Origin of the sequence: Enterobacter sp. BNK-34, from assembly GCF_048684445.1 — a bacterium.
GTDB classification, from domain to species: domain Bacteria; phylum Pseudomonadota; class Gammaproteobacteria; order Enterobacterales; family Enterobacteriaceae; genus Enterobacter; species Enterobacter pseudoroggenkampii.
On the sequence record NZ_JBLQUA010000001.1, the window covers coordinates 339,872 to 397,542 of the forward strand.

Sequence of the window (57,671 nt, forward strand, 5' to 3'; positions counted from 1 at the left end):
CACGCTCAACGAAACGGAGCTGATGTCGGTTATTGGTAATCTGCTGGATAACGCGGTGGACGCAACCCTTAAAGCACCGGTCCTCGCGCCGGTAGAACTCTATATTTCTGACCGTAACCAGGAGCTGCTGATCGAGGTGGCCGACCGGGGTTGCGGGGTGGAGGATGCGATGAAGCCGCATATTTTCCGCCAGGGATTCAGCAGCAAACCGGAACGTGAAAACGACATTGTGGGCACCGAGCACGGTATTGGCCTGTTCCTGGTGGCAGGATATATCGACAAGGCCGGCGGCAGTATTGAGATTGCCGACAACACGCCACAAGGGACTATTTTTTCTGTGTTTATTCCGAATGGGCCAAAAGCATGACCCGAGCACTTGATGTTGTGATCGTTGAAGATGAGCCGCACCTGGCGGAGCTGCATCGCGAGTATATCGAGCAGAATTTTCATTTGCGCGTGGTGGGCATCGCCGCGTCGATTGAGCAGGCATGCAGCCTGATTCGTCAGCATCAGCCGCGGCTTATCCTGCTGGACAACTATCTTCCGGACGGTAAAGGCGTGGAGCTCATCGATAACCCGCTGCTGAAAAGCTACGAATGCTCGGTGATCTTCATCACCGCCGCCAGCGATATGCAAACCTGCAGCCACGCCATGCGCAGCGGCGCGTTTGACTACCTCATCAAGCCCGTCTTTTTCCAGCGCCTGCACGCCTCGCTGGAGCGGTTTATGCGCTTCATCCACACCGTGCAGCAGGTGAAGGTGGTCGACCAGCATGCGCTGGATCGCCTGTTTAATCTGCCTGCCGCGGAATCCTCAGCTACGCCGTCCACGAAGGGTATTGAGCCCCAGACGCTGGAACGCATTAAACGCCTGTTCGCCGAACATCCCGACAATGCGATGTCGGTTGAGGAGGTGGTGGAAAACGTGGGGATCAGCAAAACCACGGGGCGCCGCTATCTTGAATACTGCGTGGAGAGCGGGTTAATCAGCGTCGAAATGCTGTATGGCAATATTGGTCATCCACGCCGGTTATACCGCAAAGCCCCCGATAAGCCGTAATCCAGAACCGTTCGTAAGCTAACGTTCGCGGATTTTATGGTGTTAATTGCTGAAACGACGGCGACAATCACACTTCGGTATCATTATCCGCTCCCCCCTATTGTGGGTGGAGCCCGATACGCTATGTTGACAATTAGTTCCTCAAATGTAACTAAAAGGTTAACTATAATGTCGAACACGTTCCGAATTTCTCTGCTTACCGCTACTGTACTGTTCTCTGCTTCTGCACTCTCTGCCCTGCCGCAGGGCTATCCTGCTGAGTATCAAAAAGTGGTTGATGCCGCCACGAAAGAGGGCAAGGTTGTCATCTATTCCACCACCGACATCAAAGCTGCCGGACCGCTGATCCAGGGCTTCGAAAAAACCTACCCGGGCATTAAAGTCGAATACAACGACATGAACAGCACCGAGCTGTACAACCGTTTCATCAGCGAACAGGCTTCCGGCGGCGTGAGCGGTGACGTGGTCTGGAGCTCCTCGATGGACACCGGCCTGAAGCTCGCCACCGACTACGCCATGGAGTATAAATCTCCGGAGCAAAGCCAGCTGCCGAAATGGGCGGTCTGGAAAGATAAGGCCTACGGCACCACCTATGAGCCAGTGGTCTTCATCTACAACAAGCGTCTGATCCCGGCCGGTGACGTGCCGGATTCTCACGCCGCGCTGGCGAAGCTTATCGCCAGCCAGACGGATAAATTCAAGAACAAAGTCACCACCTACGACATCGAAAAATCGGGTCTGGGCTTTATGCTCTCGGTACAGGATCACAGCGCCGATCCAAACTACTTTAAGACCCTGGCCGACGTCGCCAAAGGTGGCCTGTCGGTGCAGTCGTCTACCGGCACCATGATGGAGCGCGTCTCCTCCGGTGAAAACCTGATTGGCTTCAATATCCTCGGTTCCTATGCGGAAGCACGTGCGAAGAACGATCCGTCGCTCGGCATCTCCTATCCAAAAGATTACACCCTGGTGCTGTCGCGCGTGTCGTTCATCAGCCAGCAGGCGCAAAACGGCAACGCTGCGAAACTGTGGCTGGACTACGTGCTGTCTGAACAAGGGCAAAACATTCTGGCCAATCAGGCGGACATCCCCTCCATTCGTAACGATATCGAAGGCAAGAATGATATCGACGGCCTGACAAAAATCCTCGGCAACGCGCTGAAGCCGATCCCGGTTGATGAAACCCTGCTGGAATACCTGCAGCCGAAAAAACGCCTCGAGTACATCAAAGAGTGGCGTACCGCCGCCGGTAAATAAGCATCTGAGCGCGGCGTTGGCCGCCGCGCTTCCTTATCGACTGAGTTCGTTTTTCTGGGCTGCAATACCAGGGATACCCCATGAATACATTACGCAGAAAGTGGCAAAGCCTGCCGCGAGGCATCGTCGTGCTGATAACCGCCCTGGTTATCTACACGCCGCTGTCGTTTATCGTGATACAGAGCTTCCTGTCCGCGCCGTTCTTTTCGCCGTCAAAAGAGTGGAGCTTTGAATCATTTGATTTTATTTTCACCGACCCTGATTTTTATAAGGCCCTGAAAAGCGGCTTTATTCTTGCTTTCGGGCTGGTCTTTATCTCTATTCCGCTGGGCGGCGTGCTGGCGTTTCTGATGGTGCGTACCGACCTGCCCGGCCGCCGGTTGATTGAGCCGCTGATCCTGGTGCCGATTTTCGTTTCACCGATGGTGCTGGGCTTCGGCTACGTGGTGGCCGCCGGTCCGGTGGGCTTTCTCTCCCAGTGGGCAGAGGCGCTGATTGGCTTTGTGCCGTGGAACATCTACGACATGTCGAGCATTGTGGTCATTGCCGGCCTGACGCACGTCCCGCACGCCTATCTGTATATCTCGTCAGCGCTGCGCAGCGTGGGCTCCGACGTGGAAGAAGCCGCGCGCACCGCGGGCGCCTCGCCCTGGCAGGTGATGACCTCCGTCAGCCTGCCGATGGTGCGCCCGTCTATTCTGTACGCCACCGTGCTGCTGTTCTTCCTGGGGCTGGAGGTGTTCGGCCTGATGCTGGTCCTCGGCGACCCGGAAGGCAACATGGTGCTGGCGACCTATCTCTATAAGCTGACGAACAAGATGGGCACCCCATCCTATAACCTGATGGCGGCGGTTGCCGTGGTGCTGATCTGCATCACCATCCCGCTGGTGATGCTCCAGCGTCGCCTGATGCGCACCGCCAACCGCTTCGTTACCATGAAGGGCAAGGCCTCGCAGGCCCGCGCGCTGCCGCTGGGTAAATGGCGCTGGGTGGCTGGCGCGGTGATTGCCTTCTGGCTCACCGTCACCATCGGCGTTCCGCTGCTCGGCGTGGTATTGCGCGCGTTTATCTCCAACTGGGGCGTGGGCGTTTCGCTGTGGGACGAGCTTTCTCTGAATACCTTCCGCACCATCTGGGCGCAGCCCAACCTGCTGCGCGCCATCGTTAACTCCATGGCGATTGGCGTCATTGGCGGCGCGCTGGCCGTGGTGTGCTACCTGTTTGTCGGCATTGCCATGCACCGCAAGCCGGATAACACCACGCGTTTCCTGGACTACAGCGTGCTGGTACCGCGCGCCGTGCCTGGCCTGCTGGCGGGTCTGGCCTTCCTGTGGGTGTTCCTGTTCCTGCCGATGTGGCTGGATAACTCGCTGAAATCCGGCTGGCTTTCCGGATTCGCCTGGACCGACTGGATGCGTGAAAACGTCATCGTCTGGCTGCGTTCGCTGCGAAGCACCATTTTCAGCGTCTGGCTGGCCTATACCGTAGTGTGGATGGCTTACGGGCTGAGGCTCATCTCTTCCACGCTGCTGCAGGTAGGGCCGGAGCTTGAAGAGGCCGCGCGCAGCACCGGAGCGACGCGCGGGCAGATCACCCGCCACGTTACCATCCCGCTCTCCCGCTACGGCCTTATCGGTTCGTGGCTGCTGATGTTCCTGATCTTTGAACGCGAATACTCAACGGGTGTGTACCTGCTTTCACCCGGCACGGAGACCATCGGCTCGATGCTGGTTTCCCTCTGGGCCGCGGGTGCCATCGATATCGTGGCGGCGCTCTCTTTCATTAATATCCTGCTGGTCGTGGTAGGTCTGGGCATTGCCCTTCGTTTCGGAGTGAAAATACATGATTGAATTAGCGGTTGACGATCTGCACTTAACCTACGGCGACAATCCTGTTTTAAAAGGTGTCTCCATGAACCTGAAGCGCGGCGAAGTGGTCTCCCTGTTAGGCCCCTCCGGCAGCGGCAAAACCACCCTGCTCCGCGCCGTCGCGGGTCTGGAAAAACCGACCCAGGGGTCGATTATCATTGGCAATAATAAAGTTTACGACGGCACGCCGCGCAGCGAGATCCCGGCGGAAGAGCGTAACCTGGGGCTGGTATTCCAGTCCTATGCCTTGTGGCCGCACAAAACCGTGTTTGAGAACGTGGCCTATCCGCTCAAGCTGCGCAAAGTTCCGGCCAAAGAGATCCAGCAGCGCGTGCAGGACGTGCTGGACCAGCTTGGTCTGGGCCATCTTGGCAAACGTCACCCGCATCAGCTCTCTGGTGGACAGCAGCAGCGCGTGGCAATTGGCCGCGCGCTGGTCTACAACCCGCCGGTGATTTTGCTGGACGAGCCACTTTCCAACCTCGACGCCAAGCTGCGCGAAGAGGCCCGCGTGTTCCTGCGCGAGCTGATTATCAAGCTCGGGCTGTCCGCGTTGATGGTGACGCACGACCAGAACGAAGCGATGTCCATTTCCGACCGTATCCTGCTGCTTAACAACGGCAAAATTGAGCAACAGGGTACGCCGCAGGAGATGTACGGCTCGCCGAAGACGCTGTTTACCGCCGAGTTTATGGGCAGCAACAATCGCCTGCACGGCAAGGTCACTGAAGTGCGCGACGGCAGAGCGCGTATCGAAGGGAAAGGCTGGGTGCTGTGGGGCCAGGCGGGCGAAGGGGTACAGAACGGTAATGACGCCACGGCGGTGATCCGCGTCGAGCGCGTGGCGGTGGTCGAGGGGCCAGGGGAAAATCAGCTTGAGCTACCGCTGCTCACCAGCATGTACCTTGGCGACCGCTGGGAGTACCTGTTCCGCACCGTGGGGGATGATTTTGTGATCCGCGCGTATGGACATGAGGTTCGGGATCCGCAGCACTGCCATCTTTCGCTGCCGGAGAAGCATGTTTGGGTGTTCCCGAAAGGGTGAGTGTGTGAGGAAAGGCTGCGGGATGCGGCCTTTTTTGCTTTGACAGGGTGAGAGCATGCAATCTACCTCTCAAATGTTACTTTTCCGTTTTCAACAACGTCTGCACTTGCCTGGTTTACTGAGATTGCGGAATGCCTGGGCTGCCGCAGATAGTGGCAGTGGCACGGCCAGTGTCGCACAGGTGTTCCATGCGCCCATTACGTGATGGCGCCGCAGGCTGTCCCTGCAGCAGAACTCAGGGAAGCGGCCCCGAGCATGCCGGCGACAATGCCAAGGAACGAGGCCCTGGTCAGCCAACTGCGGGCAAAGTTGAGGGAAAGCAGGTAGGACCGGGCAGGATTAACCGGGTCTTTACCTCCGGGCAGCATCGGCATGAAATTCTCATTGGGCAGAATGACATCCAGCGACAGGTTAAGCGCAGGATCATCATCGGGTATCAGGACATTCAGGGCCCGTCCGGGGCGGAAGTCCTCCGGCGCGCTGCGTGAAAAATCGAGGTGAATGATTCCGAAAAGCATACCGCAGAGAGTCTACTTTTCAAAGGTACATTTTAATAATGTAGAAATAAAAAGGCTCCAATTGGAGCCGAATGCGTTACAAGAATAAATTTTCATTCACATCATTCTTAAAGTAAGAATGAATAAACTTTATAGAAATGGCTAGCAGACCTAAACCGAGTATATATTTTAATATATCCATAATAGAAGAACCAAAAAATTCAAGTTTTGATTGCAAATAAGTTATCTTACGAAGATTCATTATCTTGTTATCAACAAAAACAAGATCTGCTGTGCCATATATTTTAATTTTCTTACTTTTATTAACCAGTCCATACAAACTCCCTTCAGAAATAATAATCTCAGATTCCGGTCTTAACGACAGATGTTTTCCGTTGATACTAAACTGTGAGATACCTGTTGCTCTCAGAGAAGATAATTTCCCATTACTTATATCATCATATATTTTATCAAGCTTCTGGTATGTTTTCTTATAGAAAGCAAAATCAGTCTTAAGTAATACGGAAGGGCTATTGTTGTAATTTATAATATCATCTGGTTTTAGAACAAGTAAAAAACCCGTCAAGTAATTAGCATTAATGCTATAGGTATTTGTTAAATCCGATACTTGCTGATATTCACACTTCATCTTCTTATTTTTATCAAGCCTTGACAAAGGAGCAACATGATTTTCAATTTTATATTTTTTAGTATTTATGATTATATCATATGTATAATCATGTAAAATACCGTTAGTGGTTATTGGCATAAATGCAAAAGCAACCATCAATTGTGCATTGTTTGATTGAAATGTTATTTGAGAGTCAGTAACACTTGAAGCTAGCATATATTCATCATCTTGCTTGCTCAAACTTAACCTTGATGCTGCTTTAGGTATCACATCCGCAGATTCCCCTTGTATGAACCCCATCATTGGAAGTTTCTGAGTGATTTCTAGCTTTTTCACATTTAGAAAAGATTTTTTGGGATCAATCGGTACATTGCGAAGTAAATCTGGAAGGGCATAGCAACCTGAGACAATATATATATCAGCCCCACTCAAACCCTTTTTATCATTATATATCAAACTACCATTTTTCATTACATCCAGATACGTTGGTGTGTCTGTTTTTTTATCATTTAAAAAACCAAATGATTCCTCATTATCTTTTACACCTACATATGCGATGTCTGAGCCTTCAGAAATATCCATCTCAATCTCTACCGCTTGCCTGGCAAACAATAAATATATAACAGCGGTTATAAGCATTGCTATTATTATTGCAGCAATTAATGGAATCATTGCCGATAAAATCATTGAAATATGTTTTACCTTATTGAGATGGAAAAGAATTGAATTTGATAAACACACAAACAGGGATAATAAAATTGCCCCAAAAAGATTGTACAGTATGTTTAATAAAATATTGTTCATAGCTATATCATCTAATGTGTGTATTAAAACCACATCTGTTAGCGTTAGTACGATCCATGTAAGAGCTAATAATGTTAAATAACCTTTAATTCTATGCTGAATAAAAACAGACCCAAGAAATATGGTAACAGCAGATATGAGATACCATGCGGTTCCTTGCGAAAAATAAAATTGTTTTATGTAATCAAGTTTCATTGAGCATTCATAACAATTACCTTCTGTGAAGGCAGCGGTAAAATATTGAAAAAGAACTCCACTGCAAACAAGAAAAAATATCGAGGAAATATAGAAGAATGCCAAGATCGCAAAGTCAATTTTTTTGCTAAATATCTTTTTTAAAATTTCTCTTTCAGATACAAAAGCCATAGCAAGTCCATATATAAAGCCTTTAAGGTTGATTTTTAATCATACGCAACAAACCATCGACTTTCTAGCAACCAATGTTGATGGCTGACGACTGTATCAACGACAAAATTCTAGTCAAGAGCGCTGGTCAATAGACACTATCTGTGACCTGCCCCCAAGATTAGATACAACCTTCAGCTAGTAATGTCGGTTGTTTTTTCTTCATATCTCCCGTTTCTCCAGTCCGCTGCAAATTCAGTCGGAATCTGGTAATTCAGCGAAGAATGTGGACGGCACTCGTTATAATCCTGTCGCCAGTCATTAATCGTTTTCCTAGCATGAACAATATCGCCGCACCAGTGCTCGTTTAGGCATTCATCTCTGAATCGTCCGCTAAAACTCTCAATAAATCCGTTCTGAGTCGGCTTGCCCGGCTTGATAAGACGCAGTTCCACGCCATGCTCAAAAGCCCATTGATCCAGTGCACGGCAGGTGAACTCCGGTTCCTAATCGGTTCTTATCGTAGCCGGATAACCACGAAACAGCGCGATACTGTCCAGAATACGCGTGAGCTGCACGCCTGAAATCCCGAATGCGGCGGTAATCGTCAGGCACTCCTTCGTGAAACCATCCACGCAGGTCATGCACTTGAACCTGCGACCGTTGGCCAATGTGTCCATATCAAAATCCATCGACCAGGTCAGATTCGGTGCATCCGGGCGCAGAAGCGGAAAGCGTTCGGTCGCCAGCCCTTTACGGCGTCGTCTGCGTTTTACGTTCAGTCCATTAAGGTGGTAAATGCGGTATACCCGCTTATGATTGACATGAAGACCAAACCGACGCAGTAGCTGCCAGATGCGCCGATAACCAAAACTTCGGCGTTCAAGCGTCAGCTCAGTGATACGCCCTGATAAATGCGCATCAGAAGATGGACGATGAGCATCATAACGGCAGATCGGCAGAGACAAACCTGTAAGCCTGCAGGCGCGACGTTGCGACAGACCGGTCGCATCACACATCACCACCGCGGCTTCCCGCTTCTGGCCTGTCGTCAGTACTTTAATAGCCACCTGAGCGCCTCCTTAACCAGCATGATTTCGGCAAGTAACTTCTTGAGCCGGGCGCTCTCCTCTTCAAGCGACTTAAGCCGCTTTACTTCCGGAACTTCCATGCCACCAAACTTCTTGCACCAGGTGTAGAAAGTGGCGTCTGAAATAGCGTGCTTACGGCAGAGTTCCCGGGCAGAAACCCCGGCTTCAGCCTCACGGAGAATACTGATGGTCTGTTCGTCGGAAAAACGCTTGTTCATAGAGATGCCCTCACGTTGCTGATGAAGACATTACTAACATCACGGTGTATTAATCAACGGGGAGCAGGTCAGAGCTTCTACAGAGTAGGTCAATGCTAAGCCAAGATGCCCGCATCAGAGCATAGTTGAAATGTCCTGTTTTGTAGTTATTGGCATAGATCATCATAAAAGATGCTAGGGTCGTAATATTTTAGGCGTTTTCACTTGCTTGATTTTTCCGTTCAGGTTTACATTTATTGTCATCTATATATAGATAAAAGTCCTCCGCCATAGATATATGATATATCATCAACAGCTTGAGTAACTACTTAAAGAACGAGAGTTCTTGAATTGACTCTATTTTATCAAACTACTTCTAGTACGAATGCGTCTTAACCCATAAATAAATTTTGTAGTCCAAGTAAGTACAAGCCATAAGAAGGGATTATATGATCAAGTTACCTGCGATTACGTTTGAAGCTCGGTATTCAATAGGATTTATCAAACATGAGCTCCGCAAAGCGGAATGTGTGTCTATTATATCAGAGCAATACATTCAAGTGTCTCCAAGAATTAAACTGCCATTGATCGAAATAGATACTGGAGAACGTCTTATCCTGACATCCCGGAAGGACGTTGAATTACCAGAAGGGGTTGATGGAATTCTTCATGATGATAAGGGAAAACTGACCTGGGTACGTCATAGATTGCTAGATTCATTTCTAGCAGAGCGAAGCCACATAGGATGTATTGCACAGGCTAAGAAAATCGCCGCTAGCTGGACAGGGAAGGTGCACTTTTCAGTCGAGAAAGTAGAGAAAGGTAGGCAAAGTAGAGGAGGATTACGCCCTCCACAGTTAGGGGCTCTTCATGCTATTGGGTCTCACTGGAGCCTTGAAACATCAGCAGCAACTATTGTAATGCCAACAGGCACGGGCAAAACAGAAACAATGTTGGCAACATTAGCGGCATATTCAAATCAACCTCTTCTTGTTGTTGTACCATGGGATACGTTAAGAACCCAAACTGCAAATAAATTTGTAAATTTCGGCCTATTACGGAGCATTGGTGTACTTGAAAATGATGTACCTAATCCGATTGTTGGTGTCATGAAAAAAAGACCGAAATCGATATCAGACTTGAGTTTATTTGAACATGCTAATGTAATTGTCGCGACTATAGGTTCTATAGGCACAAGTTTATCGTCGTCAGTTCTCAAACATTTATCTAGCAAATGTAAGGCTCTCATTCTAGATGAAGCACACCATGTTGCAGCATCTAGCTGGGCAAGTCTTAAAGACGTATTCAATGATGTTCCCATACTCCAATTTTCTGCAACGCCTTTTCGCCGCGACAAACAACTAGTTGATGGGAAAGTCATATTTAATTATTCGCTTGCCGCAGCCCAGAGGGATCAATACTTCAAACCAATAAAGTTCGAGCCTGTACAGGTAAACCCATATCTTGCGGATCGCTCAATTGCAATAACTGCAATTAAACAGCTTAGAGCGGATTTAGATAAGAATTTAGACCATTTGTTAATGGCTCGTTGCGTTAGCATTGCCAGAGCTGAAACCATCGCAGAGATCTACCGTGAACTGGCAGGGGATCTTAACCCAGTATTGATTCATTCTGAATCTGATTCGGCAAATCGTGACCTTGATGCATTGAAAAATGGAGAGTCAAGGATCGTAATATGTGTTTATATGCTTGGAGAGGGATTCGATTTACCTCAGTTAAAAATAGCAGCCATTCATGATATGCACCAGAGTTTAGCCATATTGCTACAGTTTATTGGAAGATTCACAAGAGTAGCAGGGGATAATATTGGTGATGCAACAGTCATAGCAAATATTGGTGACAAACGCGTTTCTGACGCGCTAGAACGGCTTTATTCTGAGGATGCAGACTGGAACATTATATTATCAGAATTAAGTTCCTCTGCGGCCAAAGAGCATGCTGAACTTGTTAGTTTTTTAAATGCATCAAAACGACTAGATACAGGTAAAAATGATACGGTTATACTTGCCCCCCATCTTCTCAAGCCAACATTCAGCACTGCATTTTATAGAGCAAAATCCTTCTCAGCTTCCCGTTTTCATAAAGGGTTACCCAAAAATTTTATAATACAAGCTATCTGGCAGCATGACAGCAGTCCTACACTTTATTTTGTCACCAGAACTGAGTCACGGGTTCGTTGGACGAATTCAAAAGAAGTTTTGGATTGCGAGTGGGCTCTTTTTGTTATCCATCATGACGAGTCTTTAAATCTTCTTTTCATATCATCTACTAATCATGACTCCCTGTTTCCTGATATAGCGGAGGCTGTTGCAGGTGAAGCCGTATTAATTCAGGGAGAAAGCATTTTCAGGAGTCTGGGAAGAATTAATAGACTAATGTTCCAAAATATTGGCGTAAAAAAACATGGGCGCCGAAATCTAAGCTTTGCAATGTACACTGGCGCTGACGTTGAAGAAGCGTTGGGATTAGCTGAAAGAAGTAACTCAATTAAAAATAATGTTAGCGGGATGGGATGGGAAGATGGAGTCCGGGTTTCAGTTGGATGTTCTGTAAAAGGACGTGTCTGGTCAAGAGAGCAAGGAACCATTCCTTCTCTTCTCGAGTGGTGCCATAAAGTAGGTGTAAAATTACTTGATGAAAGCATAAATATAGAAGATATAATTTCAAATGTTCTAATACCTACAGCAATTAAAAAGCTTCCGCAAGGGAAGAAAATACTATCGATAGAGTGGCCGGCTGAATTGTTAGGACAAGCCGAGGAGAGAGTGTTAATTGGAACTGTGGGTAAGGAAGAGTTAGTTCCAATATATATGTTCGAGCTATTTAATGCTCAGATTATAAATCAAACTCTAAAGTTTTATTTGATATCCAATATTGACACTTCCAAATATGAGTTTGAGCTGCGCTTAGATAAGAAGGTCAGTTTTAAAGTAAAACAAGCCGATTCAAATTATCTGACAATCTCTCTAGGCAAGCGAATTTGCAGGCTTGACGAGTACTTCTCAAATTACCCGCCTCTAGTGCGGTTTATTGACCTCTGCGAACTAGATGGGAATTTACTTATCAACCCTCGAAATCCTCGAAAACTTGTCATAGATCCGTCAAGGTTTGAAGCTTGGAATTGGCATGGTACTGATATTAAGAAGGAAAGTTATTGGAAAGATGGGGTGGGTAGACTTGATTCAATACAGTGGCGAGTAGCCGAAGAATACATAAAATCGAACTATGATATTGTGTTTGATGATGATTCTGCTGGCGAAGCAGCAGATCTTATCTGTCTTCAAGAAAAAGATGCCGAGATTTATCTCGTCATGATTCACTGCAAATTTTCTGGCGCCCAAACTACTGGCGAACGCATAAAAGATGCGGTTGAAGTATGCTCTCAAGCTGTAAGATCTGCGAAATGGAAATGGAGATTTGCAGATCTATGCAGGCATTTAATCGGCAGGGAAGAACGACTTAAAACAATTAGTCGTCCAACTAGATTTTTAAAGGGTAACTTGTCAAAGTTAAATGAAATTCAGCGACAAAATCGATTTAAACCTATTATTGCGAACATAATAATAGTTCAACCAGGGTTATCGGTCACTAAAAGAAGTGAAGATCAAGATATGGTTTTGGCAGCTGCAATCACTTATCTTAAAGAAACTATTGGTTGCGATCTTCAAATCATTTGCAGTCAGTGATATTGACTGTATTTTCAGGCCTCGAGCTATTAAATTGTCGTGGCCTTGCATACTTAATAGCTATCTTGATAGAGACGCTATTATCAAACTAGTACGCATAAACACAGAATATGTTAAATAGCCGTACAATTAGTGAACAGGTGCACTTCAAAACATCAAGTTATCTTCCTTGCGTCAGCCCAAAGCAGCATTGTGTAACTGCACTGCTTGTTGCAGTGAGGCGTGTCGCTGAAGGCATCACGTAGCGATATTTGGCGAAGAAAAGCGCTTTTCACCGAGGGCCTGGGCTGACGGTCTAGCAGATCACCAACAGAGCCGGGGATATTTTGAACAGGAGAATGTAAACTGGAAGGATAAAGCAACGGGACACCCACGGGGGCGGGTTGTGAAAGTATTTCCTGTTGTCTTCGACCTTATTGCACGTAAAATGACCAGACACATTTTGGGAGGGAGTCTTTAATGGATATTGCGCTGCTCAACAGGGGCTGGAACAGAACATGGTCAGATACCATGGTAAATCTGGAAGCCCGGAAACTCGTCGAAACTGCAAATCGGCTATCAGCATTCTATTTGCAAGATGGGATAACACGTATCAAGTTTGTCGAAGAGATAAGGCAGGTTGTAGAGAAAGAATTTGAAACTGCACGACGGGCCAAAACCGATGAAGAATGCATTGCATGCATCAAAAATCTGCGTGCCGAAACAGATAATCTGCAAGAACAAGAACGCTTGTTAAGAACCAGAGCCGCCCAACTTTATGCAAAGGTCGAGTTTGTCAGGGAAAACAATAAAATCGTCGGATACGTGATTTCGGCAATCCATATAGTGGTATCTGGAGCAGCATTATTTGGTGGGATGGTTATGATGTCCACTATGACCCCTGTTGGAGTTCTTGCAGGAGCAGTTTTATTTGTTGATGGTATTAACGGTATAACAAAAGAAGCAAGCCATCTTCGCTATGGTGAACAATCCAAATCGGAAGGAATTTTTGCTGATGGCGCAATGGAGACCGCACAATTTATGGGGTTTAGCCCAAAAAGTGGATTAGCTCTTTATAATACGGTGACTCTAGGGGCGAGTGTCTATAGTATCTTCGGCTTAGCAAGGAAACCCGGAGCTTGGCGATTATTCCGTTGGCTGCCGCGTGATTACTACCGAAAAGTTGACACAATGAGCAAGCCTAAGCTAACCATGAAAATCGCTGGATATGGTGTCAAAGCGAAAGTCATTTTTGATCTTCTGGCTACTGATAACAGTACTAATTAAGATTTGTTCGCTCTACAGAATCGCCAAGATTTATAAGCAAGTACAGGCGGTTGTATAAAAATTGCAACCGCTGCGCCACAAGAAAGGCCAATAGCACCAGAGAAAACACTCTGCTCAGATGCGAACATCACAAGAAAAATGAATACAGCAAGGCAACCGGATACAACCCACACGGCAAGAATAAATCGCCTGGCCAGGTCCCTGATTGCATTCCCCAACGTTCCACCATAGCTTTCAACGTTGTTCTTTATCTTCTTCAAATCCGATGGTGTAAAGCCAGAACCCAACAAAGCCTCATCAGTAACATCCATATTGTCCTCTCCGCATTTCTTAACTGGCAATGGCACACATAATCATAGTGATGAACTTTACAGTAATCCACATGATGTTTGTGCAATGTATCAGATTTCAGACAATAGAAGCCATAAAGCCCCGTTAGTGGTACAAGCAACAAGCGGAGCATAGCGACTGCATCAGGCCAACCTGGTTGGTTTCGCTTTGCGAAAGTCACCAGTGACCAAATCAGATTGTCAGAGGGATCACACCTTATCAGGGTGCTCGTGTACCTTTCGGAGCGTGAGCGAAGCGCTGGCAGGGCCTGCATATCGTGTGCAGGTACGTTTACCACTATACACCTGTTTACGCAGCCACAAGGCCGCACATCGGGCTTAAATGCGTATGATCAATCTGTTCGGGAGTTATGCCAGGTATGCGGCTTTTTGTTCGTTGTTTTGCTGTCGCGGTAAGAACCTGGAACCACCGCCAGCGTGATGATATGCTCCCTTGTACCACAGACCAATCACGCGACAGGTGCGGGCGTAGAACAATGGGTAGTTTAAGTTGTACCTGCTAAAGCGGGGCAACGTAACTAACTGATAAATCATAACCTGTTGATTTATCAGGAGATTGGAGCGGGCGAAGGGAATCGAACCCTCGTATAGAGCTTGGGAAGCTCTCGTTCTACCATTGAACTACGCCCGCTTTGAGGTGCGTATGGCATTATAGACCTTACGCACCTTCATACAAGCCTCTTCACAACTAACCGGCGATAAAATAATCACTTAGCACTTCGGTTTGCTGCCGGGCGCAGGAAGATAACGCTGCGGATCGATGGCCGTCGCCTTATAGCGAATCTGGAAATGCAGCTTCACCGAATCCGTACCGGTACTGCCCATGGTGGCAATCTTCTGCCCGGCTTTGACGTTCTGCCCGTTGTTGACCAGCATCGTGTCGTTGTGCGCATAGGCCGTGATGTAGTCTTCGCCATGCTTAATCATGATCAGGTTACCGTAGCCGCGCAGCTGGTTACCCACATAAACCACCTTCCCGGCTCCGGAGGCATAAACCGGCGTACCGCGCGCAGCGGCGATATCAATCCCCTTGTTACCACCCTCAGAGAGTGAGTAAGGGGCGACCACTTTACCGCTGGCAGGCCAAATCCAGCAGCGCTGTCCAACCGGCGGCCATGACGATTGCGGCACCTGATAGGACGGCGTCACTTTGGCGGTTTTGCCTTTCGAAGAGGATTTTTTACCCGAGGACGTTCCGCCGCTCACCTTCAGCTGCTGCCCCACCTCGATGGTGTAGGGCGGAGAAAGATTATTCATCCGCGCCAGATCCTTCACGCTGGTCCCCGTTGCGCGCGAAATCCGGTACAGGGTGTCCCCGCGTTTGACGGTGTAGACCGAACCGGAATAGCTTCCCGTATCCGAAGATTTGCTCCCTGAACAGCCCGCCAGGAATAGCGTCAACGTCAGGCAAAAAACAGCGGTAATGGGATTTTTCGTCAGGCTTCCTGCAAACAAAACAGATCCTCGGTCAGCGTGAATGGCGCCCTATGATAACAGCCAAAACGAACAGGGGTCATGCCCTTTTCCGCTCTACGAGCCAAACCGTTCGTATAAGAATGCAGTATAATGCTTCGGCTGATGGTGCTGAACCACTCGGCATTTTGGCACTGGAGCATCAATGAGTATTCAAGAACACGTTATTTTGGTAAACGACCAGGGAATGGTGATTGGCACTCAGGAAAAATATGCCGCGCACACGTTACATACCCCGCTGCATCTGGCGTTCTCTTCCTGGCTTTTTAACGCAAAAGGCGAATGTCTGATCACCCGGCGCGCCTTAAGCAAAAAAGCCTGGCCCGGCGTCTGGACCAACTCCGTCTGCGGCCACCCGCAGTCCGGCGAAGAGACGATACAGGCGATAATCCGCCGCTGCCGCTTTGAAGTGGGCGCGGAACTGGCCGATATCACCGCCGTCGCCCCTGAATTTCGCTATCGGGAAACCGACCCGTCCGGGATCGTGGAAAACGAAATTTGCCCGGTATTCGCCGCCCGCATCACCAATGACGTGACGATAAACGAAGATGAAGTGATGGACTATCAGTGGGTTGAGCTGGACGCGTTATTCCGCGCGCTGGACGCGACGCCCTGGGCATTTAGCCCGTGGATGGTCATGGAAGCGACGACCGCCCGCGAAAAACTCAAAGCCTTCGCGGCGCAATAAAAAAGCCCCTTTCGGGGCTTTTTTTACATCTTAATGTCTTATTTCACCGGGCGCATCGCCGGGAACAGGATCACGTCGCGGATGGTGTGGCTGTTAGTGAACAGCATTACCATACGGTCGATACCAATCCCCAGACCCGCCGTTGGTGGCAGACCGTGCTCCAGCGCGGTCACGTAGTCTTCGTCGAAGAACATCGCTTCGTCGTCGCCTGCCGCTTTCGCGTCAACCTGATCCTGGAAGCGCTGAGCCTGGTCTTCCGCATCGTTCAGCTCGCTAAAGCCGTTGCCGATTTCACGGCCGCCGATGAAGAATTCGAAACGATCGGTGATCTCCGGGTTCTCGTCATTACGACGCGCCAGCGGAGAGACTTCAGCCGGGTATTCGGTGATAAAGGTCGGCTGAATCAGGTGCGCTTCGGCGACTTCTTCGAAGATCTCGGTCACGATACGGCCCAGACCCCAGCTCTTCTCAACCTTGATACCGATGCTGTCGGCGATCGCTTTCGCAGAATCGAAGTTATCCAGATCCGCCATGTTGGTTTCCGGACGGTACTTCTTGATCGCTTCGCGCATGGTCAGTTTTTCGAACGGCTTGCCGAAGTCGAAGACTTCTTCACCGTAAGGGACCTGCGTGGTGCCCAGAATATCCTGCGCCAGGGTACGGAACAGGGATTCGGTCAGCTCGATCAGATCTTTGTAATCCGCATACGCCATGTAGAGTTCCATCATGGTGAACTCTGGGTTATGACGAACGGAGATACCTTCGTTACGGAAGTTACGGTTGATCTCGAACACGCGATCAAAACCACCAACGACCAGACGCTTCAGGTACAGTTCCGGCGCGATACGCAGGTACATGTCCAGGTCCAGGGCGTTGTGATGGGTGATGAACGGACGTGCAGATGCGCCGCCAGGGATCACCTGCATCATTGGTGTTTCCACTTCCATAAAGTCGCGGTTCACCATGAACTGGCGGATACCGGCCATGATCTGGGAGCGAATTTTGAAGGTCTTGCGGGATTCATCGTTAGAGATGAGATCCAGGTAACGCTGACGGTAGCGCGCTTCCTGATCCTGCAGGCCGTGGAATTTGTCCGGCAGCGGGCGCAGGGCTTTGGTCAGCAGACGCAGCTCGGTGCAGTGGATAGACAGTTCACCGGTTTTGGTTTTGAACAGTTTACCTTTTGCGCCCAGGATATCGCCAAGGTCCCACTTCTTGAACTGCTCGTTGTATATGCCTTCCGGCAGATCGTCACGGGAAACGTACAGCTGGATACGGCCGCCAACGTCCTGCAGGGTCACGAAGGAAGCTTTACCCATGATACGACGGGTCATCATGCGGCCTGCAACGGCCACTTCAACGTTCAGCGCTTCCAGCTCTTCGTTCTCTTTCGCGTCGAAGTCAGCGTGCAGTTGGTCTGAGGTGTGGTCACGACGAAAATCGTTCGGGAACGGCACGCCCTGCTCGCGCAGCGCTGCCAGCTTCTCGCGGCGGGTTTTCAGTTCGTTGTTAAGATCGACTACCGCGTCAGCGCCCTGTGCTTGTTGTTCAGACATGTTGGTTCCTCATAACCCTGCTTTCAAACTTGCTTCGATAAATTGGTCCAGGCTGCCGTCCAGCACCGCCTGCGTGTTGCGGGTTTCAACCCCGGTACGCAGGTCTTTGATGCGGGAGTCATCTAGGACGTAAGAACGGATCTGGCTGCCCCAGCCGATGTCGGACTTGTTGTCTTCCATCGCCTGTTTCTCAGCATTTTTCTTCTGCATCTCCAGCTCATAAAGCTTCGCTTTCATCTGCTTCATGGCCTGGTCTTTGTTCTTATGCTGGGAACGGTCGTTCTGGCATTGCGTGACCAGCCCGGTTGGAATGTGGGTAATACGCACCGCCGATTCCGTACGGTTAACGTGCTGGCCGCCCGCGCCGGATGCGCGATAAACGTCGATACGCAGGTCCGCCGGGTTAATTTCGATATCGATATCTTCGTCAACTTCCGGGTAAACGAACGCGGAGCTGAAGGAGGTATGACGACGGCCGCCGGAGTCGAACGGGCTCTTACGCACCAGGCGGTGAACGCCGGTTTCAGTACGCAGCCAGCCGTAGGCGTAGTCACCGATGATCTTAATGGTGACGGATTTAATACCGGCCACTTCACCTTCAGACTCTTCGATAATTTCAGTTTTGAAGCCGCGCGCTTCTGCCCAACGCAGGTACATGCGCGTCAGCATGCTGGCCCAGTCCTGCGCTTCAGTACCGCCAGAACCTGCCTGAATATCAAGATAGCAGTCAGCGCTGTCGTATTCGCCGGAGAACATGCGACGGAATTCAAGCTGCGCCAGCTTCTCTTCCAGCACGTCGAGTTCTGCCACGGCTTCGTTAAAGGTTTCTTCGTCGTCGGCTTCGACGGCCAGCTCCAGCAAACCGGAAACATCTTCCAGCCCCTGGGCCATTTGATCCAGCGTATCTACGATAGCTTCGAGAGAGGAACGCTCTTTACCCAGCGCCTGTGCGCGTTCAGGTTCGTTCCAGACGTCCGGCTGTTCCAGCTCGGCGTTTACTTCTTCAAGACGCTCTTTCTTGGCATCGTAGTCAAAGATACCCCCTAAGAACGTCAGAGCGCTCCGTGAGGTCCTGAATACGGTTTTTTACCGGATTAATTTCAAACATGGTCTGTTTTCTTTTATGGACTTGTCAAAATGCGGTGATAAGAGCGGGATTGTACCGAATCCACGCCCTTTTTTATAGAGATTACTGCCGCTAAATTGGCCAGATATTGTCGATGATGATCTGAAGGGTGCGGTTACCGCGAAACTCGTTGATGTCCAGTTTGTACGCCAGCTCGACCTCGCGCACGCCGTTGTCCGGCCATACCGCTGTGTCAACGTTAAAGGCAATACCGTCCAGCAGCGGGCCGCCGCCGACCGGTTCAACCATCACCTTCAGATGACGTTCACCGACGATACGCTGTTGCAGCAGGCGGAAACGCCCGTCGAACAGCGGCTCCGGGAACATCTGTCCCCATGGACCGGCATCGCGGAGCATTTGCGCCACGTCCATCGTCATCTCAAGCGGTGAAAGCTCGCCATCGGACACCACTTCCCCCTGCAACAGGGCCGGGTCGATCCAGTCGGTGACCAGTTCACCAAACAGCCGCTGGAACTCGTCGAACTTCGTCTCTTCCAGCGACAGGCCCGCCGCCATCGCATGGCCGCCAAACTTGATCATCAGACCCGGATACAGCGTATCGAGACGCTCCAGCGCATCGCGCATGTGCAGACCCTGGATTGAGCGGCCAGAGCCTTTGAGCGTGCCGTCGCCCGCGGGGGCGAACGCGATCACCGGACGGTGGAAACGCTCTTTAATGCGCGACGCCAGAATGCCGACGACGCCCTGATGCCACTCTGGATGGTACATCGCCAGACCGCCCGGCAGCGTATCGCCGCTGCGCTCAAGTTTTTCGCACAGGGTCAGCGCCTCGGCCTGCATCCCCTGCTCAATCTCTTTACGGGTCTGGTTCAGCGCGTCCAGCTCATTGGCCAGCACGCGTGCTTCACCAATGTTATCGCACAGCAGCAGCGCCACGCCGACGGACATATCGTCCAGCCTTCCTGCCGCGTTCAGGCGCGGCCCGAGGGCAAAGCCCAAATCGCTTGCCGCCAGCTTGAGCGGGTCGCGGTTGGCGATTTCCAGCAGCGCCTTGATCCCCGGACGGCACTTGCCTGCCCGGATGCGGCTTAAGCCCTGCCAGGTCAAAATGCGGTTATTAGTATCAAGCGGCACCACGTCCGCGACGGTACCCAGCGCCACCAGATCGAGATATTCGGCCAGGTTCGGTACGGCAATACCGCGGGAGTCGAACCAGCCCTTGTCGCGTAACAGGGTACGTAACGCCAGCATCAGATAAAACGCCACGCCCACGCCTGCGAGGGATTTCGACGGGAAATCGCAGTCGCGCAGGTTGGGATTAATAATCGCTTCCGCATCTGGCAGCGTTTCGCCCGGCAGGTGGTGATCGGTGACCAGCACCGGGATCCCCAAAGCGTGAGCATGATCGACGCCCGCATGGGAAGAGATCCCGTTATCGACGGTCATGATCATCTGTGCACCGCGGGCGTGGGCCTGATCGACCACTTCCGGGCTGAGGCCATAGCCGTCTTCGAAACGGTTCGGCACCAGATACGTGACGTTATCGCAGCCCAGCGCGCGCAGGCTGAGCACGCTCAGCGCGGTGCTGGTTGCGCCGTCGGCGTCGAAATCCCCTACCACCACAATCCGCGTTCCCTCACGAAGCGCGTTGTAGAGCATTTCAGTGGCTTTTTCGATACCGCTCAGCTGCTGCCAGGGCAGCATCCCTTTCACGCTGCGTTCAAGATCCTCAGCGCTACGCACGCCGCGGCTGGCGTAGAGGCGCTTAAGCAGCGCCGGGAGTTCGTCTGGCAAATCAACCGGTTCAACCGCCTCGCGGCGGCGCAATTTTATTGGGGCTTTCACGCGGATTATTTACCACCAAACTGTTTCTGGTGCGCGTCGAGGAACTCTTTCATCTCTTTCGGTCCCTGATAGCCCGGAACGACATAGCCGTTGCTCAGGACAATCGCTGGCGTACCGTTAACGCCAAACTGCACGCCAAGCGCGTAGTGGTTAGCAATATCAATGTCGCAGGAGGCCGGCTTAACGCCTTTGCCGTTCATCGCGTCGTCAAACGCTTTGTTGCGGTCTTTCGCACACCAGATGGCCTTCATGTCCTGCTCTGGCTGGCTCTGCACGCCCGCGCGCGGGAAGGCCAGATAGCGCACGGTAATACCCAGCGCGTTGTAATCTTTCATCTCTTCATGCAGCTTGCGGCAGTAGCCGCAGGTGATGTCGGTGAAGACGGTAATGACGTGTTTTTCCTGCGCCGCCTTATAGACGATCATCTCTTTTTCGAGCGCGTTCAGGTTTTTCATCAGCAGCTGGTTGGTCACGTTTACCGGCTGCGCGCCGCTCACGTCGTACATTGGTCCCTGAATAATGTGTTTGCCATCTTCGGTGACGTACAGCACGCCGCTGCTCGTCAGCACCGTTTTCATGCCGGCAACCGGTGCAGGCTGAATATCGCTGCCGGTGACGCCAAGCTTAGCCAGCGACTGTTTGATGGCGGCGTCGTCCGCATGGGCGAAACCGGTAAATGAGGCTGCCAGCAGGGTGAACAGCGCGAAAGACTTTTTCATAAGTGTTCCTGTTACAATTCGTCGGCACTCACGCACGAGGGTGGTGCTGTTGGTGTAGCTGCCGCAGGCGTTCCGTCGCGACATGGGTGTAAATTTGCGTCGTGGAAAGATCGCTGTGCCCCAGCAGCATCTGCACTACGCGTAAATCAGCGCCGTGGTTTAACAGATGCGTCGCGAAGGCGTGACGCAATACGTGCGGCGAAAGCTTTTCACTGTCGATACCCGCCAGTGTGGCGTAATGCTTGATGCGGTGCCAGAACGTTTGCCGCGTCATCTGCTGCGCGCGCTGGCTTGGAAACAGGACGTCGATAGACGTACCATTGAGCAGCCACGGACGACCATGCTCCAGGTACGTTTCCAGCCAGTAAACCGCCTCTTCACCCAGCGGAACCAGCCTTTCCTTGTTTCCTTTACCGATGACGCGCACCACGCCCTGACGCAGGCTGATGTCGCTCATCGTCAGACCAACCAGTTCCGAAACGCGCAGGCCGGTAGCATACAATAGCTCAAGCATGGCTTTATCGCGTAACTCCAGCGGCAGGTCAACAGCAGGTGACTGTAATAATCTCTCAACTTGTGCTTCGCTGAGATCTTTCGGCAGCCGCTGCGGGAGCTTAGGGGATGCCAGCAGCGCGCTGGGATCGTCCTCGCGGATCTTCTCACGGTAGAGATGCTGGAACAGCCGACGCATGGCGCTGAGTAAACGTGCGGAACTGGTGGCTTTATAGCCCCCCGCGATACGTTCCCCCAGCAGCGCCTGCAGGTCGTCACGCTGTGCACTCGCAAGGGATAACCCCCGGTGCGCAAGCCACTCCACCAGCATGGTGAGATCGCGACGGTAGGCGCTAAGGGTATTCTCGGCCAGGTTTTTCTCCAGCCACAGCGCGTCGAGAAACTGTTCGATCAGTGCGAGATCCTTTTCCACATCAGCCCCTTTGATTCTGCAGTCAGGCCATTATGCCTGATTGCGACCGGTTTCTGGTACACTACGCGCAAAGTCAAAGCAAGAATTGAGATAGTTACGCGATGAATATTGGTCTGTTCTATGGTTCCAGCACCTGCTACACCGAAATGGCGGCAGAGAAAATTCGCGACATCATTGGCCCGGAACTGGTGACGTTGCATAACCTGAAAGATGACGCGCTTACGCTGATGGAGCAGTATGACGTGCTGATCCTCGGCATCCCGACATGGGATTTCGGCGAGATACAGGAAGACTGGGAAGCTATCTGGGACCAGCTTGATACGCTCAACCTCGAAGGCAAAATCATTGCCATGTACGGCATGGGGGATCAGCTGGGTTACGGGGAGTGGTTCCTGGACGCGCTCGGCATGCTGCACGATAAGCTGGCGCCGAAAGGGGTATCGTTCATCGGCTACTGGCCAACCGAAGGTTACGAGTTCACCAGTAAAAAGCCGATTATTGCCGACGGCGAGCTGTTTGTTGGGCTCGCGCTGGATGAAACCAACCAGTACGATCTCAGCGATGAGCGCCTGCAAAGCTGGTGCGAGCAGATCCTGGGCGAAATGGCAGAGAAGTTTAGCTAACGCGCGTTACCCCTGCGTCGTCTGTTGTAGCAACATCCGGCGCAGGTCTCGCCACTCGGCAGCATCCATACTGTCAGCCGCCAGCCAAAGATGCTGGCAACGCCCGCCGTCCACCTTGCGTAACCGTAACATCATGCCGCAGTTGAGCATCCAGGGCATACCGAGGATATCCCACTCTTTACCCTGCCAGCGCAGGCGGGAATCCATCAGTAATTTAATCTCTCCCTGGCGGGCATTAATTCGACGCTGGCTGCGTACGCTGTCAAAAACGACAAACGACAGTAACAGCAGCCACAGCGGCGTATAGCTCAGCGGCCACGGCATCAGTAACACAATGGCCGCAACCAGGCCGTGGAGCAATAAAGACATCCACTGCGAGCGCCACGAGACGCGAAGATCAGATTGCCACAGGACCACGTTCCCGATTCCGTGTTTGAATTAATTGCACCATCCGTTGCAACTCGGTGTCGGCGGGTTTGCCGTGGTTCATCAGCCAGTTGAATAAATCCGGATCGTCAGACTCAAGCAGTCGAACAAACAGACGCTTATCATCGTCGCTTAAGGTGTCATACTCATATTCGAAGAAAGGCATGATGGAAATATCAAGTTCACGCATGCCGCGGCGGCACGCCCAGTGAATACGGGCCTTGTTGTTAATATCCATGTTCAGTTTCCTGCATTACGTTTGGCACAGTCGGTACCCCCTTCAGTGTTCTTTATTTCTCTACGGGGACACCAGCTAGTGTAACGTGTTTTTGACCGTTTCATTACTGGAATATTGCGATCGCCGAGCAGGCTTCCAGAATAATCCCCACAAAGACAGCGGATTACATTATTTTGCGTAGCGCTACGCATAACCGGTTTAAGGCACAAATGGTCTGCTGAAAGCGCTTGCATTGCCTGCAGGCTCTTTTACCATTAGGCATTATCAAAGCGTTAAGCAATTCAGGATATCGTTATGGCCTTTACACCATTTTCTCCTCGCCAGCCCGCCGCCTCTGCGCGTCTGCCGCTGACGCTTATTTCTCTTGATGACTGGGCGCTGGCAACGCTCACCGGTGCCGACGCCGAAAAATACCTGCAGGGCCAGGTGACCGCCGACGTCAGCCAGATGACCGAACACCAGCACCTGCTGGCCGCGCATTGTGACCCAAAAGGCAAAATGTGGAGCAACCTGCGCCTCTTCCGCCGCCAGGACGGCTTTGCCTTCATTGAGCGCCGCAGCCTGCAAGAGGCCCAGCTCAAGGAGCTGAAAAAGTACGCGGTCTTTTCCAAAGTTACTATCACCCCGGACGACGAACATGTCCTGCTGGGTGTGGCCGGTTTCCAGGCGCGTGCGGCGCTGAAAAATCTGTTCAGCGAACTGCCGGATGCGGAAAAGCAGGTGGTCAGCGAAGGCGCGACATCCATCCTGTGGTTTGAACACCCGGCGGAGCGTTTCCTGTTAGTCACGGATGAGGCAACTGCCGAACGCGTCACCGAGGCGCTGCGCGGCGAAGCGCAGCTCAACAACAGTCAGCAGTGGCTGGCGCTGAACATCGAAGCGGGTCTGCCGATCATTGACGCCGCAAACAGCGCGCAGTTTATTCCTCAGGCAACCAACCTGCAGGCGCTGGGAGGAATCAGCTTTAAAAAGGGCTGTTACACCGGCCAGGAGATGGTGGCGCGTGCGAAATTCCGCGGAGCAAACAAACGTGCGCTGTGGACGCTGGCGGGCCATGCCAGCCGTGTACCTGAAGCGGGTGAAGACTTAGAGCTGAAGATGGGTGATAACTGGCGCCGCACCGGCACCGTATTAGCCGCTGTACAGCTGGATGATGGACGCCTTTTGGTACAGGCCGTCATGAACAACGACATGGAGGCTGACAGCGTGTTTCGCGTGCGTGACGATGCGAACACACTGAGCATCGAGCCGCTGCCGTATTCTCTGGAAGAGTGATGCTGTATCGCCCGGTGGCGCTGCGCTTACCGGGCCTACGGTTTTGGTGTCCTCCCTCTCCCTGTGGGAGAGGGCCGGGGTGAGGCACGGTGGAAAAAACTACGCCTGCCCCACATACAGATAAATAGCCAAAAAGTGGCACACGCTGCCGCCCAGCACAAAGCCGTGCCAGATGGCATGGTTGTACGGGATGCGCTTGCAGACGTAGAAAATCACGCCGAGCGAGTACACCACACCGCCTAAGGCCAGAAGCGTCACGCCCCCTACCGACAGTTTGACTGCCAGTTGATACACCACAATCAGCGACAGCCAGCCCATCGTCAGATAGGTGACCAGTGACAGCACCTTAAACCGGTGCGCTATGGTCAGCTTAAACAGGATCCCCAGCAGTGCCAGGCTCCAGATAACAATCATCAGGCCACGCGACAGCGGCGAGTTGAGCCCCACCAGCAAAAACGGTGTGTAGGTGCCTGCAATCAGAAGATAGATAGCGCAGTGGTCAAATTTCTTGAGCCACGTCTTGGCTCGCTGATGCGGGATCGCGTGATACAGCGTCGACGCCAGGAACAGCAGGATCATACTCCCGCCATACAGGCTGTAGCTGGTAATGGCCATCGCGCTGGCATTGGTGTCCACCGCCTGCACCAGCAATAACACTAAACCGACAATCCCAAACACCAGGCCAATGCCGTGGCTGATGCTGTTGGCTACTTCCTCAGCCAGCGAATATCCCTGTGCGATTAATGGTCTGCTCACCATACAAAACTCCGGGAAAACAAAAGATGATTATTCATCGCATAACTATGCTAACTGAGAATGATTCCAGTGAACACCTGTTAGCTAAAATAATTTCATTTCAAAATTTATACCTAAAAATCATAGATATAAAGAAATCTTTCACCTAACAATTGTTCACATAAAAATTTAATCATTATGAATCAAGAGCATAAAAATGGATCCTGCCGTCCGGGTGCATGTTATGATGTGACGATGAGGTCAGAATAAGAGTTATGCCATTGTGAGTATGTTCACCCACTCCGCCATTGCCAGTCTCAATAACCTGGAGATGATGGTCTACAACTATGTCATAAAAAATCGTGACAAAGTCATGTACATGACCATCCGCGAGCTGGCGGATGCGGCAGATGTCTCAACCACAACTATCCTGCGCTTTTGCCGCAAGCTTAACTGCGAAGGCTATTCTGAATTCCGCGTGCGCTTTAAGCTTTATCTTGAACAGAACGAGCCCCAGCAGGCGAACTTCGGTGCCAGCGAAATTATCAGCTTTTTTAAAAGCGTGAATAATGAAGAGTTCGACGCGTTATTAGATAGTGCGGTCGATATTATTTTATCATCGGAACGCATTATATTTGTCGGCGCAGGGACATCGGGTTCGCTGGCAAAATATGGCGCACGTTTCTTTTCTAATATCGGAAAATTCAGCAACCATATTGATGACCCTTATTTCCCGGTCACCAATGATATGGCGAAAAATGCGCTGGCGATCGTGCTCTCCGTCTCGGGCGAGACCGAGGAGATCCTGCGCTTCGCCAGCCAGTTCAGCCTGCATCACTGCAAAGTGCTCTCCATTACCAGCCATGAGCACTCGCGCCTCGCAAAGCTGGCGGACTTTAATCTCTCCTGGCATGTTCCTCAGACGCGTATTGCAGGCGTCTACGACATCACCACGCAAATTCCCGTCATTTATATTCTGGAGTCTCTGGGACGTAAACTGGCGAAGAAACTCACAGAATAAAACACCCTGTTTTTTTGATGTGACAAATCACATTATGCACACCTTGTTATATCGTGACATTTAATTTCGCTTTGCTAGACTCGATGCCAATAAGCCATTTATTGAGAATAGCAGCGATGAAAAAATTGACCTTACCAAAAGATTTTTTATGGGGCGGCGCGGTTGCGGCTCACCAGGTAGAAGGCGGCTGGAACAAAGGCGGTAAAGGGCCAAGCATTTGCGATGTATTGACCGGCGGCGCACACGGCGTGCCGCGTGAAATCACGCAGGACGTGGTGCCGGGGAAATATTATCCCAATCATGAGGCGATTGATTTCCACGGCCACTATAAAGAAGACATCAAGCTGTTTGCCGAGATGGGCTTCAAGTGTTTCCGCACCTCTATTGCCTGGACGCGTATCTTCCCGAACGGTGACGAAACGCAGCCAAACGAAGAGGGTCTGAAATTTTACGACGACATGTTCGATGAGCTGCTGAAGTACAACATTGAACCGGTAATCACCCTCTCCCACTTCGAAATGCCGCTGCACCTGGTGAAGGAGTACGGTAGCTGGACCAACCGTAAAGTGGTCGATTTCTTTGTGCGCTTCGCGGAAGTGGTCTTCGAGCGCTACAAAAACAAGGTCAAATACTGGATGACCTTCAACGAAATCAACAACCAGCGTAACTGGCGCGCACCGCTGTTCGGCTACTGCTGCTCGGGCGTGGTCTACACCGAATATGAAAATCCGGAAGAGACCATGTATCAGGTCCTGCACCACCAGTTTGTGGCCAGCGCCCTGGCGGTGAAAGCCGCGCGCCGCATCAACCCGGAGATGAAAGTCGGCTGCATGCTGGCGATGGTGGCGCTCTATCCGTTCTCCTGCAAACCGGAAGACGTGATGTTCGCCCAGGAATCAATGCGCGAGCGCTACGTCTTTACCGATGTCCAGCTGCGCGGCTACTACCCGTCCTACGTGCTGAACGAATGGGAGCGCCGTGGCTTCTCCATTAAAATGGAAGCGGATGACGAGCAGATCCTGCGTGAAGGCACCTGCGACTACCTGGGCTTCAGCTACTACATGACCAACGCGGTGAAGGCGGAAGGCGGTACCGGCGATGCCATTTCCGGTTTCGAAGGCAGCGTACCGAACCCGCACGTGAAGGCCTCCGACTGGGGCTGGCAGATTGACCCGGTAGGCCTGCGCTATTCCCTGTGCGAACTGTACGAACGTTATCAGAAGCCGCTGTTTATCGTGGAAAACGGGTTCGGCGCTTACGATAAAGTCGAAGAAGACGGCAGCATCAACGACGACTATCGTATCGACTACCTGCGTGCCCACGTGGAAGAGATGATCAAAGCCGTGACGCACGATGGCGTGGATCTGATGGGCTATACGCCATGGGGCTGTATCGACTGCGTGTCGTTCACCACCGGCCAGTACAGCAAGCGCTACGGCTTTATCTATGTGAACAAGCACGACGACGGCACGGGCGACATGTCGCGTTCCCGTAAGAAGAGCTTCGAGTGGTATAAAAGCGTGATTGCCAGCAACGGCGAAGCGTTGTGATTTTTTGCCCGGTGGCGCTGCGCTTACCGGGCCTACACGAATGGTAGGCCGGGTAAGGCGAAGCCGCCACCCGGCTTATTTCCCGCCCGCCAGCTCTATAAAACTGCCCGTTACGTACGACGCCTTTTCGCTCAGCAGCCAGACAATCGCCTGGGCGACCTCTTCCGGCTGGCCGCCGCGCTGCATCGGCAGCAACGCTTTCACGCGATCCACTCGCCCCGGCTCTCCGCCGGACGCATGAATATCGGTATAAATCAGACCCGGACGGACGCAGTTGACGCGAATGCCCTGCGCCGCGACCTCAAGCGATAAACCCGTTGTCAGCGAATCCACCGCCCCCTTCGACGCGGCATAATCCACATATTCACCCGGCGCGCCCAGACGTGACGCCGCGGAAGAGACGTTCACTATCGCCCCACCCTTGCCGCCGTGTTTGAAGGACATGCGCTTTACCGCTTCCCGGCAGCAGAGGAAGTAGCCCGTGACGTTGGTCGCCAGGACGCGGTTAATGCGCTCAGCGGAGAGATTCTCGATAGTGGATTGCTCAAACAGAATTCCCGCATTATTGACCAGCGCGGTCAGCGGCTCACCTTCACGATCGAGGCTGTTAAACATCGCCAGCACCTGAGCTTCATCGCTGATGTCTGCACGGACGGCAAAGGCTTTACCGCCTGCATCCACAATCTGCCTGATGACGTCCGTCGCGGCGTTAATGTTGTGATGATAGTTCACCGCCACGGTGTAGCCTTCGCGAGCCAGCTGCAGCGCGGTGGCTTTACCGATGCCGCGGCTGGCGCCGGTGACCAGTGCAATTGCCATTATCTTCTCCCAATAAAAAAGCCGGGTAGCGGCTTCGCCTTACCCGGCCTACGTTACTACAGCAGCAATGTTACTGGTATTCGCTCATCGGCACGCAGGAGCAGAACAGGTTACGGTCGCCGTAGACGTCATCAAGACGCTTCACGGTCGGCCAGTATTTGTTCGCCACGCCTGCCGGGAAGACCGCCAGCTCGCGGGAATAGCCGTGGTTCCACTCTGCCACCATTTCGTGCTGGGTGTGCGGGGCGTTAACCAGCGGGTTATCTTCCAGCGTCCACTCGCCGTCCTGCACGCGGTCGATCTCCATGCGGATGGCCAGCATCGCGTCGATAAAGCGGTCCAGCTCGGCTTTGCTTTCAGATTCCGTTGGCTCCACCATCAGCGTGCCCGCAACCGGGAACGACATGGTTGGCGCGTGGAAGCCGTAGTCGATCAGACGCTTGGCGATATCCAGCTCGCTGATGCCGGTCTGCTCTTTCAGCGGACGAATATCCAGAATGCACTCGTGCGCCACGCGACCGTCGCGGCCGGTATAGAGCACCGGGAAGGCGGACTTCAGGCGAGTCGCAATATAGTTGGCGTTCAGGATCGCCACCTGGCTCGCCTGCTTCAGCCCTTCCGCGCCCATCATGCGGATATACATCCAGCTGATTGGCAGGATAGAGGCGCTACCGAACGGTGCCGCTGAGACCGCTCCCTGACGGGTCAGCATGCCTTCAATCTGCACCACGCTGTGGCCCGGCACAAACGGCGCCAGATGCGCTTTCACGCCGATTGGCCCCATGCCCGGGCCGCCACCGCCGTGCGGGATGCAGAAGGTTTTGTGCAGGTTCAGGTGCGACACGTCCGCGCCGATAAAGCCCGGCGAGGTAATGCCCACCTGAGCGTTCATGTTTGCACCGTCGAGGTAAACCTGACCGCCGAACTGGTGCACGACTTCGCACACTTCACGGATGGTTTCTTCGTACACACCGTGGGTAGACGGGTAGGTCACCATGATGCAGGAGAGCTTGTCGCCCGCCTGCTCGGCTTTCGCACGCAGGTCGGCCAGATCGATGTTGCCGTTCTTATCGCACGCCACCACCACAACTTCCATGCCCGCCATCTGGGCAGAGGCCGGGTTGGTACCGTGGGCGGAGCTTGGGATCAGGCAGATATCGCGGTGGCCTTCGTTGCGGCTTTCGTGATAGTGACGGATCGCCAGCAGGCCCGCATATTCACCCTGCGCGCCGGAGTTCGGCTGCATGCAGAGCGCGTCGTAACCGGTCAGCTTCACCAGCCAGTCGGAAAGCTGGTTGATCATCATGTGATAACCTTCCGCCTGCTCTGGCGGGCAGAACGGGTGCAGCTCGGAGAATTCTGGCCAGGTGATCGGGATCATCTCTGCCGCGGCGTTCAGCTTCATGGTGCAGGAGCCCAGCGGGATCATCGCCTGGTTCAACGCCAGATCCTTGCGCTCCAGAGAGTGCATGTAACGCATCATCTCGGTCTCGCTGTGGTAGCGATTAAAGACCGGGTGCGTCAGGATGGCGTCGTTACGCAGCATGCTGTCCTGAATGGAGCGGCTGTCGAGCGCAACTTCTTTGTCGAGCGCATCAATGTCCAGACCGTGCGCATCACCCAGCAGCACGCTGAACAGGTTCAGGATATCGTCGCGGGTGGTGCTTTCATCCAGCGTAATGCCGACGGCGTTGTGAATGTCGCTGCGCAGGTTGATCTCTGCCGCATTCGCGCGCGCCAGCACGGCCGCTTTGTCCGCCACGTCCACGCACAGGGTGTCGAAGTAGTGGGGGTGGCGCAGCTTAAGGCCTTTCTGCTGCAGACCGCAGGCCAGAATATCGGCCAGGCGGTGAATGCGGCTGGCAATGCGTTTCAGGCCAGCCGGGCCGTGGAACACGGCGTACAGGCTGGCGATGTTTGCCAGCAGCACCTGTGAGGTACAGATGTTGGAGTTCGCTTTCTCGCGGCGGATATGCTGCTCGCGGGTCTGCATCGCCATGCGCAGCGCGGTGTTACCGGCAGCATCTTTTGAGACGCCGATAATACGGCCAGGCATGGAGCGTTTGAATTCATCTTTCGCGCCGAAGAACGCCGCGTGCGGGCCGCCGTAGCCCATCGGTACGCCGAAGCGTTGTGCGGAGCCGAATACGATATCTGCGCCCTGTTTACCCGGCGCCGTCAGCAGCACCAGCGCCATAAAATCGGCGGCAACGCTGACAACCACTTTGCGGGATTTCAGCTCGGCAATCAGCGCGCCGTAGTCGTGTACTTCACCCGTCGTACCTACCTGCTGCAGCAGCACGCCGAAGACGTCCTGATGATCCAGCGCTTTGTCGGCGTCGTCGACGATCACGTCAAAGCCGAAGGTCTCTGCGCGAGTACGCACCACGTCCAGCGTCTGCGGATGCACGTCCGCCGCGACGAAGAAGCGGTTGGCATTTTTCAGCTTGCTCACGCGTTTTGCCATCGCCATCGCTTCGGCGGCGGCGGTGGCTTCATCCAGCAGAGAAGCAGAGGCGATATCCATGCCTGTCAGGTCCAGCGTCACCTGCTGGAAGTTCAGCAAAGCTTCCAGACGGCCCTGGGAAACTTCTGGCTGATACGGGGTGTAAGCGGTGTACCAGCCCGGGTTTTCCAGCATGTTGCGCAGGATAACCGGCGGCAGCTGCACGTTGGTGTAGCCCATGCCAATGTAAGACTTATAGCGCTTATTCAGGCCGGCAATAGCCTTCAGCTCCGCCAGCGCGGCGAATTCCGTAGTGGCTTCCCCCACCTGAGGCGGCGTGGCAAGCTGGATGTCTTTTGGCACTATCTGGCCGATCAGTGCGTTTAATGAATCCGCGCCAACCGTCTTCAGCATCTCCTGCTGTTGCTGAGCATCCGGCCCAATGTGACGTTCAATGAAGGCGCCACGGTTTTCAAGCTGGCTTAAAGTCTGTGTCATGAGCGATGGTTCCTGAAACGTGCAGTGAATCGTAGTTATCTGTAACGCTGTTGCCCGGTGGCGCTAACGCTTACCGGGCCTACGTTGATCTCCAGGCCGGATAAGCGCAGCGCCATCCGGCACAACGTTATTCGTCTTCCAGTAGTGCTTCGTATGCGGTCGCATCCAGCAGCGCGGCAACCTGGGATTCGTCGCTGGCTTTGATCTTGAAGATCCAGCCGCCTTCATAAGGCTCGCTGTTGACCAGTTCTGGCGAATCGCTCAGCGCGTCGTTGACGGCAACAATTTCACCGCTTACCGGCGCGTAGATATCGGATGCTGCTTTTACGGACTCCGCCACGGCGCAGTCGTCGCCCGCGCTCACGGTCGTGCCCACGTCAGGCAGGTCAACAAACACCATGTCGCCCAGCAGCTCTTGCGCGTGCTCGGTGATCCCTACGGTGTAAGTGCCGTCCGCCTCTTTGCGCAGCCACTCGTGTTCTTTGCTGTATTTCAGTTCTGCTGGCACATTGCTCATTGAAGTTCTCCTGATAAAAATGATTAGGCGACCGGCTTACCGGCGCGAACAAAAATCGGTTTGGTCACGTTGACCGGCATTTCGCGGTTGCGGATTTGCACCACCGCCGTTTCGCCAATCCCCGCCGGCACGCGTGCCAGTGCAATACTGTAGCCCAGCGTCGGTGAGAAGGTTCCGCTGGTGATCACGCCTTCGCGAGGATTGCCGTCAGCATCGGTAAAGCGCACCGGCAGTTCGCCGCGCAGCACGCCCTTCTCAGTCATCACCAGGCCCACCAGTTGTTCAGTGCCCTTCTCGCGCTGCATCTCCAACGCTTCACGGCCGATAAAGTCACGGTCAGCCGGTTCCCACGCGATGGTCCAGCCCATGTTGGCGGCCAGCGGAGAGACGCCTTCATCCATCTCCTGACCGTAGAGATTCATCCCCGCTTCCAGACGCAGCGTATCGCGCGCGCCCAAACCCGCAGGCTTCACGCCCGCTTCCACCAGCGCACGCCAGAAATCAGCGGCCTTCTCGTTTGGCATCGCAATTTCGTAGCCCGCTTCACCGGTGTAGCCGGTGGTGGCGATAAACAGATCGCCCGCCTGCACGCCGAAGAACGGCTTCATGCCAGCGGTGGCTTTACGCTGCTCGTCGTTAAACAGAGAGGCGGCTTTCGCCTGCGCGTTCGGCCCCTGCACGGCGATCAGCGACAGATCGTCACGGACGGTGATGTCGATGGCATAAGGTTCGGCGTGTTGGGTGATCCAGGAGAGGTCTTTTTCGCGGGTGGCGGAGTTTACAACGAGGCGGAAGAAATCTTCAGTGAAGTAATAGACGATAAGGTCATCAATCACGCCGCCCGAGGCATTCAGCATGCCGGTATAGAGCGCTTTACCCGGCGTCTTCAGTTTGGCGACGTCGTTTGCCAGCAGATAACGCAAAAACTCCCGGGTGCGGCTACCGCGCAGATCGACAATCGTCATGTGGGACACGTCGAACATACCGGCATCGGTGCGCACCGCGTGGTGCTCATCAATCTGCGAGCCGTAGTGCAGCGGCATCATCCAGCCATGGAAGTCCACCATGCGGGCGCCGCATAACACGTGTTGTTCGTACAAAGGAGTCTGTTGAGCCATCTTGTCCTCGTTGAAAAATTCACCGTGAAACCCGGTATCGGCACCGCGTTCGGGCACCGACGCAAACGTTCTCTTTTACCTGAACTTACCACCGAAACCGGCGGTTAACCATAAGGCAAAATGGGTCATCACATTAGCTTATGACCAAAAAACGCTAAAAAGCCTACAGAGTTATTCACTGGAAAAATGCGATTAACCCCGCACAAAATTAACAATGATCTAACAGGATTTAGCACATGGTGATATTTCGTGCGGAAAATCGGGCCGAATTTCCGTAACAAGAAAAACGCGACATTAGATTATCTAATGCGAAAAATGACGTGAAATTAGAATATTTCAAACGAGGGAATTTCCCCGGCGCGGAGGCCGGGAAAATAAAGTGTGACAGGGGTCTAAATTAACGTAGCCAGTCCGGCAGGTCGTTAAGACCCATCGCCTGACGGAGGAGTTGAGGTTTGACGCCAGGAAGGGTATCGGCCAGCTTGAGGCCGATATCGCGCAGCAGTTTTTTCGCCGGATTCGCCCCGGCAAACAGCTCGCGGAAGCCCTGCATGCCCGCCAGCATCATCGCCGCACTGTGCTTGCGGCTGCGCTCGTAGCGGCGCAGATAGAGATGCTGCCCGATGTCCTTCCCTTCGCGATGCAGGCGACGCAGCTCCTCGACCAGCTCCGCCGCGTCCATAAAGCCAAGGTTAACGCCCTGCCCGGCCAGCGGATGAATGGTATGCGCCGCATCCCCCACCAGCGCCAGACGGTGCGCGGCAAACTGACGCGCGTAGCGGCCGGTTAACGGGAACACCTGACGCTCGCTTTCAAGCGTGCACAGGCCAAGGCGGTTATCAAAGGCCACGCACAGCGCCTGGTTAAAGGCGTCCGGCGTTGCCTCCTGCATCTGCTGGGCTTTCTCCGGCACCAGGGACCAGACAATCGAGCACAGGTGCGGATCGGCAAGCGGCAGGAACGCCAGTATGCCGTCGTTGTGGAAAATCTGGCGCGCCACGCCGCCGTGCGGCTCTTCGGTGCGGATCGTCGCCACCAGCGCGTGATGACGATAGTCCCAGAAGGTCAGCGGGATATCGGCTTTATTACGCAGCCAGGAGTTGGCACCGTCAGCACCGACCACCAGACGCGCGGTCAGCATATCGCCGCTCTGCAGGGTAATAAACGCCTCGTTTTCGCCCCACGCCACCTGCTGGATCTGCGCAGGCGCAATCAGGGTCACGTCGCTGCACTGCTGTGCTTTCTGCCACAGCGCGTGGTGGATCACCGCGTTTTCAACAATGTGACCCAGATGGCTATAGCCCATGCTTTCATCATCAAAAGCAATATGACCAAAGCTGTCTTTATCCCACACTTCCATGCCGTGATAGCAGCTGGCGCGCTGTGCCACAATATCTGACCAGACGCCAAGGTGCGTCAGCAATTTCTCGCTGGCGGCATTGATCGCCGAGACGCGGAGTTCCGGCGGCGCATCCGGGGCAACGGGCTGAGGCTGCTTTTGCTCCAGCACCGCCACGCGTAGGCCGCTGCCCTGTAAACCACAGGCCAATGCCAGTCCGACCATTCCGCCGCCAACGATGGCGACATCAACATTTTGCACGGTGATAACTCCTTAACGCGCGACCCAACCCAGGGTCCGCTGCGCCAGCACGTCACGTGCCGGAATGAATAGTTCCATCGCCATCAGCCCGAGGTTGCGGCCCGCAACCAGCGGTGCCCAGCGATTGGCAAAAAGATGGACCAGACCATCGGTCACACCGATGGTGGCCTCTTTATCCGCCTGGCGGCGCTTCTGGTAATGGCTAAGCACCGAATACGTCCCGCAGTCTTTTTGCTCACCCCACGCCTGCGAAAGGGTTTCCGCCAGGCTCATGACGTCGCGTAAACCAAGGTTGAACCCTTGCCCCGCGATGGGGTGCAGCGTCTGCGCGGCATTACCGACAAGCGCCAGACGATGGGAGATGGACTGAGACGCCGTAGTCAACGAAAGCGGGTAGACCGCCCGCTGGCCGGCATGGGTGATACGCCCCAGCCGCCAGCCAAAGGCTTTTTGCAGCTCGGTACAAAAACGTCCGTCTGACCAGGCCTTCACCTCTTCAGCCTTATCCTGCGAATGACACCACACCAGGGAACAGCGCCCGTCCGACATCGGCAGCATCGCCAGCGGGCCATGCTGCGTAAAGCGCTCAAACGCCCTGCCGTCGTGGTCAGCTGCGGTAGCGACGTTCGCAATGACCGCCACCTGGCCGTAAGGCTGCTGGCGCCACTCCACGCCACACTGGGTGCCGAGCGATGAGCGCGAACCGTCCGCGGCGACCAGAAGCTGGCCTTCAAGGACGGTGCCGTTTTCCAGCGTCACGCTAACCGACGCCTCACTACGGCTCACGCTGGCCACGCGCGCCGGACAATGCAGCGTAACGCCCGGCGCGTCCTGAAGCAGGCGGAACAGACGCAATCCGACGTCATGCAGCTCAACAACCTGCCCAAGAGCATCAATACGATAATCCTGCGCGTCCAGGGTGACAAAGCCAGCATGGCCGCGATCGCTGACGTGAACGGTTTTAATTGCCGTGGCGCAGTCGGCAATGGCCTGCCAGATGCCAATGCGGGAAAGCTGCTGGCAGGTTCCCTGCGCGAGCGCAATGGCGCGGGCATCAAAACCGGGGTGGTTGGACGCCTCTGGCGCAACGGCTTCCACCAGGTGCACCGGAAGCTGGCCTTTCGTCAAATGTGAAATGGCCAGTGCCAGCGTAGCCCCGGTCATGCCGCCGCCAACGATAATCACGCTCATGCGCGTGCCGCTGCCATCAGCGCCTCAATATCGTCAGCGTTTTTCACGACGCTCGCGGTCAGGTTTTCGTTACCGGTTTCGGTAATCACGATGTCGTCTTCAATACGAATGCCAATCCCGCGGTACTCTTCAGGCACGTCGGCATCCGGCGCGATATACAGACCTGGCTCCACGGTTAACACCATGCCCGGCTCCAGCACGCGCGAACGGTCGGTGCCGTAAGCGCCAACGTCATGCACGTCCAGCCCCAGCCAGTGGCTCAGGCCGTGCATGAAATACGGTCGATGCGCATTTTCAGCAATCAGGGTGTCGACATCCCCTTTCAGGATCCCGAGCCTGACCAGACCGGTAATCATGATGCGCACCACTTCACCGGTCACTTCCTGCATGGAAGTTCCAGGGCGATACAGCCTGAGCGCCGTCTCAAGGGATTCGAGAACGATGTCGTAAATCGCGCGCTGTGCCGGTGAGAATTTACCGTTCACCGGGAAGGTACGTGTGATATCCCCCGCGTAGCCCTGAAATTCGCAGCCGGCGTCAATCAGCACCAGATCGCCGTCGCGCAAAGCGCTTTCGTTTTCGGTGTAGTGCAGAATGCAGCCGTTTTCCCCGCCGCCAACGATGGTGTTGTAGGAGGGATAGCGCGCGCCGTGGCGGTTAAATTCGTGGTGAATTTCGCCTTCCAGCTGGTATTCGAACATCCCGGGACGGCATTTCTCCATCGCGCGGGTGTGCGCCAGCGCGCTGATTTCGCCCGCACGGCGCATCAAATTCAGCTCTTCTTCAGACTTGAACAGGCGCATCTCATGCACCACCGGACGCCAGTCCGTCAGCGTGGCCGGTGCGGACAGGTTCTGGCGCGAGCCTTTGCGCAGCTTATCCAGCGCGGTGAAGACAATCTCATCAGCGTACGCATATTCGCCCTGCGCGTGATAGAGCACGTCGAGGCCGTTAAGCAGCTGATAGAGCTGCTGGTTGATTTCGCTAAACGCCAGCGCGCGGTCAACACCAAGCTTTTCCGGTGCGGCCTCTTGCCCTAAGCGGCGGCCAAACCAGATTTCGGCCGTCAGATCGCGCACGCGGTTGAAAATCACGCTGTGGTTGTGGGTGTCATTGCTCTTAATCAGCACCAGTACCGCTTCCGGCTCGTTAAAGCCGGTGAAGTACCAGAAGTCGCTGCTCTGGCGATAAGGATATTCGCTGTCGGCGCTGCGCGTCACTTCGGGCGCAGCAAAAATCAGCGCGGCGCTGCCCGGCTGCATTGTTGCCAGCAGCGCCTGACGGCGGCGCGAATACTCTTGACTTGAGATAACCATGACACCCTCCTGTGCGTTATTTTTCTTAATGTAAGGTTGGCTTGCGGACTTCCGGCGCGGTCGGCTGTGAGCGCGTGAAGTTGTCGTGGCACAGCAGTGCCGCCACGCGCACGTACTCGATGATCTCTTCAAGCGACATTTCCAGCTCTTCCTGGTCTTCGTCTTCATCGTAGCCAAGCTGGGCGATGTTACGCAGGTCGTCGATCGCTTCACCCGCTTCGCCGGTGACTTTATCCAGTTTAGGCTGCGTCACGCCCAGCCCCAGCAGATAGTGGTTTACCCAGCCGGCCAGCGCATCGGCGCGATCGAACACGCTGACGTCGTCGCCTTCAGGCAGATAAAGCTGAAAAAGGAAGCCATCGTCTTCCAGCGAATCACTGATGGCGGCATGCATTTTACGCAGCGCTTCCGCCAGCTCGTGACCAAACGCCAGCCCTTCATTCGTGAGGTCGTGGATCAGCGGCTGCCATGAGCTGTCGCTGTTTCCGCCGCACAGCATGCCACTGATCAGACCGTGCATTTCGGCAGGGGTTAAACCGACTCCCTGCTGGTTCAGTAACTGGTTTAAATCCTTGTAACCAGGCATTTCGTTCTGTATAGACATGAGCATTCGTCGTCAAAGGGGGGAAGTTTCATGATATGCTACCACTTTGGACCCTGGTGATACCAGAAAAGGGCTTGTATCTTCACATCAGGGTAGCTATAGTGTCGCCCCTTCGCAGCCCCCGGGGCAGTAAGCGAAGGCAGCGCAGTCAATCAGCAGGAAGGTGGCATGTCTGCACAACCCGTCGATCTCCAGATTTTTGGCCGTTCACTGCGAGTGAATTGTCCGCCTGAACAAAGGGATGCTTTGAATCAGGCAGCGGACGATTTGAATCAGCGGTTGCAAGATCTAAAAGAACGCACTAGAGTCACAAATACTGAGCAGCTGGTTTTCATCGCCGCGTTGAACATCAGCTATGAACTGACTCAGGAAAAAGCGAAGACCCGCGACTACGCGGCAAGCATGGAGCAGCGCATTAAAATGCTCCAGCAGACCATAGAACAGGCATTGCTTGATCAAGGTCGCAATCCCGAAAGACCGGGACCCAAGTTTGAATAACACTTCTCAGTTGACTATGGTAGAGTAACTGTGAAGACAAAATTTCTCTGAGATGTTCGCAAGCGGGCCAGTCCCCTGAGCCGATATTTCATACCACAAGAATGTGGCGCTCCATGGTTGGTGAGCATGCTCGGTCCGTCCGAGAAGCCTTAAAACTATGACGACACATTCACCTTGAACCAAGGGTTCAAGGGTTACAGCCTGCGGCGGCATCTCGGAGATTCCCTCTCTTTTCTTCTACCGACTACCATGACTCAATTCCCTGAAGTTTCGGCTTCACGCCAGGACATCCGTCAGCTCATTCGTCAGCGCCGCCGTGCGTTAACCGCCGATCAGCAAGCGCATTTTGCCCAGCAGGCCGCCGCCCGTATGATGGCATATCCCCCTGTCGTGATGGCGCATACCGTTGCGCTGTTTCTGTCATTTGATGGAGAGCTGGACACCCAACCGCTGATAGAGCAGCTCTGGCGCGCCGGGAAGAAAGTCTACCTGCCGGTGCTGCACCCGTTTAGCGACGGTAATCTGCTGTTTCTGCACTACCACCCGCACAGCGAGCTGGTGGTGAATCGCCTGAAAATCACCGAGCCGAAACTCGACGTGCGCGACGTGCTCCCGCTGTCGCAGCTGGATGTACTGATTACGCCGCTGGTCGCGTTTGATGAACAGGGCCAGCGTTTAGGGATGGGCGGCGGTTTTTATGACAGGACGCTGCAAAACTGGCAGCAGTACGGGGTGCAGCCGGTGGGTTACGCGCATGATTGTCAGGGCGTGGAGGCGTTGCCGGTGGAGAAGTGGGATGTGCCGTTGCCGGCGGTAGTGACGCCATCGAAGTTGTGGGAGTGGTGAAACAGGCAGCCTGATGCCCTCACCCCAGCCCTCTCCCACAGAGAGAGGGTGAAAACATGAAAAACGGTAACTATCGTTACCGTTTTGCATTTACCTCGCACCCATCAGTACAGCAGACGCGCGCGAATCGTCCCCGCTATAGACTTCATGCTCAGCAACGCTTTCTCGGCAACATCGTCATCCGCTTCGATATCAATGACCACGTAACCCATCTGCGAATTCGTTTGCAGATACTGCGCGGCAATGTTGACGCCCTGCTCGGCAAAGATCTGGTTGATCGCGGTCAGCACGCCCGGACGGTTTTCGTGGATGTGCAGCAGACGACGACCACCGTGCAGCGGCAGAGACACTTCCGGGAAGTTCACGGCAGAGAGCGTAGAACCATTGTCGGAGTATTTGCTCAGCTTACCCGCCACTTCCAGACCGATATTCTCCTGCGCTTCCTGGGTCGAACCGCCGATGTGTGGCGTCAGGATCACGTTGTCGAACTCGCACAGCGGAGAGGTAAACGGATCGCTGTTGGTGGCTGGCTCGGTCGGGAACACGTCGATGGCCGCGCCCGCCAGATGCTTACGCTTCAGCGCATCCGCCAGTGCCGGGATATCGACAACCGTGCCGCGCGCGGCGTTGATCAGCAATGAGCCTGGCTTCATCAGCGCCAGCTCTTCCGCACCCATCATGTTTTTGGTGGACGCATTTTCCGGCACGTGCAGGCTCACCACGTCGCTCATGTTCAGCAGGTCAGAGAGGTGTTGAACCTGGGTGGCGTTACCCAGCGGCAGCTTGCTTTCGATATCGTAGAAAAACACGTGCATACCCAGGGATTCCGCCAGAATACCGAGCTGCGTACCGATGTGGCCGTAGCCGATGATCCCCAGCTTTTTACCACGCGCTTCATAGGAGCCAGACGCCAGCTTGTTCCACACGCCGCGGTGCGCCTTGGCGTTCGCTTCAGGAATGCCGCGCAGCAGCAGCAGCAGTTCGCCAATCACCAGCTCCGCCACGGAACGGGTATTGGAGAACGGGGCGTTGAAGACGGGAATACCGCGTTTGGCAGCAGCATTCAGGTCAACCTGGTTGGTACCGATGCAGAAGCAGCCGATAGCCACCAGCTTTTCCGCCGCAGCAATAACGTCTTCAGTCAGGTGAGTACGGGATCGCAGGCCAATGAAGTGGGCATCACGGATGGACGCTTTCAGCTCTTCGGTATCGAGCGCCCCTTTGTGAAATTCGATGTTGGTGTAACCTGCCGCACGAAGGCTATCGATTGCTTTTTGATGCACGCCCTCGACCAGCAGGAATTTAATCTTGTCTTTCTCCAGTGATACCTTTGCCATTTACCCGACCCTGTTTTTGTCTGAACTGATGTTGTGCTGGATATGAATCCGCTGTAGCCAACATATCAAAAAAAACTATTGCAGCAATATGAACGTTTGCGTCGGCACTCTGAAGAAAAGTCATACAGAGCAAAATGTCAGAGGAAAATGCTATGGAAATTTACAAACGCGGCAGGATCGGCAAAAGAGGCTCAAAAACGTGACACAAGTCACCGAATTTAGCTTTTCAAAAATTTTTTAGCGGGGGGAGGACTCCCCCCGTCAGATCATTTTACGATGGTTTTCACGCCGTCAGCGGTGCCGATCAGTGCCACATCCGCGCCACGGTTGGCGAATAGCCCTACGGTCACTACGCCTGGGATAGCGTTGATGGCATTTTCCAGCGCAATCGCGTCGAGAATTTCCAGACCGTGAACGTCGAGGATCACGTTACCGTTGTCGGTGACTACGCCCTGACGATATTCCGGACGACCGCCCATCTTCACCAGCTGACGGGCAACCGCGCTGCGCGCCATCGGGATCACTTCGACCGGCAGCGGGAAATTGCCCAGAATGTCGACCTGCTTGGAGGCGTCTGCGATGCAGATAAACTTGTCCGCAACGGAGGCGATGATTTTTTCGCGCGTCAGCGCCGCGCCGCCGCCTTTGATCATCTGCATGTGGCCGTTGATTTCATCCGCGCCATCAACGTAAATCCCCAGACGATCCACTTCGTTGAGATCGAAAACGGTAATGCCGAGGCTTTTCAGCTTTTCCGTGGAAGCATCAGAGCTGGAAACCGCGCCCTCGATCTGCCCCTTCATCGTGCCCAGCGCATCGATAAAGTGTGCCGCGGTTGATCCCGTACCGACACCGACAATGGTACCCGGCTGTACGTACTGGAGAGCGGCCCATCCTACTGCTTTTTTCAGTTCATCCTGCGTCATGATCGTTTTGCCTGTGGTATGAAAACTCAGGGCGCATTATAGAACACGTCGAATGGAATTCGTCTGCCACAAAGGGAAAATTGTGTCATAGTGCAGAATAAGCAAAATTAAGGAGCCAGCCAGAGCAATGAAACGTCCGGACTACAGAACACTACAGGCACTTGATGCAGTTATTCGTGAACGAGGTTTTGAGCGCGCGGCGCAAAAGCTTTGCATCACGCAGTCCGCCGTATCACAGCGTATCAAACAGCTTGAAAACATGTTCGGTCAGCCGCTGCTGGTGCGTACCGTGCCGCCACGGCCAACCGAGCAGGGACAAAAGCTCCTCGCCCTGCTGCGCCAGGTTGAACTGCTGGAAGACGAGTGGCTGGGTGACGAACAAACGGGCTCTACGCCGCTGCTGCTCTCTCTGGCGGTCAACGCCGACAGTCTGGCGACCTGGCTGCTGCCGGCCCTGGCGCCGGTATTAGCTGACTCCCCTATCCGCCTGAATTTGCAGGTTGAAGATGAAACCCGTACCCAGGAGCGCCTGCGTCGCGGTGAAGTGGTTGGGGCGGTTAGTATCCAGCCTCAGGCGTTGCCAAGCTGCCTTGTCGATCAGTTGGGCGCCCTGGACTACCTGTTCGTGGGTTCAAAATCCTTTGCCGAGCGCTACTTCCCCAACGGGGTGACCCGTGCGGCGCTGCTGAAAGCCCCTGCCGTGGCGTTCGACCATCTGGACGATATGCATCAGGCGTTCCTGCAGCAAAACTTCGATCTGCCGCCGGGCAGCGTGCCTTGCCATATCGTTAACTCATCTGAAGCCTTCGTGCAGCTTGCGCGTCAGGGCACCACCTGCTGCATGATCCCGCATCTGCAGATTGAGAAAGAATTGAAAAGCGGTGAGCTGATTGACTTAACGCCGGGGCTGTATCAGCGTCGGATGCTCTACTGGCACCGTTTTGCGCCGGAAAGCCGGATGATGCGCAACGTCACTGACGCGCTGCTGGCGTACGGGCACAAGGTGTTGAGACAGGATTAAAAAATAAGCCGGGTGGCGGCTTCGCCTTACCCGGCCTACAGATTACTGAGCCGGTTTCGGCTGTGCTGCAACGGGTTCCAGCTGGAAGACCACATCCACCTGATCGTCGAACTGAATGGTTGGCTGCTCGTAAGTTTCCTGAGCGGACACCGGGGCTGCATCAGCCTTCATCATCCGTACCATCGGGCTTGGCTGGTAGTTAGAGACGTGGTAACGCACGCTGTAAACCGGGCCGAGCTTGCTCTTAAAGCCAGAAGCCAACTGTTCCGCCTGGTGAATGGCATCATCAATCGCCGCTTTACGCGCTTCGTCTTTGTATTTCTCCGGTTGCGCAACGCCCAGCGACACGGAACGAATTTCGTTCAGACCCGCCTTCAGCGCACCATCCAGCAGCGAGTTAAGCTTATCCAGCTGACGCACGGTCACTTCAACGGTACGCACGGCGCGGTAGCCTTTCAGGATGCTTTTACCATTCTGGTAGTCGTAATCGGGTTGAGTACGCAGGTTCGCAGAGTTGATATCTTTTTTACCGACGCCGTTCTGCTCGAGGAAAGAAAGGTATTGCGCAACACGATCGTCAGCCTGCTTCTTGGCAGATGCCGCATCTTTCGCAGCCACATTGACTTCAATTGCCAGGGTTGCAACATCGGGTACCGCGTCCACGCTTGCGGTGCCAGAAGTGACGATGTGCGGGCCATCCGGCAGTTCACTTGCCTGCGCCGACACCGCACCAAAACTTACTAATGCCGCCAGGGCCATCACCTTAAACTTCACTGTTATTCCTCCATGTTGCGAAGAGTGCCCATTAACAGGGCGCATGCCAGCAAGCTTAGCGGGTCTTGTTCAGTTGTCCATAAGACAAGGATTAGTTGAACAATTCCTGAACGTGGTGAATTCCCTCTTTTGCCAGCTGAAAAGCAATAAACCACATCACCAGCCCCACCAGGATATTAATGATGCGCTGGGCTTTGGCCGTACGCAGACGAGGTGCCAGCCATGCCGCCAGAATGGCGAGACCGAAGAACCAGAGGAACGAGGCGCTGACCGTACCGAGAGCAAACCAGCGTTTCGGCTCTACGTCCAGTTGACCGCCCAGGCTGCCCAGCACCACAAAGGTGTCCAGATAAACATGCGGATTAAGCCAGGTGACCGCCAGCATGGTGACGATAATCTTCCAGCGGCCCTGCTTCATGACCTCCGCGCTCGCCAGCTCGAGGTTGCTGCTCATCGCCGTTTTCAGGGCACCAAAACCATACCATAGCAGAAACGCCACGCCGCCCCAGGTGACCAGCGCCAGCAGCCAGGGAGACTGCATCAGCAATGCACTGCCGCCAAAAATCCCGGCACAGATCAGCAGTAAATCGCTTACCGCGCACAGCAGGGCAATCATCAGATGATACTGGCGGCGGATGCCCTGGTTCATCACGAACGCATTTTGCGGGCCGAGCGGAAGGATCATGGCCGCGCCTAATGCAAGCCCTTGAAAATAATAAGATAGCATGACGATTTTCTCGCAGAGTTGTTCTGGAAGCCGACTATACTGCGCAAATCACATTAGAGGAAATGGATAATTTTAATTGGGGATTAGCGGGGCTTATAAAAATAAAGCCCGGTGGCGCTAGCGCTTACCGGGCCTACGGGTGACGTTATTCTGCTTCTTTAACTTTTTTGACGTTTACGTCCATCTGCGGGTACGGGAAGCTGATGCCGTTGGCGTCGAAGTCGCGCTTAATGCGTTCCAGCACGTCCCAGTACACGTTTTGCAGATCGCTGCTCTTGCTCCAGATGCGCACCACGAAGTTAATGGAGGACGCGCCCAGTTCGTTCAGGCGAACCGTCTGCTCTTTGTCTTTCAGAATGCGATCGTCTGAAGCAATGATGTTGCTAATCAGCGACTTCACCTGATCGATATCGGAATCGTACGCCACGCTGATAATCAGCTCATTACGACGCACCGGCTCACGGGAGAAGTTAATGATGTTGCCCGCGATGATTTTCCCGTTAGGTACGACCACGATGCGACCATCGACGGTACGCATGGTCGTTGAGAAAATCTGCACCTGCAGCACGGTCCCGGCAATGCCGCCAAGATCAACGTATTCGCCGGAACGGAACGGACGGAAGGTCACCAGCAGAACGCCTGCCGCCAGGTTTGAAAGTGAGCCCTGCAGCGCCAGACCAATGGCCAGACCGGCGGCACCGAGAACGGCAATAACGGAGGCGGTCTGCACGCCCACGCGGCCCAGCGCCGCAATCAGCGTAAAGGCGATAATGCCGTAGCGCACCAGTGCGGAGAGAAAGTCAGCCACCGTGGCGTCAATGTGACGGGCCAGCATTACGCGGTTAACCGCGTTAGATACGATACGCGCCACGATCATCCCGACGATGATGATGGCAATCGCCGCGACGATGTTCACGGCATAGCTCAGCAGCAGCGCCTGGTTACGCACCAGCCAGTTACCGGCGTTATTGATGCTGTCTACAACATCGAGTTGTTCCATTTATTCTTCCTTTTGTTAAACCAAAACACAAAATCCATCCCCCATGGAGACAGGCAGGTCCGTAAAGGGTAAACAAAAAGCGCAAGTATTGCCAAACAGATCACAAAAACCGGTCCGGCAGGGTATTGAAAAAGCATAAAAAAAGGCCCGCATTTGCGGGCCTTCTGATGCTGTTAGCAGCTCAAATTACAGAACGTCGATCGCGTTCAGTTCTTTGAAAGCCTGCTCCAGACGGGTCACCATGGACGTCTGGGCAGCGCGCAGCCATACGCGTGGATCGTAGTATTTCTTGTTCGGCTGGTCTTCGCCTTTCGGGTTGCCCAGCTGGCCCTGCAGGTAAGCTTCGTTCGCTTTGTAGTACTGCAGAATACCGTCCCAGGTTGCCCACTGGGTGTCGGTATCGATGTTCATTTTCACTACGCCGTAGCTTACGGAGTCTTTGATTTCCTGAGCAGAAGAACCGGAACCGCCGTGGAAGACGAAGTTCAGGCTGTTGTGCGGCAGGTTGTGTTTCTTGGAAACGTATTCCTGAGAATCACGCAGGATGGTTGGGGTCAGAACCACGTTGCCTGGTTTGTAAACGCCGTGTACGTTACCGAAGGACGCTGCAATGGTGAAGCGTGGGCTGATTTTGCTCAGCTCGGTGTAAGCGTAATCAACGTCTTCTGGCTGGGTGTACAGTGCAGAAGCGTCCATGTGGCTGTTGTCCACGCCGTCTTCTTCACCACCGGTGCAACCCAGTTCGATTTCCAGGGTCATGTCCATTTTGGCCATGCGCGCCAGGTACTTAGAGCAGATTTCGATGTTTTCGTGCAGTGACTCTTCAGACAGGTCGATCATGTGAGAAGAGAACAGTGGCTTACCGGTTGCCGCGAAGTGTTTTTCACCCGCGTCCAGCAGACCGTCGATCCACGGCAGCAGTTTCTTCGCGCAGTGGTCAGTGTGCAGGATAACTGGAACACCGTAGTGTTCAGCCATCTGGTGTACGTGGTGCGCACCAGAGATAGCGCCCAGGATTGCAGCACCCTGAGGAATATCAGTTTTCACGCCTTTACCTGCGATGAACGCAGCGCCGCCGTTAGAGAACTGAACGATAACCGGTGCTTTAACTTTAGCAGCAGTTTCCAGTACGGCGTTGATGGAGTCGGTACCCACGCAGTTAACTGCTGGCAGAGCGAAGTTGTTTTCTTTAGCTACCTGGAACACTTTCTGTACGTCATCACCAGTGATAACGCCAGGTTTTACGAAATCAAAAATTTTAGACATGTTGCTTAGTCCTGTATCTTCGGCCGTTAGAAAAGGTGCGAGCTCTTAAAAGCGCGCTGAAAATTGGGCAGGTTTCCCTGCCCTTGAATGGCTTACTTCTTAGCGCGCTCTTCGAGCATTGCTACTGCTGGCAGTACTTTGCCTTCCACGAATTCGAGGAATGCGCCGCCACCAGTGGAGATGTAGGAGATCTTGTCAGCGATACCGAACAGGTCGATTGCTGCCAGGGTGTCACCACCGCCTGCGATAGAGAACGCTTCGCTGTCTGCGATAGCGTTAGCAACGATTTCAGTCCCTTTGCGGAAGTTCGGGAATTCGAACACGCCTACCGGACCGTTCCACAGGATAGTTTTTGCGTTTTTGAGGATTTCAGCCAGTTTCTGTGCAGAAACGTCGCCCAGGTCCAGAATCTGCTCTTCATCTTTGATGTCGTTTACAGACTTCAGAGTCGCGGTTGCGGTTTCGGAGAACTCGGTCGCGACGCGAACGTCAGTTGGAACCGGGATATCGCAGGTGCTCAGCAGGCGTTTGGCTTCGTCAACCAGGTCTGCTTCGTACAGGGATTTACCCACGTTGTGGCCCTGAGCGGCAACGAAGGTGTTCGCGATACCACCGCCAACGATCAGCTGGTCAGCGATTTTAGACAGGGAATCCAGAACGGTCAGTTTGGTAGAAACTTTAGAACCACCAACGATAGCCACCATTGGACGAGCAGGTTCTTTCAGTGCTTTACCCAGCGCTTCCAGTTCGTCAGCCAGCAGAGGACCGGCACACGCTACGTCTGCGAATTTACCGATACCGTGGGTTGACGCCTGCGCGCGGTGAGCCGTACCGAAGGCATCCATTACGAATACGTCGCACAGTGCAGCGTATTTTTTGGACAGGGTTTCGTCGTCTTTCTTTTCGCCTTTATTGAAGCGGACGTTTTCCAGAACAACCAGTTCACCGGCTGCAACGTCAACACCGTCCAGGTAATCTTTCACCAGGCGAACCGGGTTGGACAGTTTGTCTTTCAGGTAATTAACCACTGGCAGCAGAGAGAACTCTTCGTTGTACTCGCCTTCAGTTGGACGACCCAGGTGGGAGGTGACCATCACTTTCGCGCCCTGCTTCAGAGCCAGTTCGATGGTTGGCAGAGATGCACGGATACGCGCGTCGCTGGTCACTTTGCCATCTTTAACCGGTACGTTCAGATCGGCACGGATGAAAACGCGTTTACCAGCCAGATCCAGATCGGTCATCTTAATTACAGACATGGTGAATCCTCTCGTTGATTCTTAAAGTTTTGCAGACGCACAATGCGTCTTACCTGAAACCTTGAGCGGCCATTGCTAACGTGGTGTCGAGCATTCGGTTAGCAAAGCCCCATTCGTTATCACACCAGACCAGCGTCTTGATAAGGTGTGCACCACTAACCCTCGTTTGCGTGCCATCAACGATGGCGCTGTGCGGGTCGTGGTTAAAATCTACTGAGACCAACGGTAATTCCGTATAGTCAACTATACCATGAAATGCCCCCTGTGCCGCTTTTTGCAGCAACAGGTTGACTTCACAGGCTTTTACCGGTTTTTTCACCGTCACGCTGAGGTCGATCGCGGTGACGTTGATCGTTGGAACACGCACGGCAATCGCTTCAAACCGGTCATTAAACTGCGGAAAAATTCGGGTGATCCCTGCCGCCAGTTTCGTATCCACCGGAATGATTGACTGGCTCGCCGCGCGAGTGCGTCGTAAATCCGGATGGTAGGCGTCGATAACCTGCTGATCGTGCATGGCGGAGTGAATCGTGGTCACGGTGCCGGATTCAATGCCATACGCATCGTCTAACAGTTTGATGACCGGAATAATGCAGTTGGTGGTACAGGAGGCGTTGGAAACAATGCGGTGTTCGGCCTGCAGCTCATGCTGGTTGACGCCAAACACGACGGTCGCGTCGAGGTCGTTACTGCCGGGATGAGAAAACAGGACTTTTTTCGCGCCGGCAGCCAGATGCGCTTCGCCATGTTCGCGGTTGCCGTAGACACCGGTACAGTCAAGCACCACATCCACACCCAGTTCACGCCAGGGTAGCCCGGAGATGCTGTTCTCATGCAGCACACGAATAGCGTCGTCACCCACAAAGAGCTGATCTCTTTCCTGGCGCACATCCCAGGCAAATCGTCCGTGGCTGGTGTCGTATTTCAACAAATGCGCCATGCCCGTAGCATCCGCCAGTTCATTGATTGCCACCACGGTTATTTCCGCCCGACGTCCGGATTCATACAAAGCACGAACCACATTACGTCCGATGCGACCGAAGCCATTAATCGCTACGCGTACGGTCATAGATCTCCTGCAAAGCAATCCCTGAGTTTGAGGTGGCTGAAAGAGTAATCCAGCTACGCCCGAAGGGGAATCCTTGCTGTCACAAACTGCGATTGATTGGTCAATTGTCGAACATTTAATCGACTGAAACGCTTCAGCAAGAATAAGCGAATCGGGGAATAAAAGGAATGTCTGTCCAGATGAATAAGCGAGCTATATGACTTGCGTCACATTTTAGGTGGAATAATTTACGGCGAGGTAAAAGCAAAACGGTAACCGAGAGGTTACCGTTTTTAGTGTTTGCACCCTCTCCCGGTGGGAGAGGGCTGGGGTGAGGGCATCAGCCCGCACCGTACAAACGATTACAGCAGTTCTTTCGCTTTCGCGACAACGTTCTCAACGGTGAAGCCGAATTCTTCGAACAGCTGCTCTGCCGGAGCAGACTCACCGAAGGTGGTCATACCGACGATAGCGCCGTTCAGGCCCACGTATTTGAACCAGTAGTCAGCGATACCCGCTTCCACTGCCACGCGAGCGGAAACCGCTTTAGGCAGCACGGATTCACGGTAAGCGGCATCCTGCTTGTCGAACGCGTCGGTAGACGGCATGGAGACCACGCGCGCCTTCACGCCTTCGGCAGTCAGTTTTTCCCACGCTGCCACAGCCAGTTCAACTTCAGAACCGGTGGCAATGAAGATCAGCTCTGGCTGGCCCGCGCTATCTTTCAGCACGTAACCACCGCGAGCGATGTTCGCCAGCTGCTCAGGGGTACGCTCCTGCTGCGCCAGGTTCTGACGGGAGAGGATCAGCGCGGTTGGACCGTCCTGACGCTCAACGCCGTATTTCCACGCTACCGCGGATTCAACCTGGTCACACGGACGCCATGTGCTCATGTTTGGGGTCACGCGCAGGGAAGCCACCTGCTCTACCGGCTGGTGAGTTGGACCGTCTTCGCCCAGACCGATGGAGTCGTGAGTGTAGACCATCACCTGACGCTGTTTCATCAGCGCGGCCATACGCACGGCGTTACGTGCATATTCAACGAACATCAGGAAGGTAGAGGTGTACGGCAGGAAACCACCGTGCAGGGAGATACCGTTGGCAATCGCAGTCATACCGAATTCACGTACACCGTAATGGATGTAGTTACCGGCAGTGTCTTCGTTGATTGGCTTAGAACCGGACCACAGGGTCAGGTTAGATGGCGCCAGGTCAGCGGAGCCGCCGAGGAATTCAGGCAGCAGAGGACCAAACGCTTCAATCGCATTCTGAGACGCTTTACGGCTCGCGATTTTAGACGGGTTCGCCTGCAGCTTAGCGATGAACTCGTTCGCTTTCGCGTCGAAGTCAGACGGCATGTCGCCTTTCATACGACGGGTGAATTCAGCCGCTTCCTGCGGGAACGCTTTCGCGTAAGCAGCGAACTTCTCGTTCCAGGCCGCTTCTTTCGCCTGGCCCACTTCTTTTGCATCCCACTGAGCGTAGATCTCAGATGGGATTTCGAATGCAGGGTGTTTCCAGCCCAGCGCTTCGCGGGTAAGTGCGATTTCCGCGTCGCCCAGCGGCGCGCCGTGGGAGTCGTGCGTACCCGCTTTGTTCGGCGAACCGAAGCCGATGATGGTTTTGCACATCAGCAGGGACGGCTTGTCCGTCACCGCGCGCGCTTCTTCTACTGCACGTTTAATCGAGTCAGCATCGTGGCCATCAACACCACGCACAACGTGCCAGCCGTAGGCTTCGAAACGTTTAGCGGTGTCGTCGGTGAACCAGCCTTCAACGTGACCGTCGATGGAGATACCGTTGTCGTCATAGAACGCAACCAGTTTGCCCAGCTTCAGGGTACCTGCCAGGGAGCACACTTCGTGAGAAATGCCTTCCATCATGCAGCCGTCGCCCATGAACGCATAGGTGAAGTGGTCAACGATGTCGTGACCAGGACGGTTGAACTGCGCCGCCAGCGTCTTCTCAGCAATCGCCATACCCACAGCGTTAGCAATACCCTGACCCAGCGGACCGGTGGTGGTTTCTACGCCAGCGGTGTAGCCCACTTCCGGGTGACCTGGAGTTTTAGAGTGCAGCTGACGGAAGTTTTTCAGCTCTTCAATTGGCAGATCGTAGCCGGTGAGGTGCAGCAGGCTATAGATCAGCATAGAGCCGTGGCCGTTAGACAGTACGAAACGGTCGCGGTCAGCCCATGACGGGTTCTGTGGGTTGTGGTTCAGGAAATCGCGCCACAGGACTTCGGCGATATCAGCCATACCCATAGGGGCCCCTGGGTGGCCGGATTTGGCTTTCTGTACTGCGTCCATGCTCAGCGCACGAATAGCATTAGCAAGCTCTTTACGTGAGGACATTTTAACTCCAGATCGGACTGTTAAAGGCCATGCCCTTGACGACAGCGCGTTTTGGGCTACGCCGGAAAAAAGTGCCAACAATGTAACCCAAGCCGCAAGTCATGTACATGGAGCATTCTTTTGCTTGTTAAGAAATCTCTGGATCATGCTCGCATGTTGCGCAATCTACTCGCCCGGCTCTGTCGATATTCCTTATACTTAGCCCGACACCGGCTTCGCTGACGGTGCACTTTTCGGATTTTATTCAGATTAACGAGTACGGAAGCAACCTCATGAAAATGCGTGCAATAGTGCTGGCCCTGGGTACAACGCTCCTGCTGAGCGGCTGTCAGAATATGGATTCTAACGGTCTGATGACGTCAGGCGCAGAGGCCTTCCAGGCCTATTCCCTGAGCGATGCGCAGGTGAAAGCGCTGAGCGACCAGGCCTGTAAAGATATGGACGGAAAAGCCACGCTTGCGCCGGCTAACAGTACCTACACGCAGCGTCTGAATAAGATTGCTTCTGCGCTGGGCGACAACATCAACGGCCAGCCGGTGAACTACAAGGTGTACATGGCGAAAGACGTGAACGCCTTCGCGATGGCGAACGGCTGCATCCGCGTCTATAGCGGGCTGATGGACATGATGACCGACAACGAAGTGGAAGCGGTCATCGGCCATGAAATGGGCCACGTTGCCCTGGGCCACGTGAAGAAAGGGATGCAGGTTGCTTTAGGCACCAACGCCATCCGCGCTGCGGCGGCCTCAGCGGGCGGTATCGTTGGCAGCCTGTCGCAGTCGCAGCTTGGCGACGTGGGTGAAAAGCTGGTTAACTCCCAGTTCTCCCAGCGCCAGGAGTCCGAAGCGGATGATTACTCTTACGATCTGTTGCGCAAACGCGGCATTAATCCATCAGGTTTAGCCACCAGCTTTGAAAAACTGGCCAAACTGGAAGCGGGACGTCAAAGCTCCATGTTTGACGATCACCCTGCCTCAGAAGAGCGCGCACAGCATATTCGCGACCGTATGGCCGCAGACGGAATTAAATAATTTTACCGGGAGGCATATTTGCCTCCCTTTTATTTCGCATGAATTGTTAACTTAACAGCACGTATCGATAACACCCCTGAAAGCCCCGCCAAATCTACGTTATCATATTGAAATGTCTGGTCACATAATTATTGCAAAGGTCACTTTTTCCGGTAATTATCACTTCCGCAGTTATTCAAATTAATATATCCAGACAGAGACGTTCCCTCCGTGAAAAAAGAATTATCATTAATTGCTTTAAGTTTATTTGCCGCATTACCTGCCGCTGCAAGCCAGCAATCCGACAGTCAGGGTTTTATTGACGACAGCCATCTGGATCTGTTTTTACGCAATGCCTATATCAGCCGCGACTACCATCAGGGCCAGCAGGACAAAGCCGAATGGGGTCAGGGGATCATCGCCACGTTTGCATCCGGCTATACCGAAGGGCCTGTGGGCTTTGGTGTGGACGGTATTGCTCAATACGGCGTGCGCCTGGACGGCGGGCGGGGCAAAAGCGGCGCAGGCGGCATCGACTTCTTTAAACAGGAAGATGATGGCCGGGCAAAATCCGATCTGGCAAAGTTTGGCGCAACCGCCAAAATGCGCATATCGAACACCGTGCTAAGTTACGGGAATCAGCGTCCTGAGCTGCCTATCATCAATGCCGACAGCTCCCGCCTGCTGTTTGAAAGCTACACCGGCGCTATGTTGACCTCAAAAGAGATCGACGGTCTGGAAATCAACGCCGGTTACTTCACCGACGAGCAGCGTAAAAGCGATGACCGCCACGACAGCGGGCTGAAGAGCCTCTCCTTCGGCGGCGCAAGCTACCAGTTTAACGACCAGTTCAGCGGCGCGCTTTACGCTTCTCATAATGAAGAGGTGATGAACAAGCAGTATCTGGGCCTGAACTTCAAACAGCCGTTCAGCACCGGGCAGCAGCTGGTGCTCGACTTCAACGGCTATAACTCCCGTCTGGACCAGGGTTACGCTGACAGCCTCGACACGGGCCGCAGCAACACCATCTGGAGCCTGGCGGCGAGCTACATCTGGGATATTCACACGTTCAAAGTGGCCTACCAGCAGAGCAGCGGCAGCACCGGCTACAACTATGGCGGCTATCGCGACCAGGGCGGCGTGGGTGACGGCGGTAACACCATCTGGCTGGCGAACTCCTACTGGTCTGATTTTAACGGCGAAGATGAACGTTCCTGGCAGGCATCCTACGGTCTGGACTTTGGCGGCCTTGGTTTACCGGGCCTGAGCTGGACCACCGCCTACGTGCGCGGCGATAACATCAAAACCGCTGAAACCAGCAACGGTAAAGAGCACGAGTGGTTTAACCAGATCCAGTACCAGGTGCAGGATGGCCCGGCGAAGGATCTGAAACTGAAACTGCGCTACTCCGTGCTGCGCGTCTCAAGCAACGCCAGCGACTATAACGTGGGCGGGGACGAAATCCGCGCTTACGTGGAATACCCGTTTAACGTGTTCTAAAGGCAATAAAAAACCTCTCCAGGGAGAGGTTTTTTTCACGCCAGGAGAGGCTTATTCGCCTTTTTTGGCAGCCTGGATGTAGAGCATTTCCAGTGCCAGGGTCGCTGCGGCCAGCGCAGTGATTTCGGACTGGTCATACGCAGGCGCCACTTCCACCACGTCCATCCCGACAATGTTCAGATCCTTCAGGCCGCGCACCAGCTTGATAGCACGGTCTGAGGTCAGGCCGCCGATCACCGGCGTACCGGTACCCGGTGCAAATGCCGGATCCAGGCAGTCGATGTCGAAGGTCAGATACACAGGCATATCACCCACGATCTGCTTCACCTGCGCGAGAATGTCATCCACGCCGCGATCGTTAACCTGGCCCGCATCCAGCACGGTGAAACCGTTGTCCTTGTCGAACTCGGTGCGAATACCGATCTGCACGGAGTGGTTCGGGTCGATCAGACCTTCGTTCGGCGCGGTGAAGAACATGGTGCCGTGGTCAAACTCACAGCCGTTCGCGTAGGTGTCGGTATGCGCATCAAAGTGTACCAGCGCCATTTTACCGAAGTGCTTGGCATGGGCACGCAGCAGCGGCAGGGTCACGAAGTGGTCGCCGCCGAAGGAGAGCATGCGCTTACCGGCAGCCAGCAGCTTCTCGGCGTGCGCCTGCAGCTTTTCGCTCATCTCACGCGCGTCACCAAAGGCATACACCAGGTCACCGCAGTCCACCACGTTCAGGCGCTCGCGCATGTCGAAGTTCCACGGGAAGCGGTTATGCTCCCAGGCCAGGTTAGTGGAAACCTGACGAATCGCCGCCGGTCCGTGACGACCACCCGCACGGCCAGATGTTGCCATATCGAACGGCACGCCGGTGATCACCCAGTCCGCATCGCTGTCGTACGGCTGGAAGTTCATTGGAAGGCGTAAAAAACCAAACGCGTTAGATACCAGAGAGTTATCGTACTGATGACCTAAAGTGCTCATGTCCTGACCTCTTTTAAAGTCGATACATTAAAAACAGATGAAAAAAAATCCCCTCCGCGTCGTTAAACCCGACGAGGAAGGGATTGATTCGTAAATCGCTTATTGGGGCGAATTATCGCCGGTAATGCATACGGGTTCAAGTGAGTATAGGGCATTGTGCGGACTGATGCCCTCACCCCGCCCCTCTCCCACAGGGAGAGGGAGGTTTTCCTACTCGTCTTCCAGGTAGGTGTACCCGTACAGACCCGCTTCAAACTCTTCCAGGAACTGCTGCTGCAGCGCATCGTCCAGCCCGGTGTTTTTCACCTGGTCGCGGAACTGCGTCAGCAGGGTTTTCGGATCCAGCTGAACGTATTCCAGCATGTCCGCCACGGTATCCCCTTCGTCAGACAGCTCAACTTCCACGCTGCCGTCAGGGAAGACAAACACGTCAACCGCCTCGGTATCACCGAACAGGTTGTGCATGTTGCCGAGGATCTCCTGATACGCGCCGACCATAAAGAAGCCCAGCATCGGCGGGTTCTCCGGGTCGTACTCCGGCATTGGCATCGTCGTTGCGATACCGTCGCCGTCAACGTAGTGGTCGATAGCACCGTCGGAGTCACAGGTGATGTCCAGCAGCACCGCGCGACGTTCCGGGGCGTGGTTCAGCCCTTCCAGCGGCAGAACCGGGAACAGCTGGTCGATACCCCAGGCATCCGGCATTGACTGGAACAGCGAGAAGTTGACGTAAATCTTATCCGCCATACGCTCCTGCAGCTCGTCGATAATCGGACGGTGCGCACGGTTGCTCGGGTCGAGCTGTTTCTGCACTTCATGGCACATGTTCAGATAGAGCTGCTCCGCCCACGCGCGCTCCTGCAGGCTGAAGGTGCCTGAGGAATACCCCACGTGGATGTCATGCAGGTCCATCTGGCTGTCGTGCAGCCATTCGCGCAGGGAACGACGCGTGCCCGGCTCGTGCATTTCCTGCCAGGTTTCCCACATGCTTTGCAGGGAGCGCGGGGCATCGTCTGCCGGAGGCGTCGCTTCGGTGATTTCGCTACGCTCAACGCCGATGATGTTAGAGACCAGCACCGTATGGTGCGCGGTGACCGCGCGGCCGGATTCGGTGATTACCGTCGGGTGCGGCAGGCCGTTCTCTTCACAGGCATCGCCGATCGCCCAGATGATATTGTTCGCGTATTCGTTCAGGCCGTAGTTCACGGAGCAGTCCGACTGCGAGCGGGTCCCTTCGTAGTCCACGCCCAGGCCGCCGCCCACGTCGAAGCACTGAATGTTCACGCCAAGCTTGTGCAGCTCAACGTAGAACCGCGCGGATTCACGCACGCCGGTGGCGATGTCGCGAATGTTGGCCATCTGCGAGCCGAGGTGGAAGTGCAGCAGCTGAATGCTGTCGAGACGACCGCGCTCGCGCAGGATTTCCACCAGCTGCAGCACCTGGTTCGCCGCCAGGCCGAACTTGGATTTTTCGCCGCCGGAGGACTGCCATTTACCGGAACCCTGTGACGCCAGACGCGCACGCACGCCAAGGCGCGGCACCACGTTCAGACGCTCGGCCTCTTCCAGCACGATGGCGATTTCGGTCATCTTTTCGATAACCAGATAGACCTTGTGGCCCATCTTCTCGCCAATCAGTGCCAGACGAATGTATTCACGGTCTTTATAGCCGTTACAGACGATCACCGAACGGGTCATGCCCGCATGCGCCAGAACCGCCATCAGCTCCGCTTTGGAGCCAGCCTCCAGACCCAGCGGCTCGCCGGAGTGGATCAGGGATTCAATCACGCGGCGGTGCTGGTTTACCTTGATTGGGTAAACCAGGAAGTAGTCGCCTTTATAGCCGTAGGACTCACGCGCGCGCTTGAAGGCGGCGTTAATAGAACGCAGGCGATGTTGCAGGATCTGCGGGAAGCAGAACAGTGCAGGCAAACGCTGGCCCTGAGCTTCACGGGCTTTCACCAGTTTAGCAAGGTCCACGCGCGCTTCAGGGACGTCGGGATCCGGGCAGACGCTGATGTGGCCCAGTTCGTTGACGTCGTAGTAGTTATTGCCCCACCAGGCAATATTGTAAGTGCGCAGCATCTTGCTGGCTTCCTCGGAGCTCATCGCAACCTCCTGCATAGAACGTAGTACACCCTGTTCGCCCGCTGACGAAGGCGAAAAAGAAGACATGTCGTCAGACATAGCGAACCTCAACTCTTTGTATTAAGTGTAAAACAGTTGACTACTATCGCAGCGTTATACGGCGATAACAACCCATAAACGGCTCCGTTTCCCAGCAGAGTATGCTGAAATCCAGACCGTGCGACCGGTTTCTTATTCATATCATTGTAAAACACGTATCCGAACTCTGTATGACAAGGTTCGGCGAAACCACGAGAAAACTCTTGTATTAACAAGAGCGCCCTTGTTCAGTTTTCACAAAGCGTGACCGGCCCTGGAATCCTGAGAAGCGCCGAGATGGGTATAACATCGGCAGGTTTGCAGACTAGAAATGCGGGTTGCGGGAATCAAATACGCGCCAGAACGGCTGCGCTGAATTAGCGGAAAACGATGGTTCATTATCTCGTATCACCTCCACGGCCGCCTCTGCTGAAACGGACCCCAAGCCAAAGCTAAAAGTTCACTGCTTAACCCGGCTGGAAGTGGCGACACGATGAGTTCATCGAGCGCTTATTTTATATGAGCCGCGCGCCGCGTTTTATACCGAGAAGGGGGCTAAAAAGCAAAACAAAAATGCGCGTGT

General features: G+C 54.0%; 50 protein-coding genes, 1 tRNA gene, 1 other RNA gene and 1 pseudogene (1 of these 53 cut by a window edge). 18 read left to right on the forward strand and 35 right to left on the reverse strand.

The annotated features are described in order from the left end of the window. The 5 genes from ACMGG5_RS01740 to ACMGG5_RS01760 all read left to right on the forward strand — a co-directional run. Positions 1 to 367, forward strand: the final stretch of a protein-coding gene (locus tag ACMGG5_RS01740) for an ATP-binding protein (RefSeq protein ID WP_048990720.1). Its footprint begins 1,262 nt before the window's first position; only the last 367 of its 1,629 coding nucleotides appear in the window; its start codon lies off the left edge, out of view; the stop codon is at positions 365 to 367. Continuing rightward, positions 364 to 1,059 carry a response regulator gene (locus ACMGG5_RS01745; RefSeq protein ID WP_024909323.1) on the forward strand — a complete coding sequence of 232 codons (696 nt, stop codon included), beginning with the start codon at positions 364 to 366 and terminating at the stop codon, positions 1,057 to 1,059. The genes ACMGG5_RS01740 and ACMGG5_RS01745 overlap by 4 nt, the downstream gene beginning before the upstream one ends. 168 nt (positions 1,060 to 1,227) lie before the next feature. Further along, the gene (locus ACMGG5_RS01750; RefSeq protein WP_024909324.1) at positions 1,228 to 2,316 is read left to right on the forward strand and encodes an ABC transporter substrate-binding protein; all 1,089 of its coding nucleotides are present in this window, start codon (positions 1,228 to 1,230) and stop codon (positions 2,314 to 2,316) included. An 80-nt stretch (positions 2,317 to 2,396) separates the two neighbouring features. Continuing rightward, positions 2,397 to 4,166 (forward strand): ABC transporter permease, encoded by a 1,770-nt coding sequence (locus tag ACMGG5_RS01755; RefSeq protein ID WP_023294491.1) that lies wholly within the window; start codon positions 2,397 to 2,399, stop codon positions 4,164 to 4,166. Continuing rightward, on the forward strand, positions 4,159 to 5,229 hold the full coding sequence (locus ACMGG5_RS01760) for an ABC transporter ATP-binding protein (protein WP_420277411.1): 1,071 nt from the start codon (positions 4,159 to 4,161) through the stop codon (positions 5,227 to 5,229). Before ACMGG5_RS01755 ends, ACMGG5_RS01760 begins: the two co-directional genes overlap by 8 nt. A 197-nt stretch (positions 5,230 to 5,426) precedes the next feature. On the opposite strand, the gene ACMGG5_RS01765 is transcribed toward ACMGG5_RS01760, so the two are convergent. The 3 genes and pseudogenes from ACMGG5_RS01765 to ACMGG5_RS01775 all read right to left on the reverse strand — a co-directional run bounded on the left by ACMGG5_RS01765 (position 5,427) and on the right by ACMGG5_RS01775 (position 8,815). After that, positions 5,427 to 5,747, reverse strand: a complete 321-nt coding sequence (locus ACMGG5_RS01765; RefSeq protein ID WP_420277412.1) for a hypothetical protein — start codon at positions 5,745 to 5,747, stop codon at positions 5,427 to 5,429. A 76-nt stretch (positions 5,748 to 5,823) separates the two neighbouring features. Then, the gene (locus tag ACMGG5_RS01770) at positions 5,824 to 7,527 is read right to left on the reverse strand and encodes a hypothetical protein (RefSeq protein ID WP_302224286.1); all 1,704 of its coding nucleotides are present in this window, start codon (positions 7,525 to 7,527) and stop codon (positions 5,824 to 5,826) included. Between the two features lie 173 nt (positions 7,528 to 7,700). Next, positions 7,701 to 8,815, reverse strand: a pseudogene (locus ACMGG5_RS01775) (IS3 family transposase). Positions 8,816 to 9,243: 428 nt separating this feature from the next. Here ACMGG5_RS01775 and ACMGG5_RS01780 point away from each other — a divergent pair. Together ACMGG5_RS01780 and ACMGG5_RS01785 are read left to right on the forward strand one after the other, a co-directional pair. Beyond that, the gene (locus ACMGG5_RS01780; protein WP_420277413.1) at positions 9,244 to 12,501 is read left to right on the forward strand and encodes a DEAD/DEAH box helicase; all 3,258 of its coding nucleotides are present in this window, start codon (positions 9,244 to 9,246) and stop codon (positions 12,499 to 12,501) included. A gap of 459 nt (positions 12,502 to 12,960) precedes the next feature. Beyond that, positions 12,961 to 13,767: a DUF4225 domain-containing protein gene (locus tag ACMGG5_RS01785; protein WP_023306876.1), complete on the forward strand. Its 807-nt coding sequence runs from the start codon at positions 12,961 to 12,963 to the stop codon at positions 13,765 to 13,767. Here the strand turns inward: ACMGG5_RS01785 and ACMGG5_RS01790 are convergent. The 3 genes from ACMGG5_RS01790 to actS form a co-directional block, all read right to left on the reverse strand. Continuing rightward, the gene (locus tag ACMGG5_RS01790) at positions 13,764 to 14,078 is read right to left on the reverse strand and encodes a hypothetical protein (RefSeq protein WP_090418557.1); all 315 of its coding nucleotides are present in this window, start codon (positions 14,076 to 14,078) and stop codon (positions 13,764 to 13,766) included. The two genes, ACMGG5_RS01785 and ACMGG5_RS01790, sit on opposite strands and share 4 nt — an antisense overlap. 596 nt (positions 14,079 to 14,674) lie before the next feature. Further along, positions 14,675 to 14,748, reverse strand: a tRNA-Gly gene (locus tag ACMGG5_RS01795). An 80-nt stretch (positions 14,749 to 14,828) separates the two neighbouring features. Next, positions 14,829 to 15,572, reverse strand: a complete 744-nt coding sequence (gene actS / locus ACMGG5_RS01800) for an amidase activator ActS (protein ID WP_420277414.1) — start codon at positions 15,570 to 15,572, stop codon at positions 14,829 to 14,831. 163 nt (positions 15,573 to 15,735) lie between these two features. On the opposite strand from actS, the gene idi reads away from it, so the two are divergent. After that, entirely contained in the window at positions 15,736 to 16,278 is a 543-nt protein-coding gene (gene idi, locus ACMGG5_RS01805; RefSeq protein WP_032650117.1) for an isopentenyl-diphosphate Delta-isomerase, read from the forward strand. 38 nt (positions 16,279 to 16,316) lie between these two features. Here the strand turns inward: idi and lysS are convergent, their stop codons facing one another. The 5 genes from lysS to xerD all read right to left on the reverse strand — a co-directional run bounded on the left by lysS (position 16,317) and on the right by xerD (position 22,410). Continuing rightward, the gene (gene lysS / locus ACMGG5_RS01810; protein WP_048991826.1) at positions 16,317 to 17,834 is read right to left on the reverse strand and encodes a lysine--tRNA ligase; all 1,518 of its coding nucleotides are present in this window, start codon (positions 17,832 to 17,834) and stop codon (positions 16,317 to 16,319) included. A gap of 9 nt (positions 17,835 to 17,843) precedes the next feature. Continuing rightward, positions 17,844 to 18,942 (reverse strand): peptide chain release factor 2 gene (gene prfB, locus ACMGG5_RS01815; protein WP_096059326.1). Its coding sequence is split into 2 segments (ribosomal slippage): positions 17,844 to 18,866 and positions 18,868 to 18,942, totalling 1,098 coding nucleotides; the frame shifts between segments, so codons are not numbered across the junction. A 90-nt stretch (positions 18,943 to 19,032) separates the two neighbouring features. Continuing rightward, positions 19,033 to 20,766, reverse strand: coding sequence for a single-stranded-DNA-specific exonuclease RecJ (gene recJ, locus ACMGG5_RS01820; RefSeq protein WP_061714508.1), 1,734 nt, complete (start codon positions 20,764 to 20,766; stop codon positions 19,033 to 19,035). A gap of 5 nt (positions 20,767 to 20,771) precedes the next feature. Then, positions 20,772 to 21,485 (reverse strand): bifunctional protein-disulfide isomerase/oxidoreductase DsbC, encoded by a 714-nt coding sequence (gene dsbC, locus ACMGG5_RS01825; protein WP_420277416.1) that lies wholly within the window; start codon positions 21,483 to 21,485, stop codon positions 20,772 to 20,774. Between the two features lie 28 nt (positions 21,486 to 21,513). Beyond that, entirely contained in the window at positions 21,514 to 22,410 is an 897-nt protein-coding gene (xerD, locus tag ACMGG5_RS01830) for a site-specific tyrosine recombinase XerD (RefSeq protein WP_023309098.1), read from the reverse strand. A 101-nt stretch (positions 22,411 to 22,511) separates the two neighbouring features. On the opposite strand from xerD, the gene fldB reads away from it, so the two are divergent. Then, complete coding sequence (gene fldB / locus ACMGG5_RS01835; RefSeq protein ID WP_032650124.1) at positions 22,512 to 23,033, forward strand: flavodoxin FldB; 522 nt, start codon at positions 22,512 to 22,514, stop codon at positions 23,031 to 23,033. A 6-nt stretch (positions 23,034 to 23,039) separates the two neighbouring features. Here the strand turns inward: fldB and ACMGG5_RS01840 are convergent, their stop codons facing one another. Both ACMGG5_RS01840 and sdhE read right to left on the reverse strand, forming a co-directional pair. Beyond that, complete coding sequence (locus ACMGG5_RS01840) at positions 23,040 to 23,450, reverse strand: protein YgfX (protein ID WP_023326024.1); 411 nt, start codon at positions 23,448 to 23,450, stop codon at positions 23,040 to 23,042. Beyond that, entirely contained in the window at positions 23,431 to 23,697 is a 267-nt protein-coding gene (gene sdhE, locus ACMGG5_RS01845) for an FAD assembly factor SdhE (protein WP_006178375.1), read from the reverse strand. Before sdhE ends, ACMGG5_RS01840 begins: the two co-directional genes overlap by 20 nt. Before the next feature lie 294 nt (positions 23,698 to 23,991). On the opposite strand from sdhE, the gene ygfZ reads away from it, so the two are divergent. Continuing rightward, positions 23,992 to 24,972 (forward strand): tRNA-modifying protein YgfZ, encoded by a 981-nt coding sequence (gene ygfZ / locus ACMGG5_RS01850; RefSeq protein WP_248272385.1) that lies wholly within the window; start codon positions 23,992 to 23,994, stop codon positions 24,970 to 24,972. A gap of 99 nt (positions 24,973 to 25,071) precedes the next feature. Here ygfZ and trhA read toward each other — a convergent pair whose 3' ends face one another. Beyond that, a complete protein-coding gene (trhA, locus tag ACMGG5_RS01855; RefSeq protein WP_024906580.1) occupies positions 25,072 to 25,731 on the reverse strand; it encodes a PAQR family membrane homeostasis protein TrhA in 660 nt (219 codons plus the stop codon). A gap of 265 nt (positions 25,732 to 25,996) precedes the next feature. On the opposite strand from trhA, the gene ACMGG5_RS01860 reads away from it, so the two are divergent. Next, positions 25,997 to 26,728 (forward strand): MurR/RpiR family transcriptional regulator, encoded by a 732-nt coding sequence (locus ACMGG5_RS01860; protein ID WP_032650129.1) that lies wholly within the window; start codon positions 25,997 to 25,999, stop codon positions 26,726 to 26,728. A gap of 116 nt (positions 26,729 to 26,844) precedes the next feature. Continuing rightward, entirely contained in the window at positions 26,845 to 28,278 is a 1,434-nt protein-coding gene (locus ACMGG5_RS01865) for a 6-phospho-beta-glucosidase (RefSeq protein WP_248272386.1), read from the forward strand. 75 nt (positions 28,279 to 28,353) lie between these two features. Here ACMGG5_RS01865 and ACMGG5_RS01870 read toward each other — a convergent pair whose 3' ends face one another. The 8 genes from ACMGG5_RS01870 to ACMGG5_RS01905 form a co-directional block, all read right to left on the reverse strand. Next, on the reverse strand, positions 28,354 to 29,097 hold the full coding sequence (locus ACMGG5_RS01870) for an SDR family oxidoreductase (protein WP_048991815.1): 744 nt from the start codon (positions 29,095 to 29,097) through the stop codon (positions 28,354 to 28,356). A 70-nt stretch (positions 29,098 to 29,167) separates the two neighbouring features. Further along, positions 29,168 to 32,041 (reverse strand): aminomethyl-transferring glycine dehydrogenase, encoded by a 2,874-nt coding sequence (gene gcvP, locus ACMGG5_RS01875; RefSeq protein ID WP_420277418.1) that lies wholly within the window; start codon positions 32,039 to 32,041, stop codon positions 29,168 to 29,170. Positions 32,042 to 32,168: 127 nt separating this feature from the next. Next, positions 32,169 to 32,558: a glycine cleavage system protein GcvH gene (gene gcvH, locus ACMGG5_RS01880; RefSeq protein ID WP_008499718.1), complete on the reverse strand. Its 390-nt coding sequence runs from the start codon at positions 32,556 to 32,558 to the stop codon at positions 32,169 to 32,171. A gap of 23 nt (positions 32,559 to 32,581) precedes the next feature. Further along, positions 32,582 to 33,676 carry a glycine cleavage system aminomethyltransferase GcvT gene (gene gcvT, locus ACMGG5_RS01885; RefSeq protein ID WP_048991676.1) on the reverse strand — a complete coding sequence of 365 codons (1,095 nt, stop codon included), beginning with the start codon at positions 33,674 to 33,676 and terminating at the stop codon, positions 32,582 to 32,584. Between the two features lie 397 nt (positions 33,677 to 34,073). After that, positions 34,074 to 35,276: an FAD-dependent 2-octaprenylphenol hydroxylase gene (gene ubiI, locus ACMGG5_RS01890; RefSeq protein WP_024906574.1), complete on the reverse strand. Its 1,203-nt coding sequence runs from the start codon at positions 35,274 to 35,276 to the stop codon at positions 34,074 to 34,076. A 12-nt stretch (positions 35,277 to 35,288) separates the two neighbouring features. After that, the gene (ubiH, locus tag ACMGG5_RS01895; protein WP_420277420.1) at positions 35,289 to 36,467 is read right to left on the reverse strand and encodes a 2-octaprenyl-6-methoxyphenyl hydroxylase; all 1,179 of its coding nucleotides are present in this window, start codon (positions 36,465 to 36,467) and stop codon (positions 35,289 to 35,291) included. Next, positions 36,464 to 37,777: a Xaa-Pro aminopeptidase gene (pepP, locus tag ACMGG5_RS01900; protein ID WP_152680654.1), complete on the reverse strand. Its 1,314-nt coding sequence runs from the start codon at positions 37,775 to 37,777 to the stop codon at positions 36,464 to 36,466. Before pepP ends, ubiH begins: the two co-directional genes overlap by 4 nt. Before the next feature lie 31 nt (positions 37,778 to 37,808). After that, positions 37,809 to 38,387 carry a YecA family protein gene (locus ACMGG5_RS01905; RefSeq protein ID WP_024906571.1) on the reverse strand — a complete coding sequence of 193 codons (579 nt, stop codon included), beginning with the start codon at positions 38,385 to 38,387 and terminating at the stop codon, positions 37,809 to 37,811. 168 nt (positions 38,388 to 38,555) lie between these two features. Here ACMGG5_RS01905 and zapA point away from each other — a divergent pair, with 168 nt between their 5' ends. The 3 genes from zapA (at position 38,556) to ACMGG5_RS01920 (ending at position 39,731) form a co-directional block, all read left to right on the forward strand. After that, entirely contained in the window at positions 38,556 to 38,885 is a 330-nt protein-coding gene (gene zapA / locus ACMGG5_RS01910; RefSeq protein ID WP_006811891.1) for a cell division protein ZapA, read from the forward strand. A 41-nt stretch (positions 38,886 to 38,926) separates the two neighbouring features. Continuing rightward, positions 38,927 to 39,110, forward strand: a non-coding RNA gene (ssrS, locus tag ACMGG5_RS01915) — 6S RNA. 24 nt (positions 39,111 to 39,134) lie between these two features. Next, complete coding sequence (locus ACMGG5_RS01920; protein ID WP_048991659.1) at positions 39,135 to 39,731, forward strand: 5-formyltetrahydrofolate cyclo-ligase; 597 nt, start codon at positions 39,135 to 39,137, stop codon at positions 39,729 to 39,731. Between the two features lie 104 nt (positions 39,732 to 39,835). On the opposite strand, the gene serA is transcribed toward ACMGG5_RS01920, so the two are convergent. Both serA and rpiA read right to left on the reverse strand, forming a co-directional pair. Continuing rightward, the gene (gene serA / locus ACMGG5_RS01925; RefSeq protein WP_048991660.1) at positions 39,836 to 41,068 is read right to left on the reverse strand and encodes a phosphoglycerate dehydrogenase; all 1,233 of its coding nucleotides are present in this window, start codon (positions 41,066 to 41,068) and stop codon (positions 39,836 to 39,838) included. 266 nt (positions 41,069 to 41,334) lie between these two features. Further along, entirely contained in the window at positions 41,335 to 41,994 is a 660-nt protein-coding gene (gene rpiA / locus ACMGG5_RS01930) for a ribose-5-phosphate isomerase RpiA (RefSeq protein ID WP_048991661.1), read from the reverse strand. 127 nt (positions 41,995 to 42,121) lie between these two features. Here rpiA and argP point away from each other — a divergent pair, with 127 nt between their 5' ends. Beyond that, a complete protein-coding gene (argP, locus tag ACMGG5_RS01935; RefSeq protein WP_048991662.1) occupies positions 42,122 to 43,015 on the forward strand; it encodes a DNA-binding transcriptional regulator ArgP in 894 nt (297 codons plus the stop codon). Between the two features lie 42 nt (positions 43,016 to 43,057). Here the strand turns inward: argP and ACMGG5_RS01940 are convergent, their stop codons facing one another. From ACMGG5_RS01940 to tkt, 7 genes are all read right to left on the reverse strand, one after another. Further along, positions 43,058 to 43,789 carry an oxidative stress defense protein gene (locus tag ACMGG5_RS01940; protein WP_024906567.1) on the reverse strand — a complete coding sequence of 244 codons (732 nt, stop codon included), beginning with the start codon at positions 43,787 to 43,789 and terminating at the stop codon, positions 43,058 to 43,060. A 91-nt stretch (positions 43,790 to 43,880) separates the two neighbouring features. Further along, complete coding sequence (argO, locus tag ACMGG5_RS01945; protein WP_148769685.1) at positions 43,881 to 44,516, reverse strand: arginine exporter ArgO; 636 nt, start codon at positions 44,514 to 44,516, stop codon at positions 43,881 to 43,883. A 145-nt stretch (positions 44,517 to 44,661) separates the two neighbouring features. After that, on the reverse strand, positions 44,662 to 45,516 hold the full coding sequence (gene mscS, locus ACMGG5_RS01950; RefSeq protein WP_024906566.1) for a small-conductance mechanosensitive channel MscS: 855 nt from the start codon (positions 45,514 to 45,516) through the stop codon (positions 44,662 to 44,664). Positions 45,517 to 45,702: 186 nt separating this feature from the next. Next, a complete protein-coding gene (gene fbaA, locus ACMGG5_RS01955; RefSeq protein ID WP_008499731.1) occupies positions 45,703 to 46,782 on the reverse strand; it encodes a class II fructose-bisphosphate aldolase in 1,080 nt (359 codons plus the stop codon). A gap of 92 nt (positions 46,783 to 46,874) precedes the next feature. Continuing rightward, a complete protein-coding gene (gene pgk, locus ACMGG5_RS01960; RefSeq protein ID WP_024906565.1) occupies positions 46,875 to 48,038 on the reverse strand; it encodes a phosphoglycerate kinase in 1,164 nt (387 codons plus the stop codon). Positions 48,039 to 48,087: 49 nt separating this feature from the next. Continuing rightward, a complete protein-coding gene (epd, locus tag ACMGG5_RS01965; RefSeq protein ID WP_023333324.1) occupies positions 48,088 to 49,107 on the reverse strand; it encodes an erythrose-4-phosphate dehydrogenase in 1,020 nt (339 codons plus the stop codon). 341 nt (positions 49,108 to 49,448) lie between these two features. Beyond that, on the reverse strand, positions 49,449 to 51,440 hold the full coding sequence (tkt, locus tag ACMGG5_RS01970) for a transketolase (protein WP_032650139.1): 1,992 nt from the start codon (positions 51,438 to 51,440) through the stop codon (positions 49,449 to 49,451). Between the two features lie 272 nt (positions 51,441 to 51,712). Between tkt and ACMGG5_RS01975 the strand changes: the two genes are divergently transcribed. Both ACMGG5_RS01975 and ACMGG5_RS01980 read left to right on the forward strand, forming a co-directional pair. Further along, positions 51,713 to 52,471, forward strand: a complete 759-nt coding sequence (locus tag ACMGG5_RS01975) for a M48 family metallopeptidase (protein WP_021242066.1) — start codon at positions 51,713 to 51,715, stop codon at positions 52,469 to 52,471. A gap of 210 nt (positions 52,472 to 52,681) precedes the next feature. Beyond that, positions 52,682 to 53,950 (forward strand): OprD family outer membrane porin, encoded by a 1,269-nt coding sequence (locus ACMGG5_RS01980; protein ID WP_420277423.1) that lies wholly within the window; start codon positions 52,682 to 52,684, stop codon positions 53,948 to 53,950. Positions 53,951 to 54,001: 51 nt separating this feature from the next. Here ACMGG5_RS01980 and speB read toward each other — a convergent pair whose 3' ends face one another. The 4 genes from speB to ACMGG5_RS02000 form a co-directional block, all read right to left on the reverse strand. Beyond that, on the reverse strand, positions 54,002 to 54,922 hold the full coding sequence (gene speB / locus ACMGG5_RS01985) for an agmatinase (RefSeq protein WP_008499737.1): 921 nt from the start codon (positions 54,920 to 54,922) through the stop codon (positions 54,002 to 54,004). 210 nt (positions 54,923 to 55,132) lie between these two features. Next, on the reverse strand, positions 55,133 to 57,109 hold the full coding sequence (speA, locus tag ACMGG5_RS01990; protein WP_024906561.1) for a biosynthetic arginine decarboxylase: 1,977 nt from the start codon (positions 57,107 to 57,109) through the stop codon (positions 55,133 to 55,135). Positions 57,110 to 57,117: 8 nt separating this feature from the next. Next, a complete protein-coding gene (yqgB, locus tag ACMGG5_RS01995) occupies positions 57,118 to 57,249 on the reverse strand; it encodes an acid stress response protein YqgB (RefSeq protein WP_127312443.1) in 132 nt (43 codons plus the stop codon). A gap of 94 nt (positions 57,250 to 57,343) precedes the next feature. Next, complete coding sequence (locus ACMGG5_RS02000) at positions 57,344 to 57,487, reverse strand: hypothetical protein (RefSeq protein ID WP_419716730.1); 144 nt, start codon at positions 57,485 to 57,487, stop codon at positions 57,344 to 57,346. Positions 57,488 to 57,671: the final 184 nt, after the last annotated feature.

Excerpts from the sequence above, each read along its gene's own strand:
- ACMGG5_RS01745 (WP_024909323.1), top strand. The coding sequence starts at position 364 with ATGACCCGAGCACTTGATGTTGTGATCGTTGAAGATGAGCCGCACCTG.
- ACMGG5_RS01750 (WP_024909324.1), top strand. The coding sequence starts at position 1,228 with ATGTCGAACACGTTCCGAATTTCTCTGCTTACCGCTACTGTACTGTTC.
- ACMGG5_RS01755 (WP_023294491.1), top strand. The coding sequence starts at position 2,397 with ATGAATACATTACGCAGAAAGTGGCAAAGCCTGCCGCGAGGCATCGTC.
- ACMGG5_RS01760 (WP_420277411.1), top strand. The coding sequence starts at position 4,159 with ATGATTGAATTAGCGGTTGACGATCTGCACTTAACCTACGGCGACAAT.
- ACMGG5_RS01765 (WP_420277412.1), bottom strand. The coding sequence starts at position 5,747 with ATGCTTTTCGGAATCATTCACCTCGATTTTTCACGCAGCGCGCCGGAG.
- ACMGG5_RS01770 (WP_302224286.1), bottom strand. The coding sequence starts at position 7,527 with ATGGCTTTTGTATCTGAAAGAGAAATTTTAAAAAAGATATTTAGCAAA.
- ACMGG5_RS01780 (WP_420277413.1), top strand. The coding sequence starts at position 9,244 with ATGATCAAGTTACCTGCGATTACGTTTGAAGCTCGGTATTCAATAGGA.
- ACMGG5_RS01785 (WP_023306876.1), top strand. The coding sequence starts at position 12,961 with ATGGATATTGCGCTGCTCAACAGGGGCTGGAACAGAACATGGTCAGAT.
- ACMGG5_RS01790 (WP_090418557.1), bottom strand. The coding sequence starts at position 14,078 with ATGGATGTTACTGATGAGGCTTTGTTGGGTTCTGGCTTTACACCATCG.
- idi (WP_032650117.1), top strand. The coding sequence starts at position 15,736 with ATGAGTATTCAAGAACACGTTATTTTGGTAAACGACCAGGGAATGGTG.
- lysS (WP_048991826.1), bottom strand. The coding sequence starts at position 17,834 with ATGTCTGAACAACAAGCACAGGGCGCTGACGCGGTAGTCGATCTTAAC.
- dsbC (WP_420277416.1), bottom strand. The coding sequence starts at position 21,485 with ATGAAAAAGTCTTTCGCGCTGTTCACCCTGCTGGCAGCCTCATTTACC.
- fldB (WP_032650124.1), top strand. The coding sequence starts at position 22,512 with ATGAATATTGGTCTGTTCTATGGTTCCAGCACCTGCTACACCGAAATG.
- sdhE (WP_006178375.1), bottom strand. The coding sequence starts at position 23,697 with ATGGATATTAACAACAAGGCCCGTATTCACTGGGCGTGCCGCCGCGGC.
- ygfZ (WP_248272385.1), top strand. The coding sequence starts at position 23,992 with ATGGCCTTTACACCATTTTCTCCTCGCCAGCCCGCCGCCTCTGCGCGT.
- trhA (WP_024906580.1), bottom strand. The coding sequence starts at position 25,731 with ATGGTGAGCAGACCATTAATCGCACAGGGATATTCGCTGGCTGAGGAA.
- ACMGG5_RS01860 (WP_032650129.1), top strand. The coding sequence starts at position 25,997 with ATGTTCACCCACTCCGCCATTGCCAGTCTCAATAACCTGGAGATGATG.
- ACMGG5_RS01865 (WP_248272386.1), top strand. The coding sequence starts at position 26,845 with ATGAAAAAATTGACCTTACCAAAAGATTTTTTATGGGGCGGCGCGGTT.
- ACMGG5_RS01870 (WP_048991815.1), bottom strand. The coding sequence starts at position 29,097 with ATGGCAATTGCACTGGTCACCGGCGCCAGCCGCGGCATCGGTAAAGCC.
- gcvP (WP_420277418.1), bottom strand. The coding sequence starts at position 32,041 with ATGACACAGACTTTAAGCCAGCTTGAAAACCGTGGCGCCTTCATTGAA.
- gcvH (WP_008499718.1), bottom strand. The coding sequence starts at position 32,558 with ATGAGCAATGTGCCAGCAGAACTGAAATACAGCAAAGAACACGAGTGG.
- gcvT (WP_048991676.1), bottom strand. The coding sequence starts at position 33,676 with ATGGCTCAACAGACTCCTTTGTACGAACAACACGTGTTATGCGGCGCC.
- ubiH (WP_420277420.1), bottom strand. The coding sequence starts at position 36,467 with ATGAGCGTGATTATCGTTGGCGGCGGCATGACCGGGGCTACGCTGGCA.
- ACMGG5_RS01905 (WP_024906571.1), bottom strand. The coding sequence starts at position 38,387 with ATGTCTATACAGAACGAAATGCCTGGTTACAAGGATTTAAACCAGTTA.
- zapA (WP_006811891.1), top strand. The coding sequence starts at position 38,556 with ATGTCTGCACAACCCGTCGATCTCCAGATTTTTGGCCGTTCACTGCGA.
- ACMGG5_RS01920 (WP_048991659.1), top strand. The coding sequence starts at position 39,135 with ATGACTCAATTCCCTGAAGTTTCGGCTTCACGCCAGGACATCCGTCAG.
- serA (WP_048991660.1), bottom strand. The coding sequence starts at position 41,068 with ATGGCAAAGGTATCACTGGAGAAAGACAAGATTAAATTCCTGCTGGTC.
- rpiA (WP_048991661.1), bottom strand. The coding sequence starts at position 41,994 with ATGACGCAGGATGAACTGAAAAAAGCAGTAGGATGGGCCGCTCTCCAG.
- argP (WP_048991662.1), top strand. The coding sequence starts at position 42,122 with ATGAAACGTCCGGACTACAGAACACTACAGGCACTTGATGCAGTTATT.
- argO (WP_148769685.1), bottom strand. The coding sequence starts at position 44,516 with ATGCTATCTTATTATTTTCAAGGGCTTGCATTAGGCGCGGCCATGATC.
- mscS (WP_024906566.1), bottom strand. The coding sequence starts at position 45,516 with ATGGAACAACTCGATGTTGTAGACAGCATCAATAACGCCGGTAACTGG.
- fbaA (WP_008499731.1), bottom strand. The coding sequence starts at position 46,782 with ATGTCTAAAATTTTTGATTTCGTAAAACCTGGCGTTATCACTGGTGAT.
- pgk (WP_024906565.1), bottom strand. The coding sequence starts at position 48,038 with ATGTCTGTAATTAAGATGACCGATCTGGATCTGGCTGGTAAACGCGTT.
- epd (WP_023333324.1), bottom strand. The coding sequence starts at position 49,107 with ATGACCGTACGCGTAGCGATTAATGGCTTCGGTCGCATCGGACGTAAT.
- tkt (WP_032650139.1), bottom strand. The coding sequence starts at position 51,440 with ATGTCCTCACGTAAAGAGCTTGCTAATGCTATTCGTGCGCTGAGCATG.
- ACMGG5_RS01975 (WP_021242066.1), top strand. The coding sequence starts at position 51,713 with ATGAAAATGCGTGCAATAGTGCTGGCCCTGGGTACAACGCTCCTGCTG.
- speB (WP_008499737.1), bottom strand. The coding sequence starts at position 54,922 with ATGAGCACTTTAGGTCATCAGTACGATAACTCTCTGGTATCTAACGCG.
- speA (WP_024906561.1), bottom strand. The coding sequence starts at position 57,109 with ATGTCTGACGACATGTCTTCTTTTTCGCCTTCGTCAGCGGGCGAACAG.
- yqgB (WP_127312443.1), bottom strand. The coding sequence starts at position 57,249 with ATGAATAAGAAACCGGTCGCACGGTCTGGATTTCAGCATACTCTGCTG.
- ACMGG5_RS02000 (WP_419716730.1), bottom strand. The coding sequence starts at position 57,487 with ATGAACCATCGTTTTCCGCTAATTCAGCGCAGCCGTTCTGGCGCGTAT.